General features: G+C 49.8%; 54 protein-coding genes (1 of these 54 cut by a window edge). 21 read left to right on the forward strand and 33 right to left on the reverse strand.

The annotated features are described in order from the left end of the window. Positions 1–503: 503 nt before the first annotated feature. Positions 504–2,945: a CHASE2 domain-containing protein gene (locus ACJ2PR_RS07995; RefSeq protein WP_446876640.1), complete on the forward strand. Its 2,442-nt coding sequence runs from the start codon at positions 504–506 to the stop codon at positions 2,943–2,945. 4 nt (positions 2,946–2,949) lie between these two features. Here ACJ2PR_RS07995 and tftA read toward each other — a convergent pair whose 3' ends face one another. The 3 genes from tftA to ACJ2PR_RS08010 all read right to left on the reverse strand — a co-directional run bounded on the left by tftA (position 2,950) and on the right by ACJ2PR_RS08010 (position 5,090). Beyond that, positions 2,950–4,320 (reverse strand): hormogonium tapered terminus morphoprotein TftA, encoded by a 1,371-nt coding sequence (tftA, locus tag ACJ2PR_RS08000; protein WP_446876641.1) that lies wholly within the window; start codon positions 4,318–4,320, stop codon positions 2,950–2,952. A gap of 120 nt (positions 4,321–4,440) precedes the next feature. Next, positions 4,441–4,950 carry an HD domain-containing protein gene (locus ACJ2PR_RS08005; protein ID WP_446876642.1) on the reverse strand — a complete coding sequence of 170 codons (510 nt, stop codon included), beginning with the start codon at positions 4,948–4,950 and terminating at the stop codon, positions 4,441–4,443. Then, positions 4,947–5,090 (reverse strand): hypothetical protein, encoded by a 144-nt coding sequence (locus ACJ2PR_RS08010; protein ID WP_446876643.1) that lies wholly within the window; start codon positions 5,088–5,090, stop codon positions 4,947–4,949. The genes ACJ2PR_RS08005 and ACJ2PR_RS08010 overlap by 4 nt, the downstream gene beginning before the upstream one ends. A 140-nt stretch (positions 5,091–5,230) precedes the next feature. Between ACJ2PR_RS08010 and dnaG the strand changes: the two genes are divergently transcribed. Continuing rightward, entirely contained in the window at positions 5,231–7,174 is a 1,944-nt protein-coding gene (gene dnaG / locus ACJ2PR_RS08015; RefSeq protein ID WP_446876644.1) for a DNA primase, read from the forward strand. 248 nt (positions 7,175–7,422) lie between these two features. Here the strand turns inward: dnaG and ACJ2PR_RS08020 are convergent, their stop codons facing one another. Further along, complete coding sequence (locus ACJ2PR_RS08020; protein ID WP_446876645.1) at positions 7,423–7,908, reverse strand: pentapeptide repeat-containing protein; 486 nt, start codon at positions 7,906–7,908, stop codon at positions 7,423–7,425. Between the two features lie 159 nt (positions 7,909–8,067). Here ACJ2PR_RS08020 and ACJ2PR_RS08025 point away from each other — a divergent pair, with 159 nt between their 5' ends. Continuing rightward, complete coding sequence (locus ACJ2PR_RS08025) at positions 8,068–8,571, forward strand: YraN family protein (RefSeq protein ID WP_446876646.1); 504 nt, start codon at positions 8,068–8,070, stop codon at positions 8,569–8,571. Here ACJ2PR_RS08025 and ACJ2PR_RS08030 read toward each other — a convergent pair. Then, positions 8,568–8,957 carry a hypothetical protein gene (locus ACJ2PR_RS08030; RefSeq protein ID WP_446862589.1) on the reverse strand — a complete coding sequence of 130 codons (390 nt, stop codon included), beginning with the start codon at positions 8,955–8,957 and terminating at the stop codon, positions 8,568–8,570. The two genes, ACJ2PR_RS08025 and ACJ2PR_RS08030, sit on opposite strands and share 4 nt — an antisense overlap. A gap of 192 nt (positions 8,958–9,149) precedes the next feature. Here ACJ2PR_RS08030 and queA point away from each other — a divergent pair, with 192 nt between their 5' ends. Further along, positions 9,150–10,232: a tRNA preQ1(34) S-adenosylmethionine ribosyltransferase-isomerase QueA gene (gene queA, locus ACJ2PR_RS08035; RefSeq protein ID WP_446876647.1), complete on the forward strand. Its 1,083-nt coding sequence runs from the start codon at positions 9,150–9,152 to the stop codon at positions 10,230–10,232. A gap of 512 nt (positions 10,233–10,744) precedes the next feature. Next, positions 10,745–11,074 (forward strand): hypothetical protein, encoded by a 330-nt coding sequence (locus ACJ2PR_RS08040; RefSeq protein ID WP_446862587.1) that lies wholly within the window; start codon positions 10,745–10,747, stop codon positions 11,072–11,074. A gap of 222 nt (positions 11,075–11,296) precedes the next feature. On the opposite strand, the gene ACJ2PR_RS08045 is transcribed toward ACJ2PR_RS08040, so the two are convergent. Next, positions 11,297–11,554 carry a hypothetical protein gene (locus ACJ2PR_RS08045; RefSeq protein WP_446876648.1) on the reverse strand — a complete coding sequence of 86 codons (258 nt, stop codon included), beginning with the start codon at positions 11,552–11,554 and terminating at the stop codon, positions 11,297–11,299. Here ACJ2PR_RS08045 and ACJ2PR_RS08050 point away from each other — a divergent pair. Continuing rightward, positions 11,533–13,428, forward strand: coding sequence for a PAS domain S-box protein (locus ACJ2PR_RS08050; RefSeq protein ID WP_446876649.1), 1,896 nt, complete (start codon positions 11,533–11,535; stop codon positions 13,426–13,428). The two genes, ACJ2PR_RS08045 and ACJ2PR_RS08050, sit on opposite strands and share 22 nt — an antisense overlap. 414 nt (positions 13,429–13,842) lie before the next feature. Continuing rightward, complete coding sequence (locus ACJ2PR_RS08055) at positions 13,843–14,313, forward strand: response regulator (RefSeq protein ID WP_446862679.1); 471 nt, start codon at positions 13,843–13,845, stop codon at positions 14,311–14,313. Positions 14,314–14,423: 110 nt separating this feature from the next. Here ACJ2PR_RS08055 and ACJ2PR_RS08060 read toward each other — a convergent pair whose 3' ends face one another. Next, positions 14,424–14,681, reverse strand: a complete 258-nt coding sequence (locus ACJ2PR_RS08060; protein WP_446876650.1) for a hypothetical protein — start codon at positions 14,679–14,681, stop codon at positions 14,424–14,426. A gap of 185 nt (positions 14,682–14,866) precedes the next feature. On the opposite strand from ACJ2PR_RS08060, the gene ACJ2PR_RS08065 reads away from it, so the two are divergent. Beyond that, positions 14,867–16,981 (forward strand): response regulator, encoded by a 2,115-nt coding sequence (locus ACJ2PR_RS08065; RefSeq protein ID WP_446876651.1) that lies wholly within the window; start codon positions 14,867–14,869, stop codon positions 16,979–16,981. Positions 16,982–17,175: 194 nt separating this feature from the next. On the opposite strand, the gene hrcA is transcribed toward ACJ2PR_RS08065, so the two are convergent. The 5 genes from hrcA to ACJ2PR_RS08090 all read right to left on the reverse strand — a co-directional run bounded on the left by hrcA (position 17,176) and on the right by ACJ2PR_RS08090 (position 22,089). Next, entirely contained in the window at positions 17,176–18,252 is a 1,077-nt protein-coding gene (hrcA, locus tag ACJ2PR_RS08070; RefSeq protein WP_446868329.1) for a heat-inducible transcriptional repressor HrcA, read from the reverse strand. A 337-nt stretch (positions 18,253–18,589) separates the two neighbouring features. Next, a complete protein-coding gene (locus ACJ2PR_RS08075; protein WP_446858925.1) occupies positions 18,590–18,943 on the reverse strand; it encodes a rhodanese-like domain-containing protein in 354 nt (117 codons plus the stop codon). 72 nt (positions 18,944–19,015) lie between these two features. Further along, positions 19,016–20,707, reverse strand: coding sequence for a GspE/PulE family protein (locus tag ACJ2PR_RS08080; RefSeq protein ID WP_446876652.1), 1,692 nt, complete (start codon positions 20,705–20,707; stop codon positions 19,016–19,018). Between the two features lie 149 nt (positions 20,708–20,856). Further along, the gene (locus ACJ2PR_RS08085) at positions 20,857–21,174 is read right to left on the reverse strand and encodes a hypothetical protein (protein ID WP_446876653.1); all 318 of its coding nucleotides are present in this window, start codon (positions 21,172–21,174) and stop codon (positions 20,857–20,859) included. A gap of 135 nt (positions 21,175–21,309) precedes the next feature. After that, positions 21,310–22,089, reverse strand: a complete 780-nt coding sequence (locus ACJ2PR_RS08090; RefSeq protein WP_446858928.1) for an amino acid ABC transporter ATP-binding protein — start codon at positions 22,087–22,089, stop codon at positions 21,310–21,312. A 225-nt stretch (positions 22,090–22,314) separates the two neighbouring features. Between ACJ2PR_RS08090 and ACJ2PR_RS08095 the strand changes: the two genes are divergently transcribed. Further along, on the forward strand, positions 22,315–23,052 hold the full coding sequence (locus ACJ2PR_RS08095) for a Uma2 family endonuclease (protein ID WP_446876654.1): 738 nt from the start codon (positions 22,315–22,317) through the stop codon (positions 23,050–23,052). A 16-nt stretch (positions 23,053–23,068) separates the two neighbouring features. On the opposite strand, the gene ACJ2PR_RS08100 is transcribed toward ACJ2PR_RS08095, so the two are convergent. Then, positions 23,069–23,449: a hypothetical protein gene (locus ACJ2PR_RS08100; RefSeq protein ID WP_446876655.1), complete on the reverse strand. Its 381-nt coding sequence runs from the start codon at positions 23,447–23,449 to the stop codon at positions 23,069–23,071. A 90-nt stretch (positions 23,450–23,539) separates the two neighbouring features. Here ACJ2PR_RS08100 and ACJ2PR_RS08105 point away from each other — a divergent pair, with 90 nt between their 5' ends. Further along, on the forward strand, positions 23,540–23,773 hold the full coding sequence (locus ACJ2PR_RS08105; protein ID WP_446858932.1) for a hypothetical protein: 234 nt from the start codon (positions 23,540–23,542) through the stop codon (positions 23,771–23,773). A gap of 62 nt (positions 23,774–23,835) precedes the next feature. After that, positions 23,836–24,129, forward strand: coding sequence for a hypothetical protein (locus ACJ2PR_RS08110; protein ID WP_446876656.1), 294 nt, complete (start codon positions 23,836–23,838; stop codon positions 24,127–24,129). A 102-nt stretch (positions 24,130–24,231) separates the two neighbouring features. On the opposite strand, the gene ACJ2PR_RS08115 is transcribed toward ACJ2PR_RS08110, so the two are convergent. Together ACJ2PR_RS08115 and proB are read right to left on the reverse strand one after the other, a co-directional pair. Continuing rightward, on the reverse strand, positions 24,232–25,200 hold the full coding sequence (locus tag ACJ2PR_RS08115) for a protochlorophyllide reductase (RefSeq protein ID WP_446876657.1): 969 nt from the start codon (positions 25,198–25,200) through the stop codon (positions 24,232–24,234). Between the two features lie 258 nt (positions 25,201–25,458). Further along, positions 25,459–26,559: a glutamate 5-kinase gene (proB, locus tag ACJ2PR_RS08120; RefSeq protein ID WP_446876658.1), complete on the reverse strand. Its 1,101-nt coding sequence runs from the start codon at positions 26,557–26,559 to the stop codon at positions 25,459–25,461. A gap of 385 nt (positions 26,560–26,944) precedes the next feature. Here proB and ACJ2PR_RS08125 point away from each other — a divergent pair, with 385 nt between their 5' ends. Further along, entirely contained in the window at positions 26,945–27,430 is a 486-nt protein-coding gene (locus tag ACJ2PR_RS08125; RefSeq protein WP_446868315.1) for a Tab2 family RNA-binding protein, read from the forward strand. A gap of 28 nt (positions 27,431–27,458) precedes the next feature. Further along, a complete protein-coding gene (locus ACJ2PR_RS08130; RefSeq protein ID WP_446876659.1) occupies positions 27,459–28,331 on the forward strand; it encodes an S-methyl-5'-thioadenosine phosphorylase in 873 nt (290 codons plus the stop codon). A 379-nt stretch (positions 28,332–28,710) separates the two neighbouring features. Here the strand turns inward: ACJ2PR_RS08130 and dnaN are convergent, their stop codons facing one another. From dnaN to ACJ2PR_RS08150, 4 genes are all read right to left on the reverse strand, one after another. Next, positions 28,711–29,868 (reverse strand): DNA polymerase III subunit beta, encoded by a 1,158-nt coding sequence (gene dnaN / locus ACJ2PR_RS08135; protein ID WP_446858938.1) that lies wholly within the window; start codon positions 29,866–29,868, stop codon positions 28,711–28,713. A gap of 641 nt (positions 29,869–30,509) precedes the next feature. Next, a complete protein-coding gene (locus ACJ2PR_RS08140) occupies positions 30,510–32,033 on the reverse strand; it encodes a bifunctional aminoglycoside phosphotransferase/ATP-binding protein (RefSeq protein WP_446876660.1) in 1,524 nt (507 codons plus the stop codon). 145 nt (positions 32,034–32,178) lie between these two features. Then, positions 32,179–32,739, reverse strand: a complete 561-nt coding sequence (locus ACJ2PR_RS08145; protein WP_446858940.1) for a 50S ribosomal protein L25/general stress protein Ctc — start codon at positions 32,737–32,739, stop codon at positions 32,179–32,181. A gap of 196 nt (positions 32,740–32,935) precedes the next feature. Then, complete coding sequence (locus ACJ2PR_RS08150; RefSeq protein WP_446858941.1) at positions 32,936–34,252, reverse strand: adenylosuccinate synthase; 1,317 nt, start codon at positions 34,250–34,252, stop codon at positions 32,936–32,938. Positions 34,253–34,474: 222 nt separating this feature from the next. Here ACJ2PR_RS08150 and ACJ2PR_RS08155 point away from each other — a divergent pair, with 222 nt between their 5' ends. The 4 genes from ACJ2PR_RS08155 to rpsN all read left to right on the forward strand — a co-directional run bounded on the left by ACJ2PR_RS08155 (position 34,475) and on the right by rpsN (position 37,902). Continuing rightward, positions 34,475–35,386: a branched-chain amino acid transaminase gene (locus ACJ2PR_RS08155; protein WP_446876661.1), complete on the forward strand. Its 912-nt coding sequence runs from the start codon at positions 34,475–34,477 to the stop codon at positions 35,384–35,386. A 237-nt stretch (positions 35,387–35,623) separates the two neighbouring features. Next, positions 35,624–36,712, forward strand: coding sequence for an RIP metalloprotease RseP (gene rseP, locus ACJ2PR_RS08160; RefSeq protein WP_446876662.1), 1,089 nt, complete (start codon positions 35,624–35,626; stop codon positions 36,710–36,712). Then, positions 36,709–37,395 (forward strand): endonuclease III, encoded by a 687-nt coding sequence (nth, locus tag ACJ2PR_RS08165; protein WP_446876663.1) that lies wholly within the window; start codon positions 36,709–36,711, stop codon positions 37,393–37,395. The genes rseP and nth overlap by 4 nt, the downstream gene beginning before the upstream one ends. A 204-nt stretch (positions 37,396–37,599) precedes the next feature. After that, on the forward strand, positions 37,600–37,902 hold the full coding sequence (gene rpsN / locus ACJ2PR_RS08170) for a 30S ribosomal protein S14 (RefSeq protein ID WP_446858946.1): 303 nt from the start codon (positions 37,600–37,602) through the stop codon (positions 37,900–37,902). A 102-nt stretch (positions 37,903–38,004) separates the two neighbouring features. Here the strand turns inward: rpsN and ACJ2PR_RS08175 are convergent, their stop codons facing one another. Next, positions 38,005–38,334: a hypothetical protein gene (locus ACJ2PR_RS08175; protein WP_446858947.1), complete on the reverse strand. Its 330-nt coding sequence runs from the start codon at positions 38,332–38,334 to the stop codon at positions 38,005–38,007. Between the two features lie 118 nt (positions 38,335–38,452). On the opposite strand from ACJ2PR_RS08175, the gene aat reads away from it, so the two are divergent. Further along, positions 38,453–39,055: a leucyl/phenylalanyl-tRNA--protein transferase gene (aat, locus tag ACJ2PR_RS08180; RefSeq protein WP_446876664.1), complete on the forward strand. Its 603-nt coding sequence runs from the start codon at positions 38,453–38,455 to the stop codon at positions 39,053–39,055. Positions 39,056–39,195: 140 nt separating this feature from the next. Further along, positions 39,196–40,107, forward strand: a complete 912-nt coding sequence (locus tag ACJ2PR_RS08185; protein WP_446876665.1) for a hypothetical protein — start codon at positions 39,196–39,198, stop codon at positions 40,105–40,107. 162 nt (positions 40,108–40,269) lie between these two features. Here ACJ2PR_RS08185 and mnmA read toward each other — a convergent pair whose 3' ends face one another. After that, positions 40,270–41,319 carry a tRNA 2-thiouridine(34) synthase MnmA gene (gene mnmA / locus ACJ2PR_RS08190; protein WP_446876666.1) on the reverse strand — a complete coding sequence of 350 codons (1,050 nt, stop codon included), beginning with the start codon at positions 41,317–41,319 and terminating at the stop codon, positions 40,270–40,272. Between the two features lie 226 nt (positions 41,320–41,545). Here mnmA and ACJ2PR_RS08195 point away from each other — a divergent pair, with 226 nt between their 5' ends. Then, positions 41,546–42,286 carry an SPOR domain-containing protein gene (locus ACJ2PR_RS08195; protein ID WP_446876667.1) on the forward strand — a complete coding sequence of 247 codons (741 nt, stop codon included), beginning with the start codon at positions 41,546–41,548 and terminating at the stop codon, positions 42,284–42,286. Between the two features lie 95 nt (positions 42,287–42,381). Here ACJ2PR_RS08195 and ACJ2PR_RS08200 read toward each other — a convergent pair whose 3' ends face one another. Continuing rightward, the gene (locus ACJ2PR_RS08200) at positions 42,382–42,807 is read right to left on the reverse strand and encodes a hypothetical protein (RefSeq protein WP_446876668.1); all 426 of its coding nucleotides are present in this window, start codon (positions 42,805–42,807) and stop codon (positions 42,382–42,384) included. A 30-nt stretch (positions 42,808–42,837) separates the two neighbouring features. Continuing rightward, the gene (locus tag ACJ2PR_RS08205; protein WP_446876669.1) at positions 42,838–44,211 is read right to left on the reverse strand and encodes a GH1 family beta-glucosidase; all 1,374 of its coding nucleotides are present in this window, start codon (positions 44,209–44,211) and stop codon (positions 42,838–42,840) included. A gap of 335 nt (positions 44,212–44,546) precedes the next feature. On the opposite strand from ACJ2PR_RS08205, the gene ACJ2PR_RS08210 reads away from it, so the two are divergent. Continuing rightward, positions 44,547–44,738: a hypothetical protein gene (locus ACJ2PR_RS08210; RefSeq protein ID WP_446858954.1), complete on the forward strand. Its 192-nt coding sequence runs from the start codon at positions 44,547–44,549 to the stop codon at positions 44,736–44,738. Between the two features lie 153 nt (positions 44,739–44,891). Here ACJ2PR_RS08210 and ACJ2PR_RS08215 read toward each other — a convergent pair whose 3' ends face one another. From ACJ2PR_RS08215 to ACJ2PR_RS08260, 10 genes are all read right to left on the reverse strand, one after another. Then, on the reverse strand, positions 44,892–45,032 hold the full coding sequence (locus ACJ2PR_RS08215) for a photosystem I reaction center subunit IX (protein ID WP_446858955.1): 141 nt from the start codon (positions 45,030–45,032) through the stop codon (positions 44,892–44,894). Between the two features lie 23 nt (positions 45,033–45,055). Continuing rightward, the gene (locus ACJ2PR_RS08220) at positions 45,056–45,553 is read right to left on the reverse strand and encodes a Photosystem I reaction center subunit III (protein WP_446876670.1); all 498 of its coding nucleotides are present in this window, start codon (positions 45,551–45,553) and stop codon (positions 45,056–45,058) included. A 24-nt stretch (positions 45,554–45,577) separates the two neighbouring features. Then, positions 45,578–45,727: a photosystem I reaction center subunit VIII gene (gene psaI / locus ACJ2PR_RS08225; RefSeq protein WP_446858957.1), complete on the reverse strand. Its 150-nt coding sequence runs from the start codon at positions 45,725–45,727 to the stop codon at positions 45,578–45,580. A 206-nt stretch (positions 45,728–45,933) separates the two neighbouring features. After that, complete coding sequence (locus ACJ2PR_RS08230) at positions 45,934–46,497, reverse strand: photosystem I reaction center subunit XI (protein ID WP_446876671.1); 564 nt, start codon at positions 46,495–46,497, stop codon at positions 45,934–45,936. Between the two features lie 328 nt (positions 46,498–46,825). Beyond that, positions 46,826–49,048 (reverse strand): photosystem I core protein PsaB, encoded by a 2,223-nt coding sequence (gene psaB, locus ACJ2PR_RS08235; RefSeq protein ID WP_446876672.1) that lies wholly within the window; start codon positions 49,046–49,048, stop codon positions 46,826–46,828. A 284-nt stretch (positions 49,049–49,332) separates the two neighbouring features. Further along, on the reverse strand, positions 49,333–51,687 hold the full coding sequence (gene psaA, locus ACJ2PR_RS08240) for a photosystem I core protein PsaA (RefSeq protein ID WP_446876673.1): 2,355 nt from the start codon (positions 51,685–51,687) through the stop codon (positions 49,333–49,335). Between the two features lie 204 nt (positions 51,688–51,891). Next, positions 51,892–53,061 (reverse strand): photosystem II q(b) protein, encoded by a 1,170-nt coding sequence (locus ACJ2PR_RS08245; protein WP_446876674.1) that lies wholly within the window; start codon positions 53,059–53,061, stop codon positions 51,892–51,894. A gap of 331 nt (positions 53,062–53,392) precedes the next feature. Beyond that, positions 53,393–53,770 carry a response regulator gene (locus ACJ2PR_RS08250; protein ID WP_446876675.1) on the reverse strand — a complete coding sequence of 126 codons (378 nt, stop codon included), beginning with the start codon at positions 53,768–53,770 and terminating at the stop codon, positions 53,393–53,395. After that, entirely contained in the window at positions 53,763–56,255 is a 2,493-nt protein-coding gene (locus ACJ2PR_RS08255; protein ID WP_446876676.1) for an ATP-binding protein, read from the reverse strand. The genes ACJ2PR_RS08250 and ACJ2PR_RS08255 overlap by 8 nt, the downstream gene beginning before the upstream one ends. Positions 56,256–56,575: 320 nt before the next feature. Continuing rightward, positions 56,576–57,382, reverse strand: the 3' portion of a protein-coding gene (locus tag ACJ2PR_RS08260; protein WP_446876677.1) for a response regulator. It continues 1,041 nt past the right edge of the window; 807 of the gene's 1,848 nt are visible here — the last part of the coding sequence; its start codon lies off the right edge, out of view — the gene reads right to left on this strand; the stop codon is at positions 56,576–56,578.

Consider the following 57,382-nt stretch of genomic DNA (forward strand, 5'->3'; position numbering starts at 1 on the left):
CAACACTTAATTCTTAGAAGTGATTATCAGATATCTCTCTGAAGATAGAGGTTATGTAGTAGAAAACTACTCTAAGTAGGATTTTTACCCACTTAAAACAACAACTTTTTGGTAACTCTCCTAATATCTAGAACGATATTTGATCTCGTCAATTTGAGGAATCTGTATAAAGTGAACTCTGAGCGATCGATGAGATTCCTCATCAATAAGACAGATTTATGACACCTCTAATCATTACAAAAGTTTACAACAATCGAATGAGATGTGCTGCAAGATCGATCGCAAAGCTGCCTTAAGGATCAGGCTCCCTCTCGCTCCACAATCGATAAGAACTGGTTATCATCCCCTGGGTAGGGATCGCTGGGTTTGAGTAGAGTAAAATATCGCTTTTTGGCATAAAGAGTACTATCTTATGGAAGGGGAATGGTGGCTGTAGAAAGCGTTCTCCGTAATGGGTGCAGACCGATCGAACAGACCTAAACGCCTTCTTGCTGAGACAGACTATGGCCAGAGATCCGTCCACCCCGCCCCCCAATCCGTCCTTTCGTCCCCACGATTCATCGCCGCCGACTGAGGCCTTACCTGACACCCAGAGTTCCCCGGTTAACGAAAATTCTCCCGCCGCCCGGACTACTCGCCCCTCTCCTAGTCAGCCAACCCGACCCGAACAGGCGCGATCGTTCCTCTCTATTAAGCACGTTGGACATCTGCTGACAGGCGTTTGGGCAATTGTGGCAGCCACCGTTACAGCGGCCAATCTACCCTCGGTGCAGTCTCTCGAACGAGAAGCCCAAAGCTTGCTAGTACGAGTGCGCGGGACGGTTGCGCCTCCGAGTGAAGTGATCATTCTGGCGATCGACGAAGAATCCCTTTTACAGTTGTCTAACTGGCCACTCAGACGGGCGGTTTATGCTCAGACGATCGATAAAGTGATGAAAGCTGGGGCCAAAGCGGTCGGTGTCGATGTGATCTGGGATTTGCCCAGCAGCTATGGATCGACCGATCAGACGCAGTTAGGCTGTGTGCCCGGTGAGCAGCGAGACATTTCAGAGGACGATCGTCAGCTACAAACCGTTCTCAAACGCTATGACGGACGGATCTCTCTCGCTGCCAAATTTAACAATGAAAATGTGCGTCAGGGAGAACAAGCCAACGTTTCGCTACCCTACTGCCCATTTCGGACGGAGCGAGCCGCGATCGGCACCACTAATTTCTTAGTTGAACTCAATGGTCGAATGCATCGCCTGGGCAATCAGTTTTTGGCAACGCTCCCGACCGAGGAAGCTGAAATTGTTCGAGATGCCAAACTGTCATCTTTTGCGGATGCAACGCTACAGGCGGCCAAGATTAGCTACGAGCCACCTCAAGGCGAAAATATCTTCTTTTATGGAGGGGCTAAAACGTTTGAAACAATCTCTTTCTGGAATGTCCTGTCTCCCGAAAACTGGGAGAGTGAGTATCTAAAAAAAGGGCAAATTTTTAAAGACAAAATTGTACTGATTGGCCCGACTACAACGCAGCTAAACGACATTCACAATACGCCCTTTTCTGATATGTCGGGGGTTGAAATTCACGCCAACGCGATCGCCACCCTACTCGAAAATCGATCTATTCGGCAAGCGTTTCCTGATCCTGTGGCCGCAGGTGGGATGGTTTTGGTGATAGTTTTGGGCGCTGCGTTTGTACAAACTCGGACACGCCATCCGATCGCTCGACTGTTGGCTGCGGGAGCGATCGCATTTAGCTGGGGCAGTCTGTCTTATGTGGCGTTTACAAACAGTCTGGTGATCTTGCCGACGGCGATTCCGATGGGGGCGATCGTGCTGGTGGGGATGTCTTATTTGGGAATGGGTGTGGCAACCGATCGGCTCAACAGCCAACGGACTCGCCAAGCTTTGATGCGGCGTTCTCGGTCACCAATGATTCAAGAAATTATCGAAGAGCAGGATGATCTCAAAGATTTGCTGCGAGAGCGGGAACTAGAAATCGCCAACAAAACGCTAAAAAATCGCTACAAAATCGACAAAGTTTTGGCATCAGGGGGATTTGGTGAAACCTATATTGCCAAAGATTTGCAGCGCCCTCAAGACCCCGAATGCGTCGTCAAGCATCTGCACCCTGTGAGCAACCACCCCAGTCATCTCAGGTTAGCCAGTCGAATGTTTGCGCGGGAGGCAGAAATTTTAGAACGGCTGGGCAAAAAACACGATCAGATTCCTCGCCTGCTGGCTTATTTTGAAGAAGATCAAGAATTTTATCTAGTCCAAGAATTTATTGCTGGAAGCCCCTTGAGTGAAGAGTTTTTCTTAGGGAGACAGTTGCCCGAAGCGAGAGTCGTCCATGTGCTCAAAGAAATTTTGCAGATCTTGCACTTTGTCCACGAAGAGAATGTCATTCATCGAGATGTCAAGCCCAGCAATATCATCAAGCGATCGGACGGCAAGCTAGTTTTAATCGATTTTGGTGCGGTCAAAGATCAATACAACAAACTCGCCAGCGAAGAGACGCAAACCAATCTCACCGTCGGCATCGGCACTCAAGGCTACATGGCCCCCGAACAGGGCGCAGGCAAACCCCAACCCAATAGTGATGTCTATGCAGTCGGCATGATGGGCATTCAAGCGCTAACGGGACTGCCTCCCAGCCAGCTTAAAGAAGACCCCAACACCAAAGAAATTACCTGGCAGGACAAAGCTCAAGTCAGTAGCGGATTGGCTAATATTCTGTCAAAAATGGTGCGTTACGACTTTCGCGATCGCTATCAATCTGCTCTCGAAGCCATTCAAGACTTAAAGAAACTCTCCAACGCCTCGACCTTTGGAGGCACGATCGAACTTCCGCCCAGTGTCACTGAAGACGATGTGAGTACGATGACTCGACCCTGGCCCGAAACCTTTGGCTCTGAGGAGTTGCCCCGTACAGAACCCCCGCCCAAGGAGGAATGATTGCTTACAAAATTTGAGCAAACTCGTACAGTCGTCTCAAGATCGCCGTAATTTTGGCACCATACTGCAAATCGGCGGCCCAGCGTCCACTGAGAGACTCGACCAAAGGAGCCACGCCACGAGTCACAAAGCCAAATCGAGGATTGACGCTTTCCTGAGTGAGCGGCTCTGTGCTGGCGTAGGCCTTGAGCAGTTGGATGTGCGCTCTCACCCCAATCCGGGCACTGGGAAACGAAGCCCCTGCGGCCGTACCGCCGACATCTCCGAGTCCCGCAAAGTTGTTTTGAGCTGGTTTGATCTCGCCGCCAAACCGCAAAAAGTTGGTTTCCAGACACATCTGCGAGAAAGCAATGTCGTAGTTGACTCCTTCAATGGTGCTTTCTTCGCGGTAGAGTTTGGCAATGTCAGGAAACTGAGTCACGGCCGCTTCATGGTTGCTTTTGAGAAACATGGTGAGTTGCACATCCGTCGTGCTGCCGGGCCCCATAATGCGATCGAGTGACCCTCCACAAATTTTGAGAATCGATCGCAAAAACACCGTTCGTGTCTGAGTATCCCAGTTGACCGAAATATTAAACTCGCGCAGTTCGATCGCTTTGACAAACACAATATTACGAACGTTAACCCGCCGCACTTGAGGCGCTTTGGAGAGGTCTACGCCGAGTCGGTCTACGAGGTCGATCGGAATAAAAGCGTTGCCGTTGATCAAAACGCCCTGTTCTCCGTAGCTTTGCCCATTGATGTTGATGGTGATTGGGGGAGAAACTGCAGGAGTGGGAGTCGGGGTCGGGGTTGGCGTTGGCGGCAGTCCGGATACGGTGCGGCTCCAGGCGATCAGACCGTCTGCAATTCCGGCGGCGAGGTTTTGACGTTGATTTTGGAGAATGAAGCGATCGTCAGGATTGGTCAAAAATCCGACTTCCATCAACAGAGACGGAGGCACCAGTTGCCGACAAAAGGCCAGACTTCCCAGACCACTGGCGGTATCGGGTTGACTGCCTCGACTGGGAAGTTGAGGAACGCGCCGCAGCAGAGCCATTAACACCAGATCGGCGTGACTTTTGCGCTGGGCATTGTTGGCGATATAGAAGACCGTCGCTCCGCGTACTGCGGGATTTGAGAAGGCATTGGCGCGAATTTCGAGGGCCACGTCTCCAGGTCGATCGCGAGAATTGATCCAGGTGAGCGTGCCACTAGAACTGAGGTCATCTGGTACAGCCAGCACTTCGGCACCGCGCGATCGCAAGGCAGCGACGACCAGATCACGAGTCAAGATCATTTCCCTGGCTTCGGTGGTTCCGGCGACGATCGCTCCGGGTTCATTGATTCCGTTGATCCGTTCGCCATGTCCGGCTGAAATAAAAATTCGTCCCATCTGCGCGGTTCCCCTCGATCTCATTCGCTGCCCAAGTTTAGAAGTTTAAAACTAAAAGTCTCAGGCTTCTCACCTTTTTAACGTTTAATCCTCGGTTTGAACATTTAATTCAGATTGCTTTTAAGTTATCGGTGAACTTTTGGCATGAGTTTCTGATGCTAAATATCCTTTTTCGACCGCATCTTGAATCAAGTTGTCGATGAACTGAGCGAGAATGGGAGCACCTTGAGCGATCGGGGCGATTCTTTTTCTCACTTTCTCGATCGTCACGCCTGCTTTTTTCCAGGTGCCGCCTTGAGTGTAGTAGTTGTGCAACACGGGCTGAATGCGATCGAGGGCTGCCGCAAACTGGGCATCCGAGGTTTGTTTGGCTTCAAATTCTTCCCAGAGCGATCTCTTCGAGTTACCCGCAAGGGGTCGCAGTTCTGTGGTTTGGTCGAATGGGAGAAGACCAAAGATGCGATCGGCGGCTTGACGTTCTCGATCTGCCTGCGTTTCTGCGCCTTGCTCGTCGTAACAAAAGGTGTCACCCGCGTCGATTTCCACCAGATCGTGAATCAGCACCATTTTGAGAACGCGCCCCAGATCGACGGTTTGGGCGGCATATTCAGAGAGCACGATCGCCATCATCGCCAGGTGCCAGGAATGTTCGCATCGTTTTCTCGTCTCGATTTGTCAATTAAACTGGTCTGCCGCAAAACATGTTTAAGCTTGTCGATTTCAACAATGAACCGAAGCTGATCGTGGAGTCGCGTATGATTGTTGACCATCTTGTGAAATTAAGTGATTGAAACTCTAAAAAACCCTTACTCTTTATGGCAGACTATCAGCACGATTCGATATAAAGTACACATGTACTAAATTATTCCCCCTCTGTCCTCCGTCCTCCGTCCTCCTCCCTCCTCCCTCCATGAACGTTCCTCGCCTCCACCCCGATACGATCGAGCAAGTCAAACAACGCGCCGACATTGTGGATATTGTTTCCGAACAAGTTGTCCTCAAAAAGCAGGGTAAGGATTTTGTCGGTTTGTGCCCGTTTCATGATGACAAGTCGCCCAGTTTTAGCGTCAGTCCGAGTAAGCAGTTTTACTATTGCTTTAGCTGTGGAGCGGGGGGCAACGCGATTAAGTTTCTCATGGAGTTGGGCAAGCGGCCGTTTAGTGAAGTGGTGTTTGATCTAGCCAAGCGCTATCAGGTGCCCGTTCAGACGCTCGAACCCGAACAACGACAAGAACTTCAGCGTCAGTTGTCAGTCAGAGAACAGCTTTATGAAATTTTGGCGCTGACGACTCGGTTTTATGAACATGCGCTGCATCAAATCCACGGCAAGGAGGCGACCCTTGCGGTAACGCCTTCGGCGATCGCTTATCTCAAAAACGATCGTCAACTCAGTGTAGAAACGATTCAGCAGTTTCAATTAGGCTTTGCTCCGGCAGGCTGGGAGACGCTCTATGGCTATCTGGTTGAGCAAAAACACTATCCGGTGGCGCTGGTTGAGCAGGCGGGTTTGATTGTGCCGCGCAAAACGGGAGATGGCTACTACGATCGCTTTCGCAACCGTTTGATGATTCCGATTCACGATTTGCAGGGGCGGGTGATCGGATTTGGCGGCCGGACTTTGACCGACGAACAGCCCAAATATCTCAACTCACCAGAGACCGAACTGTTTGACAAAGGCAAAACGCTGTATGGGTTGGATAAAGCCCGCGCGACGATCGCCAAAAAAGATCAGGCCGCGATCGTTGAAGGCTATTTTGATGTGATCGCCCTTCATGCGGCTGGCATTACCAACACAGTGGCTTCTCTCGGAACGGCTCTGAGCATTGATCAAGTGCGTCAACTGTTGAGATATACCGAATCCAAGCGGATTGTCTTTAACTTTGATGCCGATCGTGCCGGAGTCCAGGCGGCAGAACGAGCGATCGGAGAAGTGGCAAAACTGGCGTATCAGGGCGAAGTGCAGCTTCGAGTGTTGAATATTCCCGATGGCAAGGATGCGGATGATTTTCTCAAAGTCCATTCTGCTCAGGACTATCAGACGTTATTGAATGACGCGCCGTTGTGGATTGATTGGCAAATTCAGCAGGCGATCGCAGGTCGTGACCTCAAGCAAGCCGACCAGTTTCAGCAGGCCAGCGTCGAGATTGTGACACTTCTCGGCAATCTCCCAAATCCTAATCTGAGAACTCACTACATTCACCACTGTGCAGAATTGCTAAGTCAAGGCAACAGTCGGCTTCAGCGACAACTCGAAGAAAATCTGCGCCTTCAAGTCAAAGGACAACGGTGGCACGGTCGATCGCAAAAATGGCAAACTCCCGGCGATCGCTCTCTCTTAGCCGAGTCAGAAACTCAACTGCTGCGCCTTTATTTACATTCACCAGACCACCGATCGGCGATCCAGACCGCTTTAGATGCTCAAGATCTCGAATTCAGTTTGTCTCACCATCGCTTTTTGTGGCGGCAAATTGTAGAGCTAGAAAACTTCGCTGAAGCCGATCCGACCGCCGATTTATTGTCTCGATTGCGCGATCGTTGCACTGACTTTCCCCGCGAAATGGCTCAGGTTTACTCGCTTTTTGAGCTTGACGAAAAAACCAAAAGTGACATTCTCAGAGCGCCCTTAGTGATTCGAGCGGCCGCCGCCGCAATGGAACGAGTCATGTGTGAAAAACGCCGCCGTCACTTTCTCGACCTGTGGAAAAACACAGACTGCGTAGCCACTTCAGAGCTTGGTCAATACTATCAGCAAAAAATCCACGCTGAAGATCAGCGAATTCGAGAACTCGATCGCCAGCGCAACGTCAATTTTGGAGATTTGGTGCAGGCTCCGATCGCTGGAGACGTAAATTAAAAGTCTTGAGGAAGACTGTCTGCGAGGAGTCCAGAACTGATTCCAGAACTGATTAATTTGATGGAGTTTTTTCGCTTCGTTGTTCAGAACTTTTGCCCCCCAACCACCCATTCTGGGGGACTTTAAGACAAGAGTTCTAATTCAAAGTCCCTCACTCGTGGGGGATTTGGGGGGCTGCTGAGATTTGTCATCGAAGCGAAGAATGTATTGAGTTCACGCTGGAAATCGTACAGAATTTTGGCTCAAACCTAATCACAATAAAGGGTTTCTCTCGTCTTGCGGCCGGTTTCTGGGTTGGTGCCTTTTGCCATTTTACAGAGCAGTTTTTGAGCATCGGCCCGCAAATCTACATCCGTGAAATCAGCACCGTCGATCGTCGCTCCGTCAAACTTGGCATTAAAGGCAAACGCGCCTTCCAAAACGGCATTGGTCAGATTGGCATCGACTAATCGCGCCGTGTCCAGCGTGCTGTTTCTCAAGTTGGCACCTTCCAGATTTGCGCTTTCTAAATTGGCTGCAAAAAAACTTACGCCTCTCAGGTCAGCATGACTCAAATTAATGCTCTTGAGATTGGACTTGGTAAAACTAGAATCAGTCAGCACTCGACCCGAAAAATCTTCACCCACTAAAAACTGCTTATCGTAATCGAGTGCCATTGCCGGGGACGCGATCGCCAGCCACAAACTCAACACTGCGGCGATCGCCCAAAAATTTCTGAACCAGCGAACGGGCATTGATAGAAGGTTGAACTTTAAAGGATTGAACTTTCTGCAACTCATAGCGTTAATTTTTCAGTCCTTGCAGGATGGAGCGAATCGTTGGGGCACTTTGGATTTGCGCGACTTCTCAGAACGATCGCCCTCCAATTCCCCATCCTGATACTATCTGAATTTGTGAACCCTCCTGACCCCTCTCATCAATCTAAAAGTGAGACTTCTCGCCTCGGTAATCTTGGAGAAGATCTGGTGGTCGATTGGCTAACCGCTCAAAACTGGATCGTGCTGCATCAACGCTGGCACTGTCCTTTGGGCGAATTGGATATCGTCGCTCAGTTGGGGGAAACGATCGCCTTTGTCGAAGTCAAAACCCGCAGTAAAGGCAACTGGGACAACGATGGACTCTTGGCAATCACACCCAGCAAGCAAGCCAAACTCTGGAAAACGGCCCAGCTATTTTTGACGAAGTACCCCGATTTAGCCGCTTTGCCCTGCCGATTTGATGTCGCTTTGGTGAATTGTCGTCCCGTCTTGGACAAGCCCAAAAAAAAAGCACAGCTTCTAACTGGCTCTCTTTCAATATCTAAAGATCCAATGCCTGAGAAACCATTCACGCGATCGCTCTCAGGCTATCAATTGACGCTACAAACCTACATTCAAAACGCTTTTAGCCTGGATTAAGCCAGTGTCTCTGGACAGTAGCCCAACCCCTGGACAAATTGTTTACGAAATTCCTCGATCTCGCTGCGATCGGGGCTACCGTGTGACACCACCGCCACTTGATAACGCTGCATGACATCGATCGGAGACTGTCCTGTTTCCAAGCCCCAAAGCGCCATTTGCACTCGGATACCGGGTTGGTAAGGAATGCCCAATTCATTCATGAAAGCCCGAAAATCGCCATCCTGCTGCGCGTTGAGCGGTTGGGTCATTTTGACTTTGACTACCCAGCCGTCAATCTGGTGAATGACAGTCATAAACCCAACAGGCAAATGGTTCATCGTGTGCAGTTGCTCAACGATCCGCAGGGTTAGACTGGCATTCGCAAGGTAGTAGAGGTATTCCATAGAGATTTCTGTGCCCTAGCAAATGCTACTTCTTTATCATCACGGGATCAGCACGAAACGAGTAGGGCAGAAACCCCCGATATACCAGAGGGGATCTCCCCAATCTCGCGGGATCAGGGCTGTTGTTGACCCGTTTTAGAGAGGGGATGGCGTGATTTAATGAGAAGACGACGCTAAAGGACGATCGCCCCCGTGGATGTTGACCAGCTACTCTCCGCCTATGATTACAACTTACCAGAGGAGCGAATTGCCCAAAATCCTGTGACCCCTAGAGATCACTCTCGGCTGCTGGTGGTGGACGGTGGAGCCTACAGTCACCATATTTTTCACGAGTTGCCTGATCTATTACAGTCGGGTGATCTGCTGGTTCTCAACAATACGCGGGTGATTCCTGCCAGACTCTATGGGCAAAAAACTAGCGGCATTGAGGTGGAGGTGCTTCTTGTTGAGGAAACCGCCAGAAATCAGTGGTTAGCGCTGGTCAAGCCCGGTAGACGACTCAAACCTGGCAGCAAGATTTTGTTTCGGCCGCAGTCAAACGAGTGTGAAATCAGCCTGAGCGCGATCGTGCTTTCTAGTGATGAGGCGACGCGGGGGAGAATTCTGGAGTTTGAGGTTTCAGACGGGCGATTTGGAGATACCCGCAAGGGGTCGTTGTTAGAAGTGTTAGATCAGTTTGGTCAGGTGCCTTTGCCGCCCTACATTACAAAGTCAGCATCTCAGCCAGAACAATATCAGACGGTGTATGCCGATCGTCCCGGTGCGGTGGCGGCTCCGACGGCAGGCTTACATTTCACGCCCAGTTTGCTCGATCGACTTCAAGAAAAAGGCATTGATCGGGCGTTTGTGACGCTTCACGTAGGCGTAGGTACGTTTCGACCTGTCGAGGCGGAGGATATTACCCAACATCAGATGCATGGTGAATGGATTGAGATTCCGGTAGAAACGGTTGAGAAGATTCGGCACACCCAGGCTAACGGGGGACGCATTATTGCAGTGGGGACAACGGCGGTACGATCGCTCGAAGGAGCCTCCCAAAGCGAACTGCAACCCTACTGTGGCAAAACCAATTTATTCATCTATCCAGGCTATCAATGGCGCGTGGTTGATGGATTGATCACCAATTTTCACCTGCCCAAATCGAGTCTGTTGATGCTGGTGAGTGCGCTGATCGGACGAGAACGATTGTTGAATTTGTATGAGGTGGCGATCGAACAGCAGTACCGTTTCTACTCGTTTGGAGATGCCATGCTGATTTTGCCTCAACGGGTTTGAGGTAATCGATCGGGGTTTTTCCATCTTTAGTCGGCCGACATCAGACACTTCTCTGTGCTAGATTTTCTCTTTCACAACGAATCGAACGAGCATTGAGGGGCAAAACTCCTGAATTAACGAAGCGAAAACACTTCATCGAAATCACGTTTACCCGATCGCCAACCGTTTCATCAAAGGTGTGCTTTTTGGGTCTGCTTCCTGTATCTTATTAGCGTCAGTTTGATGAGAGTGACTCGCTTCGTTTCAATCGGCTTCAGCCCCCTAAATCCCCCAAAATTGGGGGACTTTGACAAAGAAAAAGTTCCAGAGTTCAAAGAAATTATGCTGATTCAAAGTCCCTCAGAATGGGGGATTTAGGGGGCAAATCCCTCAGCAACGAAGCGAAAAAGTTCATCGAACTGACGTTGATTAAGTCCCTCAGAATGGGGGATTTAGGGGGCAAATCCCTTAGCAACGAAGCGAGTCACTCTCATCGAACTGACGTTGATTAGGGCAAATCGAGGATCGACACCGTGCGAAGACGACAACCGATTTCAAAAGGATTTTCTGTAGGGTTGCAAATCTGGCTGCTGTTTTTGATCAGTCTTTTTTGGCTGGGATATTCCGCTGAGATGAGTATCGTCCTGGGGGCGATCGGAGGCATGGCCAGTGGCTTGATCGTCGATTGGTGGCTGAGTAAAGAGGAAAACACCGAGACGGCTAGAAAGCCGGAAGTCGATGATGATGGGCTGTCTGATCAAACCAAGGCTAGACAAAAACGCAGCCGCTATATGGGGCTAAAACAGCGATCGCAGAAACGCAAACAATCTCCTGGCTGGAGGGTTTTTGGTAAAAAATCTTAGAAATGAGAATTAAGTAACGTGAATTCGATGGAGTTTTCTCACTTCGTTATTCAGCACTTCTGCCCCCCAACCCCCCAATTTTGGGGGACTTTGAGACAATATTTCTCGTTCAAAGTCCCTCACTTGTGGGGGATTTAGGGGGCTGAAGCCGATTGAAACGAAGCGAGTCACTCTCATCGAACTGACGTTAAGTAATACCAAATCTTGTTGGTTTGATTAGACTTACAAGCCTTGAAAACAGGCAAGGCGATCGTCTACGTAAATCCAAAATCTTTCTTGAGACGATACAAGCTCTATCTTTGGGTAGATCGGTAACCTTACGGTCTGCATCGCATGATAGAAGACAATGTGTTCTGTGCGATCGCGCCATCGCCTCGGAATCTTGTTCTTCTCTAAGAGCAAAATAGATGCTGCTTGAGAGTCGTTTTTAGAATCCTGTTTGGAATGGAGTAACGATCGTGACGGTCGAAAATTGGACATTAGTAGAAAAGGCTCTACAAGAGCAGGCCGTAGAGTTTGAAGCTACATTTGACCTGGCTGCCATTGGGATCGCCCATGTAGGACTGGATGGCCAATGGCTGCGAGTCAATCAAAAACTTTGTGAGATCGTCGGCTATTCTCGCCAAGAACTGCTGCAAAAAACCTTTCAAGAGATTACTTACGCCGCAGATCTAGAAATTGACCTAGCCTACTTTCACCAAATGCTGGCGGGGACGATCAAAACCTATGCGATCGAGAAGCGCTACATTCACAAAAACGGATCGCTGGTTTGGATTCACCTCACGGTTTCGCTGGTTCGCAATGCCGATGACAATCCCAAGTACTTTATCTCGGTGATCGAAGATATCACGGGTCGCAAACAGGCCGAAGACGATCGCGATCGCTTCTTTACCCTGTCGCTGGATATGCTCTGTATCGCTGGACTGGATGGCTACTTTAAGCGAATCAATCCTGCCTTTGAGAAAATTTTGGGCTATAGCGAAGCCGAATTACTCAACACTCCTTTTATCGAACTGGTGCATCCCGACGATCGCGCCTCTACGCTGGCAGAGATGCAAAAACTCTCAACGGGGATCAACACGCTGCATTTTGAGAATCGCTACCGTTGTCACGATGGCAGCTATAAATGGATCGATTGGATGACGGCTCCCGTTCCGGAAGAAGGCAAGCTGTATACGGTTGCTCACGATATCACCAGCCGCAAACAGATCGAAGAAGCCCTTCGCCAAGGAGAAGAACGCTATCGGGCGATCGTCAACACCGTTACGTCTGTTTTGTGGACGACTGATGCAGAAGGGCGCTTTGCCGAGCGGCAATTAGGCTGGGAGGATTACACCGGGCAATCTTGGGAAGCGCATCAAGGTTGGGGTTGGGCACAAAAGGTTCATCCTGACGATCGGGAGACCCTGAAAGCTCGTTGGAAACAGTCGTTGAGCAATGACTCCTTTTATGAAACGGCGGGTCGTCTCTGGTGCGCGGCCACTCAAAACTATCGCTACTTTGAAGCTCGCGCCGTTCCCTTATTTGACTCAGATGGCAAGGTGCGCGAATGGGTGGGGACGATTACCGATGTCCACGATCGCAAACAAGCCGAACTCGAAATCCGTCAGCTAAACGAAAGTTTGGAATCGCGAGTCCATCAGCGCACCGCCCAACTCGAAGCCGCCAACAAAGAGTTAGAATCCTTTTCGTACTCGGTGTCACACGACCTGCGGGCCCCGCTGCGCCACATTGCCGGATTTGTCGAACTGCTGCAAAAAAACCTCAAATCAACCTGTCTTGACCCGACGAGTGAACGATACTTAACCACGATCGCCCACACCACCAAACAAGCAGGCACTTTGATCGACGATCTGTTGTCTTTTTCGCGGATGGGGCGATCGGAGATGCGCTTTATCTCCTTTGAGATGATGGAGCTGTTGCAAGAAGTCAAGCGCGAATTAGAGGTCGAAACTCAAGGACGATCGATTACCTGGAAGATTGACCCATTGCCCTCGGTGCAGGCTGACCCCTCGATGCTGCGGCTCGTCTGGCGAAACCTTCTAGAAAACGCCGTGAAGTATAGCCGTCTGACCCCCAAAGTCGAAATTGAAGTTGGTAGCCTTGACCAGAAAACAGAAATTGTGTTTTTTGTGCGGGATAATGGCATCGGCTTCGATATGCGCTATGTTCACAAACTGTTTGGCATCTTTCAGCGACTCCATACTCAGTCTCAATTTGAAGGCACTGGGATTGGTTTAGCAAACGTCCAGCGCATCATTCACCGTCATGGTGGGCGAGTCTGGGCAGAGGGAGAAACCGATCGGGGTGCGACGTTCTACTTTTCGTTGCCAAAAGAGGCAGGTAGAGTCTGATATCAATTCCCTAAATTAGGCAACAGGCAAAGCATGGAGACGAGAGACGCTAGACCGGAGACCTGAATCTCAAAGGCTAAAGTTCAGTGTCCAATGTTTAAAGTCCAAAATCCAAAGTTGTTTACCCGGTTGCGATTAATCAAGCGGACTTGATCGAGTAGACGGATACACAGGTGCGATCGGCATCTCTGTATCCCTATCTTCCAGTAGACGCGATTTTTGGGTAGAAGGGTTTTAATGAGGCGAACTGTTGCGGCGAATGGTCTGCATCTCTAGTGGGCAGTGTCTTCGCACTACAGATCTGTTATTGAATGCTTTTCCTAATCGCGTTTCTCACAACGCACTACGGACGACGCACTGTAAACTAACACTGCGGACTACGCACTACGGAGTAAAGGAGATGACAACGATTCCATGACAGAAACGGATATGAGACGTATTTTGCTCGTTGAAGACAGTACCAATGATGTGGAATTGATTTTGACATCGCTGTCTGACAATCACCTGGCAAATGAAGTGGTGGTCGTACGAGATGGAGAGGAGGCACTCAATTATCTTTATCGTCGCGGCATTTTTAAGATGCGGATGGAAGGCAATCCTGTGGTGATTTTGCTCGATCTCAAGTTGCCTAGAGTCAATGGGATGGAGGTGCTTTCTCAGATTCGATCGGAGCCTAGTTTTCGATTAGTGCCTGTGGTGGTGCTGACTTCTTCCCGTGAGGAACCTGATTTGCTCAACTGTTATGAGTTGGGAGCCAATGCCTATGTTGTCAAGCCGATCGACTTTCACGAATTTGTGGATGTGATCAAACAGGTCGGACTCTTCTGGGCCGTCGTCAATCAACCCCCACCAGGATCGTTGCCCTCCGCGAGTAGTAACCGATAGAAGGTAGGGATGAGGGAGGAAGGATGAGGGATGAGGGAGGAAGGATGAGGGAGGAAGGATGAGGGATGAATAAAGCTTTGTGTTGTGATTCTAATACTGTTTTGCTTTATTCATCGTTGGTCTCTCATCTCTGCTTGGTGGTCAATTTGGTGAAGGACTTTAGACAAAATAGTATTTAAAGCCAAAGGTCTTTCGCTTAACGTCTTTTCTGTTTTGCTCAAGGTCTTTTGCGTTTCGTCTAGCGTCTTTTCTATTTTGCTTAACGTCTTTTCTACTTTGCCTAACGCCTTTTGTGTTTCGTCTAACGCCTTTTCCCTTTCGCTCAACGTCTTTTCTGTTTTACCCAACGCCTTTTCTGTTTTACCCAACGCCTTTTCTACTTTGCCTAACGCCTTTTCTACTTTGCCTAACGCCTTTTGTCTAATGTCTTCCCAACCTTAACGTTACTTAACTGATCAGCAAAGAACGATCAATTCAGATCTTTGATATCTGCATTCATCCTTCATTCCTCTCGCGAAGCGTGTCGAAGACAACCCCTCATCCCTTCCCTCTCATGAGTCCACTTTACTTTTTGCTGTTAGAAGATAGTTTGTTAGACACAGAACTGGTGCAAATTGCACTGGCAGACGGAGAAATTGAGTGTGAAATGAAACGGGTAGACACGCGATCGGACTTTGTTGAGGCGCTAGAGACAGATTCGTTTGATTTGATATTGTCAGACTATGCGCTGCCAGGGTTTGACGGGATTTCTGCCCTCGCGGTGGCTCAAAGTGTGCGTCCCGAAGTGCCGTTTATCATCGTATCGGGGACGCTGGGCGAAGAACTGGCGATCGAGATGCTCAAAAGTGGCGCAACTGATTACATTCTCAAACAGCGACTTGACAGGCTAGTTCCCTCGGTCAAGCGGGCCCTGCGAGAAGCCCAGGCTCGACGCGATCGCCAACAAGCCGAACTTGCCCTACAAGAGAGCGAGAATCGTCTGCGATTTTTGGCGGAAGCCAGCGTCATTCTCACCGCGTCTCTCGATTACAAAATCACACTCGAAAATATTGCGAGTCTGACAGTGCCTTTTTTGGCGGACTTTTGTTTTTTTGATGTGGTCACTTCAGAAGGAGAGATCCAGCGGGCGGCTTGGAGTTATTGCGATCGCGCTCAGACTAATTGGTTTGCTCAGATTCAATCCTTTGTCCCGTCTCAGCGTTTTGCTCATCATCCCACTCGACAAGCGATCGCCAGTGGCAGATCTGCTCTAACGCCCGTCGTCACGGATGAATGGATGCAAACGATCGCGACTCGTGACGAACATTTAAAATTTATGCGAGCGCTTCAGTTTCAATCAGAAATTGTGGTGCCGTTGGTGATTCACGATCGACGCTTGGGCGTGTTGACTTGTGGCTATACTGCTGCTTCCGGGCGACGTTATACAGAAACCGATCTCCGACTTGTAGAAGAATTAGCCAACCGGGCCGCGATCGCATTAGACAATGCCCAACTCTATGAGCAAGCACAAGAAGCTAATCGCCTCAAAGATGAATTTTTAGCCGTCCTGTCTCATGAATTGCGAACGCCACTCAATCCAATTTTGGGATGGTCAAAGTTATTAAAAGCAAAACTCTACGATCGCACCACTTTGATACGCGGGCTGGAAACGATCGAACGCAACGCCCAGATCCAAACGCAACTGATCGAAGATCTCTTAGATGTCTCTCGAATTCTCAGCGGAAAGCTAACTTTAAAACACAATTTGGTCAGCCTGATACCGATTATTGAATCAGCGTTAGAAACGGTACGATTATCCGCAGAAGCGAAAGCGGTCAACCTGACATTCTCCATCTCAGATCATCTTGAAGCGCCAGCCTTTCAAATCATTGGTGATGCGAGTCGCCTCCAGCAGGTTTTTTGGAATCTCTTCTCCAACGCCATTAAATTTACGCCGCCCAACGGACAGGTACAAATTCACATCACAGCCAGCAATCCGCACTCTGAAGGGGGCATTGCTCAAATCCAAATCACCGACACCGGAAAAGGCATCCCCGCCTCCTTTTTGCCCTATGTGTTTGACTACTTTCGCCAGGCCGACGGCAGCACAACGCGCACCTTTGGCGGACTGGGAATCGGACTCGCGATCGTTCGTCATCTCGTCGAACTTCACGGCGGCACCGTCCATGCAGACAGCCCCGGAGAAGGACAAGGCTCAACCTTTACCGTAAAGCTGCCCCTCAAACAAACCGCAGACAACTTCTCGGCTCCAACGCCTGCTCCTCCTCTCGTGTCAGCGCCTTTGGCAGGTATGCAGATTCTCGTAGTAGACGACGAAAAAGACACCCTCGACCTCCTGACCTTTTTGCTCGAAGAAGCAGGTGCGATCGTGACTCCTGTTTCATCCGTCCAAGCCGCTCTATCTGCCGTCAAACAAGCCGTCCCCACCCTGCTCATCAGTGATGTTGGAATGCCCGATCAAGATGGGTACGCATTGATCAACCAACTGCAACTACAGCAAGCAGACATTCCCGCGATCGCCATCACCGCCTACGCCAGAGAAGAAGATCGCCAAAGAGTAATGGCTGCCGGGTTTCAAACCTATTTGACCAAACCGATCGAACCCGATGCCGTGATTGCTGCCATTACAAACTTGAATCTTCCAATCACAAGTAGCGTCGATCGCTAGGACGATCGTTGATCGTGAATTGGTAAATTCTTCGCTTCGATATTTGACGCTTCTGCCCCAAGCTGCCAATTCTAAGGGACTTTAAGAGAAGAATTCTGGTTCAAAGTCCCCTACTCGTGGGGGATTTAGGGGGCTGCCCGGATTGATCACCGTAGCGAGAAATACCCTCATCCCTCATCCCTCATCCCTCATCCCTAACTCAGAGCGTCTGAAATGTAATCGGCGGTGGCTTCGACAAGGGCGATCGTATCTTCGTAAACCATGCGCGTCGGCCCCAACACACAGACACTTCCGACAGGGACAGTGCCGCGATTATAGGTCGAAGAAATCAGCGTACAGGTGCGAATCGGCTCTAGCGAATTTTCGGAACCAATGCGAACGGTGACTCGTTTGCCCAACAGTTCAGAATCGGGTGGCTCGAAAATCAGGGGCATCAACTGATGTTGTTCTTCTTCGAGCAGGTGCATGATCGTTTTGATCTGGCTGAGTTCCGAAAATTCTGGCTGACGCAGCACTTCAGACACACCGCTGACCATAATCTGGGTGGGGGCTGATGATTTAGACAGACGGCGCGACAGATCGGTCACCAGCGAGGTGAGAAACTGACTGTAGCGATCGAACTCTCGCCCCAACTCACTCCAGTCTAAAGTCGCAATCTCAGCAGGCGATCGCCCCCGAAGCTGATCGTTCAAAAAGTTAGAGAGAATCTGCAACTCTCGTGCGACCAGTTCTGGATCGCCATCTTCCTCAACCTGCGGCAACTCCATCAAAACCGATTGCGTTTCGTAAGTATCATTGACCACAATCAGCATGACGCGCTGGGGATCAATTTGCACAAGCTGCAAGTGACGCAACTCGGTCGTCCGGCTAAAGGGCATCGTGATCAGCGTAATATAGCCACTCAACGTCGCCAAAATTTGAGCCGCCCCTTTAAGCAGCGCTTCAAAACTCCATTCGTCCCAATTGAGCCGACCTGTTAACAATTGCTCAACCTGATAGCTCAACTCGGTCGAAGGCGTAATTAGCTGATCAACATAGATGCGGTAGCCCGAATCAGACGGAATGCGCCCTGCTGAGGTGTGAGGCTGATAGAGCAATCCTGCTTTTTCTAAAAAGCCCATCGCATTGCGAATCGTCGCCGAACTAACGCTAAGTTGATATCCTTTCACGAGGGCCTCAGATCCGACAGGCTCGGCCGTCGCGATGTAGTGGCGCACCGTTGCCCAAAGAACTTGCTGCTGTCGATTCGTCAGATTCATGTGAGTAGACATTTTGAAAAGCTAAATCTTAAATCTCAGACTAGGATTCAGTCTCAGTCAGATACACCAATTGAACCTAAGATAGCAGATTCTTGATTTTGGCTTTTATTTGGGATCGCTGTGGTAGCAAACGCGGCAGGAAGACAAAAGAGACCTCAGACTTTGGACACAAGACAGGTCTACAAGGCTTTGGTGGCGATCGAAGGCTCCCACATTCGTCAGCTTAAATTCTATGAGGTTCTTTCGCTTTGATGTTCAGCGCTTTTGCCCCCCAACCCCCCATTCTGGGGACTTCCGGACAGTTTACCGCCTCATCCCTCATCCCTCATCCCTCATCCCTCATCCCTCGCTAATATCTGGGAATTGATCGATCCACGGCGATCGCATACGCATCAATCCCGCCCATAATATTCTTCACCTGCGTAAAGCCCTGTTGAATTAGCCATTGGCACATTTGCGCCGATCGCATTCCGTGATGACACAGCACCAACGTTTCTTTTTGAGGATCGAGACGAGTGTGAATCTCTTCAGACCATTCGGCGTAGTCGCTCAGGGGCAACACGATGAACCCAGGCAAGCCAGCCGTTTCGACTTCCCAAACTTCTCGCACATCGACAAGCTGTAAGTCTTGGGGATCGGCCAGCTTTTGGGCCAGTTCGGTGACGCTGATTTGAGAGAGCGGTTGACTGTCAAAGTTGGACATAGAGGACACTGGGGAAGCGATCGCTTCAACCAACGAGACATGGATACTGAAATCTTGACACAGCCTGCGCCCTCAACTGCCAGACGCATTCATCAATTTCTTTTTGGTGTGGGCTGGGCGGACTTCGCTTACTGTTGATTTGCGATAAAGCGAACTGTGAGGCAAAACGCGCAGCACTTCTTCGACGGTCGTGATCCCCTGGGTGATCTTCTCGATCGCCGACACCCGAAACGAGTCAAAATTGTCGCCATCTAATAAGTAGCGCTGTAGCTGGGTCATCGTGCCTTCGTAAATAATTTGTCGCAGCGTATCATCGACGTTGAGTAGCTCAATAATTGCCTCGCGTCCCAAATACCCCGAATTAAAGCAGCGATTGCAGCCTTTGCCTTTGCGCCATTCGTGTCCGATGTGGTCGCGATCGATGCCCAAAGCTTTGAGATCTTTCTCGCTAGGTTGGTAAGGCTCAGAGCAGTGGAGACAATTTTTTCGCACGAGACGCTGGGCCACCACTCCCAACAACGCATCACTGATCAAACCGGGGTCGGGGCCAATATCCTTAAGTCTGGGAACGGCGCTCATTGCATCATTGGTGTGTAGCGTTGTCAAAACCAGGTGTCCGGTTAGGGCGGCTCGAATGCCCGTTTCGGCAGTTTCGTGATCGCGAATTTCGCCCAGCATGATGATGTCGGGGTCTTGGCGCAAAATGGCTCTCAGTCCCGCTGCAAAGGTCATCCCCGCTGCCTCATGGACTTGAGTTTGCGTAATGCGCGGCAGAATGTACTCGACCGGATCTTCGACCGTGACGACGTTGACAAATTCAGTAGCGATCGCCTGCAAGCTCGTGTATAGAGTGCTGGTTTTGCCTGACCCCGTTGGGCCCGTAAAGATAATCATGCCTTGAGGCTGACGCAGCCAGCGCTGGTAGATTTCGAGCGTTTTGGGAGAAAAGCCCAATTCTTCCATGTTTGAGAAGGGATTTTGACGGGGCAGCAGTCGGATGACGGCCTTTTCTCCGCCGACACAGGGCAAGGTGCTGACGCGCATATCAAGTCCCAGATCGGTGTCTTGACCAGAGGCGTAGCTTTCTCCGATGCGGGCATCTTGAGGGCGACGGCTTTCTGAGATATCCATGTTGGCCATGACTTTGAGGGCGACGATCGCTCGCCGACTCACTTCGATAGGCAGGGTGGTAATGTCGCGTAAAATTCCGTCAATTCGATAGCGAACGCGCAGCCCAGCAGGGGTCGGCTCTAAGTGAATGTCGCTGGCCCGATTTCGCAAGGCCCCCGAAATAATGGTTCTGATCCGCCCGATTTGGTCGGCTGCTTTTGAGAGATAGAGTTCGGTGACTTCGCCAATGTTTTCGGCTTCGAGTTCTCCGGTGAGGGGGTTGACCAGGGGAGTCGAGCTAATTTGATGGTGGTCGAGGTTGGCGGTGTGATACCAGGCGCGGTAGCTTTTATCGGTGACGGGAATAATTTTGACGTTGGTGAAGGTGCGATCGCTCAGTTCCTGAACCTGCTTGTCAGAAAGCGTTACGGGGCTACCGAGATAAAAACAGTTGCGCCAGAGTAAAAGGGGAATCAGAGGCGGCAGGGCGTTGCGATCGGGAAATTCTCGCAAAAATCGATGGCTGACTTCTCGATCCAATAGTTCCAGTGTGACGTTGTTTTCTGAATCGACCAGCAGATGAAGCGCTTGTTCGCAGGTGATTTCACGGTTTTTGAGTTGTTGCCAGACCGAGAGTGAATTAGGAGCTTTCATGGTCTTTTTAGTGCGGGAACGTCAGGAGTACGAGCTAAAGCAGCCGATGGATTGCTTTGTCAACGCTTCGGTGATCCTACTGTATGGTTAAGCTGTGCTACAAGCATTTCTGGCTACAATCCTGCTACTTGAAGCTGAGAGAAAATTAATTAGCGATCGCTGTTTGCTTGTTCCTTTACTTCGTCGATCGCTGAGGCTGATCCGGGATGTTGAATGCGACTTTTTTCGATAAATTGCTTCATGGCGATGCGGCGATTGGTCATAAAGCGACTCCAAAAGCCGGGGATGATGCCGTCCATTGTTTTGGCGATCGACCACACTTCCATAGCCATGATGTTGTAGAAGGCGCGATCGGCTCGTCTCAGCTTGTCCAGCCATTCGTCTAAAGTCATTGCAGGCAACGATTCTAGTGAGTCTTGTGGGTCGGGTGTGGGGTCGGGTGCTGGATCGGGTGTGGGGTCGAGCATGGCGATCGGCTTACTACAACACTACGAAAGATGCCCTTTTTTGTTAAATCAGCAGACATGGGGGACTTTGGACTTTGGATTTTGGACAGTATTTAAAGTCTCCAGTCTAATGTCTAACGTCCTCTACGTCTCTCTTTAATGCAGAATCTGTGAGAGAAATTTTTTAGCCCGATCGCCTTTGGGATTGGTGAAAAACTCGGTGGGGGTGGTGTCTTCGATGAGTAAGCCTTCGTCCATAAAGACCACACGATCGGCGACTTCGCGGGCAAATCCGACTTCATGAGTGACGCAGACCATTGTCATACCAGAGTTGGCCAGCGATCGCATCACCTGTAAGACTTCTTGCACCATTTCGGGATCGAGGGCGGAGGTGGGTTCATCAAACAACATGACTTTGGGCTGCATGGCCAGGGCACGGGCGATCGCGACTCGCTGCTGTTGTCCTCCCGAAAGCTGACCGGGATACTTATTCGCCTGTTCTAAAATGCCGACGCGCTCTAGGAGTTGACCTGCATCATCTTTGGCTTTGGCTTTTGTCCATTTGCGGACGTGGGTGGGAGCCAGCATCACATTCTCTAACACCGTCAGATGCGGAAATAAATTGAACTGCTGAAACACCATGCCCACTTCGCGGCGAATCGCTCCCACATCTTTCATGTCTTGCGATAGCTGAATGCCGTCAATCTCGATGCTGCCTTTTTGATACTCTTCGAGGGCGTTGAAGGTGCGAATAAAGGTCGATTTGCCTGACCCAGAGGGCCCCATCATCACGACGACTTCGCCTTTATTGACCGTCAAGCTGATGCCTTTGAGTACGTGAAAGTTGTTGCCGTACCACTTTTCGACCTCTCTGGCGATGATGATCGGGGTAGGAGTCATGTCGATACCTGCGGGTTGAAGTTGCGATCGTACCATTCTGTCATCCGAATCCTACTCTCAGCGTTTGGTTGAATACGAATTCGATCGATTTTTCCGCTCTAGTCGCCAATTTGCAACGACCTCCTGATCTTTGACACATGAAGGACTTTGACATCCCAAGAAAAAACAAGAGCGTCTGAAATTAGAGGAGTAGTCACACGGCTTATTCAAGCTTCACTCAGAATCTGGATGATAATAAAGCATCAGCTTTAGTAACTGCCCATGACTGGACAACTTCTAAATAATGACGTAGAGAATAATGACGTAGATAACAACGAACTCGTCACCCAGCTTGATATTAGTCATTTGGTGATTGAGGACGACATCCCGGTAGACAACTTTCAATCTGAAAAGCAGAAACGGCTCTTAGTAGAACCGCTCTATAGTTCTTGGTCGCCAGAAGTTTCATTCATTGCGGCGGCAAATGTAGGATTGTTTTATGCGTTAAAGCAAGACCCGATCGTCCCTGATGCGTTTCTGAGTCTCAATCTTCAAATGCCTGCGGACTGGAGCCAAAAGCAAAACCGCTCCTATTTTGTTTGGGAGTTTGGCAAGCTGCCGGAGGTTTGTATTGAAATTGTCTCCAATCGCAAAGGCAATGAGTTGGCTACCAAAAAAGCTGACTATGCCCGCATCGGCGTTGCTTACTATGCGGTGTTTGACCCGTTAAAGCAGCTTCAGGGTCAGGACGAACTGAATGGATCGCTTCTCAAGGTTTGGGAGTTGACCGGGAAGAACTATCGGGAATGCGCTGCCCCCGTTTGGTTGGAGTCAGTTGGACTCGGATTAACGGTCTGGGAAGGAACCTTTGAAGAGCAGGCTGGGCTTTGGTTACGTTGGTGCGATCGTCAAGGTCAAGTCATCCCCACGGGCGCAGAAGGTCGGGAAGTGGAACGTCAACGTGCCGATCGTCTAGCCGATCGCTTAAGAGCAATGGGTGTGAATCCAGATGAAATCTAGCCTTGTGAGGAGCCAATTAGCCCTGCAAAGTTTGTCGCCAGGATTCGAGCGATTCTAAGATTTGTTGGCGGCGCGATCGCACTTTCTCTATTTTTTGCTCATATCGAATCGTTTTTGTTTTTGTTTCTTCGAGCCGATCTTCTAGTTCGGCCAGTTGCTCTTCGGCTTCTTCTAACAACTGGCTATAGATTCCCCCAAGGCTTTCAAGTCGGGATGCACCTGAATTTTGCCTAGTCCCAGTTGGGTGATCAGTTCCGATCGACTGACTCCCAGATTGTCCGCCCAAGTGTCCAGTCCTGCTATCGCGCTCTCCGTCAACGTTACTGAGACCGTTCTTTTGGGTTCTCCGTGTTCTGCGTTTTTGGTCTTCGGCACCGATTGCGTCCTTTTTATCCATGTAATCATTCGCTCCATTTTATCAATGCTATGGATTTGAGCACGTTATACATATAATATAGATCTAGTTCCATAGTTTCATATATAGAATATGCGAGATTCCCGACTGAATCCTCATTTCCATCGTCCTTATGCGGTGGTTGCAGTGATGCCAGGACACAAACCGAGAGAAATTGGACAATTTAATAATCGAAGCGACGCGGATGCAATGGTGCGTTTTTTGCGGCGAAGCGTTCCGGCGGGTGACTTTTTTGTGACGTTTGACTGTGAGGATTTGCCAGGTGCGATCGACACTCCTCCCATCAAAAGCAATCTAGGAAAATAAATCGACGATCAACTACGATCAATGCATCAAAATGCAACTCATGCTGAAGACGCTAGGATTCTATGGTTGAGAATTCTGAAAACCTGTGCCCCAACTGTCAAAGTAACCACAACGTGATCAAAAAATTGATTCTGATTGGAGCCAAAAGCCCTAAAGCTTTATTTGGTGACGAAGAACGCTGTGGATATCGCCGAAAAGATCAGCTTGCGATCGACGAGTGCAATCCCGAAGTGCTCAAAGAAAAACCGCTTGAGCAATTTCTAGAAGGTTACTTTTGTACCGCGTGTGACATCGGTTTTGTGAACGACATTTTGGCGATCGACGCTCATTCACTCAAATCAAAAAACCCAAGATGATCACATCTCAGGTTGAAAAAGGTCGATCGCAGAGTACTTTGAGAAACGTTATGCCGAATGGGAACTTTATCAAAAGGTGAATCACGAATAGAATGGTGAAGTCTACGCTATGGATACCAGCTTTTCGCTCAAGTCCCACATGCGAGCAGCTAAACGATCGTCGCTGGCTTTTTCGGATAGCTCTTGCACAAACGACTCACGCCCTTCTTTTTGACGATTGCCCCAACTCCAATGCACGCCTGACTGCTTAAACTGTGGGTCAGCCACCACTTGAGCGACGCGCTCTCCGGCCAACTCCTGCGACACATAGCCCCCCGTAATATTTTTCTGAAACCACGGGAAGACCTTTTGAAACAGCGGATAGCTATTGCGAAAAAGCGGCGTATCTGCCACACAGCCCGGATAGAGCGTGTTAAACACAATGCCCGTCGAGTCATGATAGCGGCGATGCAGTTCTCGACTGGTGATCATGTTACAGAGTTTGCTGTCTTTGTAAGCCTTGCCTGCCTTAAACGGTTTGCCATCAATCATCGAAATGGGTGCCTTAAAGCCCGCTTCAAAGCCTTCGAGATTGCCCAAGTCAGCAGGCGCAGGAATGGGAATCTTGCCGCCTAACTCCTTGGAATTTGCGGTTACCGTTCCTAAAATGATCAGTCTTGCTGCACCCGAAGCGGAATGTTTGAGATCATCCAATAGCAAATTGCACAGCAAAAAATGACCCAGATGATTGGTTGCCACACTTAACTCATAGCCTTCGGGCGATCGCATCGGCTCTTTTAACAACGGCAGATAAACCGCAGCATTGCAGACGAGAGCATCCAACGATTTGCCACTTTCGTGAAAGGTTTTGACAAACTCACGCACGCTGTCCAGTGACCCCAAATCAATGTGCATTAAGGTGTAGCGATCGGGCGACATTCCTAGAGATTGGGCGGCTTGTTTGGCTTTTTCTAGATCTCGACACGCCATCACTACATGCCATCCCCGTTGGGCCAGCGCTTTTGCGGCATACAACCCAACACCAGAAGAGGCCCCGGTGACCACAACCGTCAAATTCTGATTTTGTTGCATCTTGTTAAACTCCGTTAGCCGTCCTGAAACGAACTGACAGTTTTCATCTTACCGATCAGGCGTAACGCTTGAGGAAATGCGACAAAATGTTATGAAATGGTGCGTGAGGAACGATATCAATTCTCTAAATCGACAAATCGACTTCTGTCCAATGCAGTTCTTTCGCTTCGCTGGTTACATCTTCTGCCCCCCAACCCCCCAATTTTGGGGGACTTTGAAGCCAACGCCTATTGTCTAGTGTCCAATGTCTAGAAGCCTCTACTTTAAAACTAAATTGTCTCGATGGACGATCGTCTCTGCCCCCGCATAACCCAGAATTTCGGCAATCTCTTCGGACTTGTGACCGCGAATTTTTTGGAGTTCGGTGCTGGTGTAGTTGACGAGACCTCTAGCGATTTCGTGACCGGAATGATCACACAATTTCACCGCATCCTGACTCTCAAACTTGCCTTCGACTTGAATGACCCCGGCAGCTAAGAGCGACTTGCCATCTTTGCGAATGGCTTTGACGGCTCCATCATCTAACAAGAGTTTGCCTGTGGGAATGAGTCCGTGGGCGATCCAGCGTTGGCGGGCGTTGATCGGTCGGGGCTGTGGCTCAAATTGCGTCCCGATCGCTTCCCCTTGCAGCACTTTGAATAAATTGTGGGGCGATCGACCCTGCATGATCACCGTTCTCACGCCCGCACCTGTGGCAATCTGGGCCGCCGAAATCTTGGTCACCATGCCGCCCGTTCCCCAATTAGAGCCAGAACTGCCCGTTTTGACGGTCAACTGCTCGATATTCTGCACAAGTGAAATCGGTTGAGCATTGGGATCGCTACGGGGATCGGCCGAGTAGAGACGATCGACATCCGTCATCAAAAACAACCAATCGGCATCCACCAAACTCGCCACCAGCGCCGACAGCGTATCATTATCGCCAAACTTCAATTCATCGACCGCAACGGTATCATTTTCATTGACGATCGGAATCACATCCAGCCGCAATAATTCTTGAAACGTTCGGTACACATTTACATAATGGTTTCGCTCGACCAGATCGCCGCGAGTTAAGAGAACCTGAGCGATCGGTTGCTGCATTGCCGTAAAAAAGTCATCATAAATTCGCATCAGACGACCTTGACCCACAGCGGCGACGGCCTGTTTGAGGGCGATCGCTTTGGGCCGTTCGGTTAACCCCAATCTTGCACAGCCAACTCCCACCGCCCCTGACGACACCAAGACGACTCGATGACCCTGCTGCCGCAACGTGCTGAGAACTTCGACTAAGGTGGCGATCGTCGAGAGGGCCAATTGTCCCGTTTCGGGTTGAGTCAGGCTAGAAGTACCAATTTTGACCACTAAAGTTTGAGTCATGACACCGCTAAAAATTGAGGCGCAAATCAAAATTCTCTATCTCTGTCCTAAATCCTGCGGACGGAGGGATTTTCTATTATCCCAAATTCGGCACCGTCCAAAAAATTACTGACCATTGGCGCTAACTTGAATTCGATGAAGATTTTTTGCTTCGTTGTCAAGCGCTTCTGCCTCCCAAACTGCCAATTCTAGAGGACTTTAAGATCAGCGTTCTGGTTCAAAGTTCTCTATTTATCTCTACTTATCCCTATTTAATAGATAAGCTGTTTCATCAATTCACGTTCGATTAACCAAAATTTCTTGACAGACTACGAGGAAACGTCAAGAATCCTCAGATGGCGAGTCGTTATTAAACCATCTTTAGCGCTTTTCTTTTTCTTTATTTATGAGAAATCCACCTCAACCTTTACCAGATAATCTTTGGGGCGATCGCTGGCGATTTGCCTCCCTACCCGCCGCTGATCTCGAAGATGCCTTTAGAGATCGCCTGATTCCCATTCTAGAAATGCCGACAGAATGGCTGCCGATCGCGTTGGGTGTCGCCTCTATCACACTGATTCCGGGGGTTGTCATTGATGGAGGACGGCGATCGCTCGCTATCGCTCGCTGGCTACAAACCGCCCAACCTGTCTCACTCAATCACATTGCAGGCGCACCCGACGGACTCATTTTAGAAGCGGGAGCCGTCGATCGCTGGATAGTCGCCACTTTCGAAGACTCAGAGGTACGATCGGCTGCCCAACTTTACCAACAGCGCAAACAAGCTAGCCAGGGACTCCATTTTCTCTTGATCCAACCCGACGATTCGGGGATGACCTACACAGGCTTTTGGCTGCTCAATTCTCAAGCTCAACAGAACACAGTAAAATAATCCCGATTCGCAAACGCAAAAACCTCATATGTCTCAAGCAAAAATCGGCATCATCGGTGGCAGTGGTCTCTATAAAATGGATGCCCTCAAAGACGTAGAAGAAGTCCAGATCACAACGCCCTTTGGGTCACCCTCGGATGCGCTGATCTTGGGCACCCTGGAGGATACGCGAGTTGCATTTCTAGCTCGTCACGGACGCAACCATCATCTGTTGCCAACCGAGCTACCGTTTCGAGCAAACATCTACGCTATGAAGAGTTTGGGCGTTGAATACTTGATCTCTGCGTCGGCGGTCGGGTCGCTCAAAGAAGAAGCCAAACCGTTGGATATGGTGGTGCCCGATCAGTTTATCGATCGTACCAAAAATCGCATTTCCACTTTTTTTGGCGATGGCATTGTCGCTCACGTTGCCTTTGGTGATCCGATTTGCGTTCATTTAGCCAAGGTGTTAGCTGATACGGTTGCCGATCTCAATTTTTCAGAAGTCACGCTGCATCGGGGCGGCACCTATGTCTGTATGGAAGGCCCCGCCTTCTCGACCAAAGCCGAATCAAACCTGCACCGCAGTTGGGGCGCAACGGTAATCGGCATGACAAACTTGCCCGAAGCAAAGCTGGCACGAGAAGCCGAAATCGCCTATGCAACGCTGGCCCTGGTCACAGATTACGATTGTTGGCATCCTGATCATGACAGCGTAACGGTCGAGATGGTGATTGGCAACTTGCAAAAAAATGCCGCCAACGCTCAAAAAGTTATTCAAGAAACCGTGCGCCGCCTGACTCAAAATCCACCCGTCTCTGACGCTCACTCCGCCTTGAAATACGCCATTCTTACGCCGTTAGAAAAAGTCCCTGCTGCAACCAAAGAGAAGCTGGCGCTCTTACTGCAAAAATATTTGTAGCGTTTCAGTGGTTTTGAACGGATGACGATATCCACCTGAAAATGCCCCCAAATCCCCACCCGTGAGGAACTCTGAACTCAAACATTTGCTCTAAAGTCCTCCAGAATTGGGGGTTGGGGGGCAGAAGATCTAAACAACGAAGCCTACAAATTTTCTAGAGTTGACATTTGTACAGCAATCCCAAATCACTCGTGAAATGCAGAATCGATCGTGCCCCCTAAATCCCCCAAAGTTGGGGGACTTTGAGCAGAGAGACTTCTTAGATCTCAAGACCCATTCCCAAGTTTCAAAGTCCCCCAGAATGGGGGATTTAGGGGGCGAAGCGGACTGGAACGGAGCGACAAAAATCTGTTCATGACTCATTTAGGATTGCTATAGATCAAGATCTTACTTGCACAGGCATCACCAAATAAGTCATCTTCAAACTTCCCAATGGTGTGAGAATCGCGGGACTGGTGGCAGTATTTAGCTGCATCTGAACTTCGGATGTATTGATTGCTTTGAGACCCTCGACAAGGTATTTCACATTAAAAGCAACATCTAACCCATCGCCCGTGATTTGAGCAGGCATCGACTCGCGACCACTTCCCACATCTTGAGCGTCTACTGACAGTGTGAGTTCTTGATTACTACTGTCGAGCGTCATTTTGACGATGTTGTTTTTTTGGTCAGCCAACACCGAGATCCGTTCTAAAGCACCGAGTAGAAGGCGACGATCGAGCGTCATCTGATGCGAAAACTGGCGAGGAATCAGTTGCCGATAGTTGGGATATTGCCCTTCTAGCAAGCGGCTGGTCAGGCGTTGATCCGTCCATTCAAAAACGACTTGCCCTTGATCAAATCGGACGGCGATCGACGCGCCACTTTGCCCCAACATTTTCATCAATTCTTGCAGCGCCTTAGCAGGAATCGTCACATTCAAGCTGGCATCGTTTTCGGTTTTGCTGGCGGGTGATCCATCCTCTTCCTGGTTGAGGGTCTGCACGACGGCGAGACGGTGCCCATCGGTAGCAGCAAACTCCAACCCATCGGGCTGCAAACTGAGGTGAACACCCGTCAAAACCTGTTTGGTCTCGTCCGCGCTCGAAGAAAAGAGGGTGCCACGCAGTCCATCAATGAGCGCTTCGGTGGAGAGGTGAGCTAATTCGCCCTCTGCGATCGCAGGTAGTTCGGGAAATTCTTCGGCTCCCAGTCCTCGCATTTGATAGCGTCCCGATGCACAGGTAAGCGTGGTCAACATTCCGGTCTCGGCGTTGAGGTCACTGTCTAAAGTAATGTCGCCATCAGGCAAGCGTGAAACGATGTCACCGAGCAGTTTGGCAGGCAGGGTAAGGGTGCCACTTTCTTCAACTTTGGCAGCAAAGCTAGTTTGAATTCCTAAGCTGAGATCAAAGGCGCTCAGGCTGACTTGTTGAGTGGTGGCATCAGCGTTGAGTAAGACGTTGGCTAAGACTGGGTGCGTGGGGCGTGATGAAACGGCACGGCTGACCAGTGAGAGGTGAGTGTTGAGGTTGTTTTGGGCGCAGACCAGTTTCATGGCAGTTGGGAGGGCTAAGAGGAAAAAGGCAGGTGAACTTGTTTTAAAGGTCGTTTTGGATTTGGGAAGCGGCTCAAACAGTTCTAAGAAATTCTTGCTTGAGCATAGTAGCACCCATTTCTAGATCGTTCCACCGGGTCTGAAGTTGGCTTGGTGAAAGGATTGTAACGCTTAAGTTGAGGGGTTAATTTGTGATAAAAGAAACTGTGGAAACTGTGGAAAAGAAGCTTGATCGACTTTCCAAAGCGATTTTGAGGGTCAGTCAGCCTGTGGAAAACTTGTGGAAAAGATCTGTTTTTGCCACTACATGTGGTGAGCTATTGGAGGTTTTCCACTAAATATCGGAGTTTTTGACAGGTTTCCCACAAAGTTTTCCACAGAAATGGGCGTAGTTTTCCACAGGAAAGAGGCGATCGCTCCTCTCCAATAAGAAAATCTAATCGGATTCAACTCCAACTTAATGATCTGCTGACCTGTTCAAGTCTAGTTTTTGGACAGTGAATCTCCCTGGTTTTGCGGCGATCGCTCAGATCAAGGGTCAGCTCCGTCTTCAAGTTACGACCGTTCGATGAAGAAGCGCCTCGAATTCACGTTAGTTTTCGCTCATTCAGCCGATCGCTAATTTTTAATTCTTAGCCCATTCATTTCAATTGTTCCTCCAGCGGTTGAGTCGTGTCCAGGGTCTTTAGATAGGGTTGTTCGATTTCTGAGAAAGATTCCAGTTGCTGTTGGTCGAGGAGATCAGCCGTCACGTCAGAGATATCTCCTTCGCGTTTTTCTACTCGATCGCGCAACACCGACAGAGGCGCATCACAATGCAAAATTTGTAAAGGAATCTGATGGGCTTGGGCTTGAGAAATCACCGGGAGACGTAGCGCTTGACGATCGTATTTAGCATCCAAAATTACGGTGTAGCCTTGAGCCGCCAGAATGGAACCGAGTTGGAGCAAGCGATCGTAGGTTTTTTGCGTCATTTCAGGACTGTACAGATCCGCGCTGCCTTTTTCATCCAACGCCACGCCGCCCAGATGTTTGCGAACGGCATCCGATCGAATCTGAATGGCTCCTGTCTGACGCGCTAACTGCCCAGCTACGGTACTTTTGCCCGATCCAGACAAGCCAGCCATGAGGATCAGCCGCCCCGACTTGCGTTGGGTATACTCCCAGGCCAGCGTGTAATATCGTTTTGCGGTCGCCATCGCCTCTTGCTTGACGGCCTCTGGAATCGACGGATCGCCCAACAGAAACGAAGTTACCTTTGCCCGCACGTAGGACTGACGGCTGAGATACAGCGGCAACACCTGTAACCCTTCCCAGTCGCCCGTTTGCTCAATGTAAGCGTTGAGAAATAAATTACTCAAATCGGGACGGTTGCGGGCATCCAAATCCATGATGATGTAGGCAATATCAAACATCACATCGACAAACCGAAACGGCTCATTGAACTCAATGCAGTCAAACAAGAGAATTTTGTTGTGCCAAAAACAAATGTTTCTCAAATGCACATCGCCGTGACATTCTCGAATCCACTGGTGAGCGACGCGACTATCAAACAGTGCTTTCTGCTCGGCAAACAAGCGATCGGTATAGGCGCGGGTTTCATCAAACTGCTGTTGAGTTTGTGCGCCACCGATGTAGCCGACCGTCTGATCATAATTTTCGTCGATCGCCTGCCGAATCTGCGACACCTCCCCAAAGCTGAGAATGTAGTCATTGGTGGGCGCTTGTGCGTGAAATCGAGCCAATTCTTTTGCCAGATCTTTGAGATGCTGTTCGGTAAGTTCGTTGCGATCGAACATTGCACTCAGTAGCGTCTCTTGCGGAAACTGACACATTTTGACGACGTATTCAACTGCCTCTCCCGTCCCACTTAGTTGAAACGCATCGCCCACTTGCATCACAGGCAAAACGTCTAAATACAGTTCGGCGGCTCCTCGCTGGTTGAGGCGCAGTTCTTCGTGACAAAAGTGCTCTCGTTTTTCGAGCGTCGAGAAATCCAGAAAGCCATAGTTGACAGGCTTCTTGAGCTTATAGACAAATTCCCCCGTCAGCAGCACATACGAGACGTGAGTTTGAATTAGCTCGATCGGTTCGGTCACCGGATGCGGATAAAAATCCGACTTGAGCATCTGTTGAACGAGAAGCGGCAGGTTGGTGTCAGTCATAGGTTAGCGAGTTGTAATAGCGTAGAGAGTAGCGGTTAACGTCAATTCGATGAAGCTCACTGAGATTCAACCATAAAAAAGCCAGGGAAATCGGCTCCCTGGTTCTAAATACACCTGAAATTCATGGTTTGAAATTCACAGGCAACTACTCGCGGCTGGCCGTCACCTGAGCAACCACGCGGCTGGCTTCACCGACGGCTATTACTCCTTCGGGGAGTTTCAACTCATGTACATGCAGAGAATCGCCCACTTTGAGATCAGTAATGTCTACATCGATGCCTTCGGGAATACGATCGGGCAGACATTTCACTTCCAATTCAGTCAACTCAGTGTTGAGAATGCCGCTTTCTTGCTTGACTCCATAAGATTCGCCCACAAAGTGCAGCGGAACCGTAATTTCGAGAACGCCGTGCGCCGACACCGAGAAAAAGCTGAGGTGATAGAGACTCTGCTTCCAGGGATGCGACTGAATCTCACGCAACAGCGCTTTCCCCGACCAGGGTAGCTCAGGGACGCTGACATCAATCAAGGTGTTGTTGACTGACGCATCGCGCACTAAGAATTCTGCTTTTTTGGCATCCAGCGTTAATTCAACAGACTCCTGCCCATTGTGACCATAGAGCACCGCAGGAACTTTTCCTTCACGACGCAGCGCATTCGGTTTGCTTCCGGGAGCGCGTTTCTGACATTCGATTGTGATTTGCATAATGACCTTTTGAATTAGGGATGAGGGAAAACTTCAATGATCTGTTCCCCCTTTTGGGGTAATCCGCTTCGCGAGGAGGGAGAACTTCGTTCCGCTTCGCGAGGAGGGACAGAGAGTAAACGGTAATGGGAAAACGATGGAAAAAGATTTCTCCACATTCATCCGTCATCCGTCATCCCTCCTCTCTTTCTTGCTGCTATTTGGTGTACAACAAAGCGCGCTTGGGCCCGTGGATGGGATCTTCGACGATAATGGTTTGGTCGCGGCTGGCTCCCAGAGAGACGATCGCGATCGGCACATCCATCAATTCTGCCAGGAATTTGAGATAGTCCAACGCTTGAGACGGCAAATCTTCGAGCGATCGGCAGTCTTCGGTCGATCGCTTCCACCCTGGCATGGTTTTGTAGATCGGCTTGCATCGGGCAAACACGCGCGAATTACTGGGGAAATCTTCGCAGCGCTGCCCATCAATTTCATAGGCAACACACACTTGAATTTCCTCCATTTCGTCTAACACGTCGAGCTTGGTGATCGCTAGACAGTCTAACCCATTGATCCGCACAGCGTAGCGCCCGATCACAGCATCAAACCATCCGCAGCGTCGCTGTCTGCCTGTCGTCGTGCCAAATTCTGCGCCTCGCTCACAAAGGGTCGTACCCACCTCGCCGTGCAGTTCGGTCGGAAACGGCCCTTCTCCGACGCGAGTGGTGTAGGCTTTGGCGACTCCGATCACGCGATCGATCATCGTTGGCCCGATCCCCGTCCCCACACAGGCACCGCCCGCTACGGGATTTGAAGAAGTGACGTAGGGATAGGTGCCATGATCGAGATCAAGCAGCGTGCCCTGTGCGCCTTCAAAGAGAATGTTGCGCTTGCGGCGAATCGCATCGTAGATTTTAAGCGAACTGTCTACCACATGGGGACGCAGGCGATCGGCGTATTCCAAATATTCAGCGATCACCGCTTCGGCATCCAGGGGCGGCAGATCGTACATCTTTTCGAGAATGACGTTTTTGTAGGCGATCGTCCAATTTAGCTGTTTCCGCAGCATGTCAGGATTCATCAAGTCCACAACTCGAATCCCCGTTCGTTCAGACTTATCAGCATAGGTTGGGCCAATTCCTCGCCCGGTCGTGCCGATCTTGTGGGTGCCACGCCGTTCTTCAGAGGCGCGATCGATCAGCCGATGATAAGGCATTGTGACGTGAGCCGTTTCGGAGATCAGCAGGTTTTCGGTAGAAATGTTCAATTCCTTTAACTGATCCAGTTCCTCAATCAGAACTTTGGGATCAATCACCGTCCCGCAGCCGATAATGCACTCGGTTTCAGGATACAAAATGCCAGAAGGGATAAGGTGCAGTTTGAAGGTCTGATCCTTGACGACAACGGTGTGTCCAGCGTTTACGCCTCCCTGGTAACGAACCACCACATCTGCTGACTTACTGAGCAGATCGGTAATTTTTCCCTTCCCTTCATCGCCCCACTGGGCACCAATTACAACTACGTTAGCCAAGGGTTTCTAAAAGAGTGCTAAAGTTTTCAACAGCCTCCCATTATCATCAGTTTGTGCTGCGCGTGTCAATGGTGAATTGTTGAGTAAATGATTTGAGTGAATCATTTGTCTTCAGAGAAGTGATCGACCAGACTGCGATCAAATTTTGGTGGTCGATCGGGCATGAGAATGAGTGCGGGTCGATACAATAGAAATTCTTTTCTATCAACACGCGAACCTCCTATGCATAACTTTCTGCCGATCGCTTACTTCAAAAATCAGTTCGTGCCGTTTGCTGAGGCAAATCTGTCGATCGCAACGCACGCTTTGCACTATGGAACGGGAGCATTTGGGGGGCTGCGCGGCGTTCCTGATCCGACTAATCCCAATCAAGTGCTTTTATTTCGACTCGACAAACACTGTCAGCGACTTAGCAAGAGCGCCACGTTGATTAACTACCATCTACCTGCTGATAAAATTCAAGCGATTATTACTGATTTTGTTCAAAAAAATAGACCGACTCAATCCTTTTATATTCGTCCGTTTGTCTATACATCTGGGTTAGGCATTGCCCCACGTTTACATAATATTGAAAAAGACTTTTTTGTTTATGGGTTAGAGTTGGGCGATTACTTATCTCCGGATGGCGTGACTTGTCGAATTAGCTCCTGGTGTCGTCAAGAAGACCGCAGTCTGCCCTTGAGAGGCAAAATCAGTGGCGCATATATCACTTCATCTTTGGCAAAAACTGAAGCAGTGGAATCGGGATTTGATGAAGCAATTTTGTTAAATTCTCAAGGCAAAGTCAGCGAAGCGTCTGGCATGAATATTTTCATTATTCGCAATGGTGAACTGATTACGCCTGGGTACGATCAGGACATCTTAGAAGGAATTACCAGAGGCAGCATTCTCACTGTCGCCCAAGATTTGGGAATCAAAGTGGTTGAAAGACCAGTCGATAAATCAGAGCTTTTTATCGCAGAGGAAGTGTTTTTAAGCGGAACGGCCGCTAAGATTACGCCCGTCAAAAAAATCGAAACCTTTGACTTGCCAAAAGCGCGCCCAATCACCGATCGACTCAAAGACAAACTAACCGCAATTACCGAAAACAAAGCGCCTGAATATCACGATTGGGTCTTTACGATCGCCTTCTAGCCCGTCGATCAACCACGATTTTGTCATGGCGATTAAAGCCGCAGCTAAGAGAACAAAATCCGCCTTTGCGGATTAACAGAAGTCTAAGTAGGTTTAGGCTACGAAGCTAACTGCATTCGCCAGCTTAAATTCTAGAATGGGCGTTCTATCATCCTTGAGTAGTAAAGTTTCTTAACAACTCTGAGGACACCTTAGAATAGAGAGATATTCACATCAGAAGCTTACGAGTCTTTGCCTATGTCAGTCCTGGCAGTTATCGCCCTTCTCGCAGTCTTGATCTTTGTCCACGAACTGGGTCACTTTCTGGCTGCTCGACTTCAGGGTATTTATGCAAATCGGTTTTCGATCGGCTTTGGCCCCATTCTCTGGAAATATCAGGGATCGCAGACAGAATATGCCCTTCGCGCATTGCCATTAGGCGGATTTGTGGGCTTTCCCGATGATGATCCTGACAGCGACATTCCCCCCAATGATCCCAATCTGTTGAGAAATCGTCCCGTTTTGGATCGGGCGATCGTCATCAGTGCAGGGGTGATTGCTAACCTGATTTTTGCTTACTTTGTGCTGGCGGGGCAGATGGCGATCGTCGGTTCTCCTGCTGTCGATTATCTCCTTGGCGTGGTGATTCCCAAGGTGACTCCTCAAGAGGTGGCGGCGCAAGCGGGCATCAAAGATGGAGACATCATCGTGGCGGTCAACGGTCAAACCTTGGATGCGACGAGTCAGGCGGCGACGGATTTGAGGAACGCGATCGAATCGAGTCCCAACAAGCCCCTCCAACTCAGCGTCCAACGCCAATCCGAGAATCTGAACCTCAACGTCACCCCGTCCGACGTGAATGGTAAAGGCAGAATCGGGATTGCGCTACAGCCTCATGTCAAAAAGCAGCCGGATGGCAAAGCTGTCTACTACAAGCATCCTGCTAACATTTCGGAGGTATTTGGTTGGGCGGCTGACGAGTTTCAGCGTATTGTGGTGTTGACGGTGCAAGGCTTTGGGCAACTGATTAGCAACTTTAGTAAAACCGCAGAACAGGTATCGGGGCCAGTGGCGATCGTGGCAACTGGGGCCAAAATTGCTCAATCAGATGCGTCCAGTCTGTTTAACTTTGCAGCGCTGATCAGTATTAACCTGGCAGTCATCAACATCTTGCCCTTGCCTGCATTGGATGGTGGTCAACTCGCCTTCTTGCTGATCGAAGGTCTGCGCGGTAAGCCCCTTCCCAGCAAAATTCAAGACGGCGTGATGCAAACTGGATTGGTTTTACTGTTGGGATTGGGCGTTTTCTTAATCATTCGCGATACCGTCAATTTGATTCCACAGTGAGTACGCGCAAACTATCTGCTAGAAAACAGCGTGCATTGGAGATTATAATTCGGCTAAAACGCCTTTACCCCGAAGCTCCTTGCACGTTGGACTACGAAACTCCCGTTCAGCTAATGGTTGCGACCATCCTCTCGGCTCAATGCACCGACGAACGGGTGAATCTGGTTACGCCTGAGCTATTTCGCAGATTTCCTGATGCGGCGGCTTTGGCGGGGGCTGACCTGGCTGAGATCGAAGAATTGGTGCGTTCTACAGGCTTTTACCGCAACAAGTCCAAGAATATTCAGGGGGCTTGTCGGATGATCATGACTGAATTTGGCGGCAAGGTGCCCAAAACGATGGAGGAACTGCTGCGTCTACCAGGGGTCGCCCGCAAAACTGCCAATGTCGTCTCAGCCCACGCCCACGGCATCAATCTGGGAGTCACCGTCGATACCCACGTCAAACGCCTCACCTATCGACTGGGACTGACCAAAGAGACAGAACCCGTCAAAATCGAGCGAGACCTGATCAAGCTGATCCCTCAACCTGACTGGGAAAATTGGTCGATTCGTCTGATCTACCACGGTCGCGCCATTTGCAACGCTCGAAAACCACAGTGCGATCGCTGTGACCTAGCCGACCTCTGCCCCTCCGCCAACCTATCCCAAAAACCGCTAGAAACCGCAGTCAGCGAGTCTTAAATTGACGTGAAGTTGAGACCTCGCCTTGTTATTCGGCGCTTCTGCCCGCCAAACCCTCCATTCTAGGGAACTTCAAATCAAAGATCTTGGATTCAATGATTGTGATTTGGTTTCTCCTCACGCCATCACCCAAAAATTCTCTCCCCCTTCTCACCCTTCATTCGGTACAATGAGAGGCACTGTCTTTTTATGGTTTGACGATTCATGGCTAAGAAGAGCATGATTGAGCGCGCTAAAAAGCGTCAAGAAACGGTCGAGAAGTACGCTGAGAAGCGACAAGAACTCAAAGAACAGTTCGCGAAGGCCACCTCTCAGCAACAAAAGCTGGCAATCCATCGCGAAATTCAGCAGCTTCCTCGCAACAGCGCTCGTGTGCGGGTTCGTAAGATTTGTTGGGCAACGGGTCGTCCGAGAGGCGTTTACAGCGATTTTGGTCTGTCTCGCCACGTTTTGCGCGAAATGGCTCACCAGGGTTTGTTGCCAGGCGTGGTCAAGTCTAGCTGGTAAGAGAGTTTTGAGGGCTGAGTTCTTAAGTTTTTGGGTTGGAGAGATTCAACTCAAAGCGGCAGGCTCAAAACTCAAAGCTTTTTTATAGGTTGCTTCTATCTGTTACTGTCCACAACAGCGATCGATGCCCAGGCTGTCGAGCAGGAGATCACTAACGGCGTTGGCGACGGCAAATTCGCTATAGAAACTTTGTGAAAAGTCAAACGCCTGCATTTCTGAAATAATCGCCATCACCAGCGCACCCAGATCGTTCTCATCTTCCATACGCTGCCGAACGTAGATCTGAGCCGCACGTTGGGCGATCGTTCCGTTAATCGCTTCGGGCAAAAATTCCTGGTCTAGCCACTGTTGAAGATTTTGCTGTAACCAGGCTCCTTCCTGCTCTGGATGTTTGGCAGGGGGTAATGTGATGGGTGGAATGGGTTCAACCATTGGGACACCTTCCGCGATCGGCTAAACTATCCAAACTATACACTCACCCGTTTGTGATTGGTGATCTGTCCGTTGTCATTTGTAATGATGGACGTTTTTGTAATGATGGACTTCAGGGATGGACGACCCTGCAACTACCGCTATGCAGATTGATGTTGCCTCCATCGTCGAAGGGTATGCTCAGGGTTATTTCTTGATGGCGGACGACTCAGGCAGTGATCTGAGTTGGTATAGCAGTCGAGAGAGAACGTTGATTCCGTTAGATGATCGCTTTCGCTATCCCAAATCGTTGCAGCGCGTTCTCAATCAAGAGCGGTTTACGGTGGCCATCAATCGAGATTTTAAGTCAGTGGTAGAAGGGTGTGCCGATCGCGAGACGACCTGGATTTCTGAGCAGATGAAGGAAGTCTATTGGGAGTTGCACAAGGCGGGATGGGCCCACAGTTTTGAAACCTGGCAGGGCGATCGATTGGCGGGCGGCATTTTAGGAATTGTGATTCGTGGGGCATTTATCGGCGAGTCGATGTTTTTTCGGATTCCAGAAGGTTCTAAAGTCGCGATGGTCAAACTGGTGGAGCGACTGAGAGATCGGCAGTTTGTCTTATTTGATGCTCAGATGATGAATCCTCATTTGGAGCGATTTGGGGCGTATGTGATCAGCAGTCGAGGCTATAAGGATCTGCTGCGATCGGCGCTAGAGCGGTCATGTTCCCTTGAGTAGTGCGATTGGGTTGATCACTTTAAATAGCAAAGTCTTCTGCATTGCATTCAGTGAACCCTACGTGTAATTTCTGGATTTATCCTCTGTGTTTGTGTAAATCATAGGGTAAGTAAACCAGAAAGCATGATGGGGAGGCTTTGATGAAGCGAAGTTGGATTTTGTCAGTGAGTGCGACCGTCGGAGTTTTTGCAGCGGTCACCCATTCTCTCCCCATGTCTGCTCAAACTCAATCTGTTACGAACCCTACTCCCTCAGTTGGGCTGAGATTTGGAGGGCGATCGCCCCTTAATCAAGCAAACTTTGTCATGACAGAATACTTTGGAGACTGCCAGAGTACGGTGATTTCTGAACTGGAAGCGAGTTTTATCTCAGAAAAAACGCCGCCTGCTCCTCATCGCCGTGTGATCATTCGCAACGTTACTCAGGGAGTGAGCGCCAATCCTTATCCCTATACCGATCGGGAATATGACGAACGTCGCCCCACCTCCGAAACCGCCCGCGCTTCGTTAGGCAATACCCACGACAGACGACGCTTTAACCTGGTAGAAGGCAACAACGAGTTTCAGTATGAGATTAAAGAGCGCAATCGGGTGATCGATTCGGGTAAATTTAGCGCTCAAGTGCTCAAAAGATTGGAGCGAGTCCAAAGTGACGCAAAGTGGGAGCAGAAAAAAATCTGCAAAAATTCCAGCGTTTCACTCAATGAATGCGCCGATATTCGTAAGGTGCGCGAATTTAAATGCAGGGATGGCAGAGTCTTGCAATCGATTATGGAACCAGACGATCGCGAAACCTACACCCGCATCTCAAACCATACCAGCAGCGTGATTGCCTTCACGGTTGACGGAGACTCAGAAGTACTGAATCCGGGCGACTCTAGACGCTTTTCTTCTAACTCGTCGTTTGGGCTAAAGGTGAGATTTAATAGCACTTGCGCGGATTGCGATCCCACGACTTCAACCACGCTGACGCTCGGAAAGCGGTATGTATTTAGACGATCGGGCAGTGGGACAGAAAGGGTTTTTAAGCTAGTTTCGGGTGGGTCTGATTAGCCAGGATTGGGAAGTCGATGCGGTTTTTTGCTTCGGTGTTCAGCCCTTCAGCCCCCCAAATCTCCCACGAGTGAGGGACTTTGAACCAGAAACCTGGTGTGAAGGTTAGGGACAACAGATCTGAACACCAAAGCGAAAGACCTTCATCAAATTGACCTCTTTTTACTGCTTTTCGATGATGCCGCCGCCGAGTAGCACTTCTTGGTCGTACCAGACAGCCGCCTGACCGGGCGTAATACTGAACTGAGGATCGTCGAAGACAATGCGGATACGATCGTTAGCCAGTGGAATCACCGTCGCAGGCATCGCAGGCGATCGATAGCGAATTTGCACATCGGCATGAATGGGCGCAGTTGGTTTTGCGATCGACACCCAGTTAACGCGCTGTACGCTGCATTCGGTTTCCCAGGCTTCGGAGCGATCGCCGACAATCACGCGGTTGCGTCCGGCATCCAATCCGATCACGTAGAGCGGCTCACTGTGGGCGATTCCCAGTCCTTTGCGCTGTCCGATCGTATAGTGATGAACGCCTTCGTGCTGACCCAAAATTCGTCCCGCTTGATCTACGATGTCACCTTTTTGGGGCGTGATGTATTTATCGAGAAACGACTTCATGGAGCCATTAGCTTCGACGAGACAGAGGTCTTGACTTTCGGGCTTATCGGCAGTGTGGAGTCCAAATTCAGCCGCGATGCGACGAGTTTCAGTTTTGGGCTGATCGCCGAGCGGAAACACGACCTGAGCGAGCACATCCTGGCTGAGATCGTAGAGAAAATAGGACTGATCTTTGGTGCGATCGACCGCCCGCCACAGTTCATGCCGTTGGGTCTGCGGGTTGTATTGAATGCGCGCATAGTGCCCCGTGGCGATCTTCTCGATTCCTAACTCCCGCGCAAAGGTGAGCATCGGGCTAAATTTAACGGCTTTGTTGCACTGAGAACACGGGAGCGGCGTAATGCCATCGCCATACCCGGTCACCAGATAGTCGATGATGTTTTCTTGGAAGCGATCGCGACTATCGACAATGTGGTGAGGAATGCCCAAAAAATCACAAAGTTTGGCCGCGTCCACCAGTCCTTCAGAGCAGCACTGACCTTTCCCCTTCATCAACCAGAGGGTCAAGCCAACCACTTCAAAGCCTTGATTGTGCAAAACGGCTGCTGCAACTGAGCTATCGACTCCGCCGGAGAGTCCGACTACAACTTTGTTCATGGGACGAAATACGCGAATGCTTCTCTAGGCTAACACTTGGGAGGGGTGAGGGGTGAGGAGTGAGGGGTGAGGGGTGAGGAGTGAGGAGTGAGGAGTGAGGGGTGAGCCGTTGAATTTTAGAATTTTTATCTCTCATTCTTCCTGGCGAAGCGGAATGAAGTTCTCCCTTATCCCTTCTGTATGTTATGCTGACCGCAAAATTTGGCAGTCAAGGGATTCATCTGCTATGACCTGCATTTCTGATTATTATCGTCACGCTATTTCAGTCTTGTTTAAGACTCGATTCACTTTTTTGATCGCGATCGCGTGCATTCTGTCATTTTCGGCGCTGATTAAACGCGCTGACGCACAGGTTTCTTCTGATATGAATCTGCCCCCTGCGCCTTCGGTTGCGCCTTTGGAATTACCCACGGTTAACCCCAACAATGTTGTTCCGGTTCCTGGAGAGCGAGTTTATCAAGCGCCGCCTGTAGCAAATCCTCCTTTGTTTAGTCCACCTGCGGCTAACTTGAATCAATATCGGGTGTTTGTGAATGGGGATAGCCCGCTCCTTTTGCAGGAGGTGAAGCGAGTTGAGCCGGGGGCTTTTGTGCAACGGTTGGATGGGCGCAGGGTGATTCAGGTGGGGGTGTTTCGCACCGAAGCTAATGCACAGCAGCAAGTAGCAAAACTGGCAGTGCAAGGAATTTCCAGTCAAATTGCTGTCGGCGGCACAGGCTCACTCATTGGTGGAAACAGTGCAAGAGGCTACTACGTCGTGGTTCCAGGAAATCGATCAACTCTGCCAGAACTGCGCGATCGAGCCATTCGATTAGGCGTTCAGCAAAATTCAATTCAACTGCGCGATCGACCGTTGGGGCCCCATGTGGCGATCGGCCCGTTTGGTCAGATTGGGGAGGCAGAAACGATGCAGCGCTATCTCAGAGAAAAGGGCAGTTTGGATACGAGAGTATTTTTCGATCGCTAGTAGCCCTGGCAGGATAAGCCTCATTCCTCCTCGCGAAGCGGATTATCCCTAAAGGGGGAACAGATCATCGAAGTTCTCCCTCATCCCTCCCCTAACTAAACGACTTGCCCGACCATCCAGCCCACCCCTAAACCAATCCAGGCGGTTGCAGTCAGTAAGCAGCAGGCTTGAAGCTCAGTAAATTCGGACGTTTGCAAATCAATGCGGGCTAGAAATTCGGCACTGACCATCATCACGATCGGCATAAACAGCTTGAACCAAGTCAGAAAAATCGAGGCAAAGGCGGCAAGTCCGACCAAAGCGCAAAATGCTACGGTGTCTGATTTGAACCAGCGTTTAATCATGCGTTGAAGTCCTTGTAGGGGATGCATCAGCACGATCGCGACGAACAATCCCCAGGCGATCGCGATGCCCCACAAAAAATGGGAGTGAGTAGTCAGAGTCAGAAATTTGCCAAAGATCACATACGCGACCAGGAGCAGCGACAGAGACAGGCGAGGAAGTTTTTTGAGGGTCAGCATTTGAGTTTTGCGAATTTTTAAACGACATTCTTAAACGACTCGATTTTGACGAATGCATTCTGCATACCAGTGATAGCTGGATTTTGGGATACGTTTTTGAGTGCGATAGTCGATATAGGTGATGCCAAAACGTCGATCGTAGCCCCACGACCACTCAAAGTTATCCATCAAACTCCAGACAAAATATCCTCGAATCGGATACCCTTCGCTGGATGCCCGATGGACGGACTGGAGGTATTGACGCAGATAGAGAATGCGATCGAGATCCATCACTTCTCCGTTAGAGTTCACTTCATCCTGGGCGGCGCAGCCATTCTCTGTGATGTAAATCGGTAAGTCCGGACGATTCAGCGTTTCGCTCACATGACGAATGCCCCAATATAAACTTTCGGGTACAATTTGTAACCACGGCATGTTTAGCTTGGGATACCCTTTGGAAAAATCGATCCATTCACAGCCCTGATTGTTGTCGGATGCGCGAATGTAGGTTCCGGTATAAATATTTAAGCCTAAAGAATCGATTAGCTGATGGATAATTTTCAAATCATCGTCTTGAATCTCTGGTGCATCTGCTCCGAGTTGTTTGAGTAATTGTGAATTGTATTCACCAGCGATCGCGGGATAGATAATTCCACCATTTCCACAGTGATACGGGAATGCTTTTTTAGCGGCTTCAACATTGTCATCCGATTCATTAAGCGGGACGGTCACACCAAAGTTATCGACGAGTGAAATAGAACAAGGCTGTGGCGTTGCGGCTCTGATTGCTTGACAGCCCAAACCGTGGGCCAGCAGCGCGTGATGAGAGGTTTGCCAGACGGCTTTGCGATTTTTGACGCGAGATCCAGGTGCGTGTTGGGCGGGCTTCCAAACGTCGTAACCCATGTGAGTAAAGCAGGTGATTTCGTTGAGCGTCATCCAATGTTGAATGCGATCGCCCAGTCGCGTCACCGTTGCGCTCACATAGTCAGCAAAATCCTGCGCCATTTCTCGACTTTGCCAGGAGCCGTAGCGAGTTTCTAAAGCCTGGGGACTGTCCCAATGAAACAGCGTTGCATGTGGCGTAATACCGTGGGTGAGCAAACAATCGACGAGCCTGCGATAAAAGTCAATGCCTTTCTCATTTACCGCGCCGCGACCATCGGGGACAATGCGACACCAAGAAATGCTAAAGCGATAGTGTTTGATGCCTAAATCCGCCATCAGCTTTACGTCTTGCTCATAGCGATGATAATGGTCACAGGCGATCGCTCCCGTATCTCGATTGCGAGTCCGTCCCCATTTTTGGCTAAACACATCCCACACGCTGGGTTTGCGTCCATCTTCTTGAGCGGCTCCTTCGATCTGATAGGCAGCGGTCGCCGCCCCCCACTCAAAGTCTTCTGGAAATTGGTAGCTGGTCATGGTTTGTTTGGCAGGCTCTCACTCAGGATAGTCTGAACCCAAAAGTCGTTCAACCTTTGACCACGCAAAAATCCCTAATCCTGATAGAGGTTTAGAATCCCTCTGTGAGAAATTCTGCCGTGTAGACACACGTCGATCGATCTGTCATTGCTGAGATCCTTCGCCCCCTAAATCCCCCATTCTGGAGGACTTTGAGCAGTTGGTTCTCCTTCATACTGGGGGCAATTCATCCCGTGATTCAGCAATGCCAAATCAGCAATGTCTCTCTAGAGATACTTTGTCAACTTTGGGGGGTTGCTATAGTGAGTGAATTGAGTGAAAGGAAAAACCTTAAAATGGCAGACGCAGGATATTCGGTTTTCTTTCTGTTTGGCTGCATCTGGATTGTGTTGGCAATTGCTGTCTGGGTCTTCGTTCTCAAAGCTGAAGGGCTGCCGCTCAAAGTAGACAAATGGGCGCTTGTGGTGGCGGTGCCGATTATTCTTCCATTGATTGCTGCGTTCGCGATCGCGGCCATTTACCGTTAATAACATCTGTAATAAAGATGGAGAATTTGCCCAGAATAGAGGCTGTCAGGAATGCACTTGTAAACACAACTACAAACAGCATTGCGAACAGCAAAGACAAATTCTCACATCACAATTAGGAATGAAGATAGCCGACTTGAAATCTACAAAAAATTAGGGAATGGGATGGAAATAAGTCCCATACTGCAATCCTGGAAACAGGTAATTTAACTCAATCAGGATTGTAGAAATGATCACTAGCGTCACGATCGCCACAACGGGAGCGCTGGTCAGATATTTCGCAAGATATTGCATGATTTGAACTCCTGAAGATGAGACTAGCGAGGTGAAACGGGAATTTCGTTATCTTTTGCGGTTAGTTCGCCACTGACGAATTCTTTGAGCGCGAGCAGCGGCCATAATAAGCCTTGCACAATTGAAGCGATCGCTACAGGCAGATTGATAAAAATCTCCATTTCTTCTGGCTTATCAGCTTTGTTAGCTTTAAGTAAGTAAGCCCGCCCTGACCAACCAATAAAGCCAGCTACATAGAGAAAAAGTGAGAAGGGCGCAAGGACATCAAGGGCTAAATCGAGGCGATCGAGCGGTAGGTGAGGCAGTCCGTCTTCTCCACACAGCAACTCTGAAGAATAGGCTTCAAACGGCTTGGTGTAGTAGTAGTTGTTTTTGGGGGCATTCTCTCGACGCTGTTGAAAGGCGGCAGACTCACCACAGGGCACCAGTGTCGTATTGACGGCAAGGGCAGGTGATAGGTGAGTAAATGAGATCGTTAATGCAGAAAGGAACGTCAGCAATAATAGAAATAGTTTGTTCACAAAAATGGCTCCTATTTGCAAAAGTTAAGGTTCTTCGGTTGGAGATTCTCGCTCAATCCATAGAAAAATGATTGCAAAAATGGGAAACGGCAGAATGTAAAAGATCAAAGGAATCATAATCCAGGGTAACCATGAAAGCGAATAGTGTCCTGTGAGTTGAGTTAAGTCGGCCATGATCGTTTCTCCAGGTAAAAGTTGCTAATCAAACGTCTATTCGATGAAGATTTTCCGCTTTGTTATTGAGATCTTCTGCCCCCAACCCCCCATTCTGGGCGACTTTCAGACAAGGTTTCTGATTCAAAGTCCTTCAATGTTGGGGGATTTAGGAGGCTGCCTGGATTGGCAACCGCAGCGAAAGATTTCATCGAACTCAGGTTACGTTAACCAAACCATTGGCTCAAGACCATTCCTACATTGACCTTGCCGCGTAAGATAGCGTCGAGGTCGTCAAAGTTTTCGAGTAGGGCGTACGCGAATAATGCGCCACCTGTTGCACCGAGCAAAATTCCGCCGCCGATTTGAAACCAGTCTTCTTTTTTACGCAGCGGTCTTAGGTCATCTTTGGAGTGAGAATTGTAGGTGCCTTTTGGGTCGCCTTGAAACGTAGCTGAAGCAAAAATTGAGATGCCCAAACAGGCCGAAACTGTGATGTAAATGGCGGTAATTAAACCACTCAAATTTGCACCGTGAGCCGTTTCTCGTAATGGCCCGACGACGACTTCTGGGCCGACCAAAAAGTAGCCGTGCGCCATGCCAATTTCTAGCCCGCGCATAAAAGGCGTAAGCCCCGGACGATAGGCGGGAAGATTGCGAATAAAAGCATTGACGATCGGCGAGTCGTTAATCGGAGTCGATAAATTTGCCAACCAGGGATCGCCTTTGTAGGGCTTGATCGGGTCATTCTCATAGGGAGAAGACAACGTAGTTTCCTGAGTCGATGTCATATCCTTTCACCTTGTTGAGCGATTGATAGGAAAAGTCCCGATCGTGATAGCCCATGATCAGGACTCCTGAGACGAGAGGAGAGTTGCCTCAAGTTTTTTGGAGGGATGAGGGATGAGGGATGAGGGATGAGGGAATGGACAGAATTGGTTTGCTGTCGTTGCAAGACTAAGAATCTTGTCTTTAAGTCCCCCAGAATTGGGGGGTTGGGGGGCAGAAGGGTTGAACAACCCAGTGAGGACACTCGATCGAGACAAGGATTCAGCATTCATCTCAACCGTCAGCCTTGCCCCCTTCATCCCTCATCCCTCATCCCTCTCATCCCTCTCGTCAGTTAAACTTGCCAGCCGTCGCACCGATTAGAAAGGCTCCGTAAGTGGCGATGTAGCCGACCGTAAAGTGAGTTAAGCCGACCAAACGACCCTGGACGATCGACAGTGCAACGGGTTTGTCTTTGGGGTAGCCAAACGACAGAGGCGTGTTTTCGTGTGCCCACATCAGGGTTTCGATTAGCTCTTGCCAGTAGCCTCGCCACGCGATCAAGAACATAAAGCTGACTGCCCAGGCTAAATGCCCAAACAGGAACATCCACGCCCAGACTGCTAGGTTACTGGTTCCATAGGGGTTGTAGCCGTTGATCAGTGGGGCAGAATATTGCCAGAGATAATCGCGGAACCAACCCATGAGATAAGTCGAACTTTCGTTAAACTGCGCCACGTTTCCTGACCAGATCGCGAGATGCTTCCAGTGCCAGTAAAACGTCACCCAGCCGAGTGTGTTCAACATCCAGAACGTCGCTAGATAGAAGCTGTCCCAGGCAGAAATATCACAGGTGCCGCCTCGTCCCGGCCCATCGCAGGGGAAGGCATAGCCAAAATCTTTCTTGTCGGGCATTAGCTTAGAACCACGGGCATCAAGTGCGCCTTTGACTAAAATCAATGTGGTGACATGCAAACCTAGTGCAATCCCGTGATGAACTAGAAAGTCACCCGGCCCAATGGTTAAGAACAATGAGTTTGTGCCATTGTTGACCGCTTCTAGCCAGCCCGGAAGCCAGACGTTGGCATAGTTGGGCCAGGCGGTCGCCGCGACGCTATCTGAATTAGACAGTAGCGTATCGATGCCGTAAAGCGCCTTGCCGTGAGCCGCCTGAATAAATTGAGCAAACACTGGCTCGACCAAAATTTGCTTTTCGGGACTACCAAATGCTACCTCAACATCATTGTGAACATACAGTGCCAAAGTGTGGAAACCCAGGAACATCGACACCCAACTCAGGTGAGAAATGATGGCTTCTTTGTGTTGGAGAATGCGATCGAGGACGTTTCCTTTATTCGCCTCTGGCACATAGTCCCGAACTAGAAAGATCGCCCCGTGAGCAAAGGCACCCACCATCAAAAATCCAGCAATGTATTGGTGATGAGTATACAGCGCTGCCTGAGTCGTAAAATCCTTGGCAATAAAGGCATACGGCGGCATCGAGTACATATGCTGTGCCGTGAGTGAACTGGCGACTCCCAAGGCTGCTAAAGCAAACGCCAATTGGAAGTGCAGAGAGTTGTTCATCACGTCATACAATCCCTGGTGCGGCAGGTTGAAAGGGCCTTCCACTTTCGTTCCAAAGAATGTCTTGGCGTTGGTCATTTCCTTGATGCTGTGACCAATCCCGAAGTTGGTGCGATACATATGTCCTGCGACGATTAACAGAACCGCGATCGCCAGATGGTGATGCGCCATATCGGTCATCCACAGCGATTGGGTTTGGGGATGAAAGCCGCCCAAAAAGGTGAGAATGGCGGTTCCTGCGCCCTCAGACGTAGCAAACAGATGCTTGGCGGTGTCAGGGTTTTGGGCATAGACGCTCCAATTTCCGGTAAAGAAGGGCATCAAGCCAGCCGGATGGGGACGCACTGCCAAAAAGTTATCCCAGCCGACATGCTGACCGCGAGACTCAGGAATGGCAACGTGAATCAGATGCCCCGCCCACGCGAGAGAGCTGAAGCCAAACAATCCTGCCAGGTGATGATTGAGCCGAGATTCTGCATTCTTAAACCAGGACAAACTAGGCCGAAATCGCGGCTGCAAATGTAACCAACCTGCGTAGAGGAATACTGCCGCTAATACGATCAGGAATAGCGCCCCTGCAAATAGATCATTGTTGGTTCGCATTCCGATCGTATACCACCAGTGATAGACCCCCGAATAGCAAATATCAACCGGATTGAGCGCTCCAGCTTGTGTGTAAGCCTCGATCGCGGCTGGCCCAAACTGAGCATCCCAGATTGCGTGAGCAATGGGACGATTGTTAATCGGGTCTTGAATCCACTGTTCAAAATTGCCTTGCCACGCTACGTGAAACAGAATGCCAGAGATCCACAAAAAGATGATTGACAGATGACCAAAGTGAGACGCAAAAATCCTTTGATAAAGATTTTCTTCCGTCATGCCATCGTGACTTTCAAAATCGTGGGCCGTGGCGATCGCGTAGAAGATCCGCCGAGTCGTGGGATCTTGAGCGAGGTCTTTGCTAAATTTTGGGAATTTAGTCGCCATAGTTAGCTATTGCGTTGTAGTGGTTAACTGTAATGGAGGTGAGGAGTGAGGGGTGTTCCACAGAAGGGAATCCGCTGCGGTTAGAGATCTTGGAAGCCCCCTAAATCCCCCACAAGTGAGGGACTTTGAACTAGAATTCTTGTCTTAAGTCCCCCAGAATGGGGGGTTGGGGGGCAGAAGCGGTGAACAACGAAGCGAAAAAACTCACTCAAATTGAAGTAGTTTCAGCACTCACCAGCCAGACTCATCCCTCTCGCGAAGCGTGCCGAAGGCAACCGCTTTCCTCATCCAAGCGCTGCCATTCTTGCTAAGAAGAACGCCCAGGTCGTGACGATGCCGCCGAGTAGATATTGGGCAACACCGACTGCCCGACCGTGAATGATGCTCAAAGCGCGAGGTTGGATGCTGGGGCTGATTCTGAGCTTGTTGTGGGCCCAGACGATCGACTCGATCAATTCTTGCCAGTAGCCGCGACCGCTAAACAGGAACATCAGACTGAAGCCGAAGACAAAGTGACCTGCGAGAAACATTAAGCCGTAAGCAGACAGCGCAGAGCCATAAGAGGAAATCACCTGGCTGGCCTGGGCCCAGAGGAAGTCCCGTAGCCATCCGTTGTTGGTGATTGACGAAGCAGCCCAGTTGCCGCCTGTAATGTGCGTGACTGTCCCATCGGGGCTGACCGTCCCCCATACGTCCGATTGCATCTTCCAGAAAAAGTGGAAAATCACCATTGACAGGGAGTTGTACATCCAGAACAAGCCGAGATAGATGTGATCCCAGCCCGATACTTGACAGGTGCCGCCTCTTCCGGGCCCATCACACGGGAAGCGGAAGCCTAGATTTGCTTTGTCAGGAACAAGACGAGAACCCCGCGCAAACAACACACCTTTGAGTAACACCAATACGGTGACGTGAATGGTAAACGCATGGATGTGATGAATCAGAAAGTCAGCCGTTCCTAGTTGGATGGGCATCATGGCGACTTTGCCGCCGACTGCGACCAGCCCACCGCCAAAGGCATAGCTGACAGGTTCGTGTAGTCCAGGTGCGGTTGCGCCAATACCTGAAAGAACAATGTTGTGAACCCCACCAAACACATTGCCCGTCGGTTGAGCTGCATTCAGAACAGGATTACCGATCGCCATTGTATGAATCTGCTGAATCCACTGAGCAAAGACAGGCTGAAGCTGGATTCCGGTATCAGAAAACATGTCTTGAGGTCGCCCAAACGCCCGCATCGTATCGTTGTGACAATACATCGCAAAGCTGTGGAACCCTAAGAACTGACAGACCCAAACCAGGTGAGAAATAATGGCATCTCGGTGACGAATCACGCGATCGAGCACATTGTTATTATTCATCGCTGGATCGTAGTCTCTGACCATGAAAATGGCTGCATGGGCCGCCGCTCCCACAATTAGAAATCCGCCAATCCAAACGTGATGGGTAAACAGTGACACAACCGTTCCATAATCTGTTGCCAAATATGGGTATGGTGGCATTGCATACATGTGGTGCGCCACGATAATACTCAATGATCCCAGCATGGCTAGATTGATTGCTAACTGAGCGTGCCAGGAGGTCGTAAGCACTTCAAACAGTCCTTTGTGACCGACCGGGCCAATAAAGCTCAAAAATGGCAGCATATTAGGCGTTCTGGCATCATCCAGCATGACTTTGAGGCTGTGACCAATGCCCCAATTGGTGCGGTACATATGACCCGCAATGATAAAGAGAACGGCTAAGGCTAAATGATGATGTGCGGTATCCGTTAGCCACAACCCACCCGTGACGGGATTGACTCCCCCATTGAAGGTGAGAAAGTCAGAATAAACGCCCCAGTTGAGCGTAAAGAACGGCGTTAACCCCTGGGCAAAACTAGGAAACACATCCGCCATCACTTGAGAATTCAAAATGAACTCATGAGGCAATGGAATTTGCTCAGGTGGAACGCCCGCATCCAACAGTTTGTTGATCGGCAAGGCAACGTGAATCTGGTGCCCCGCCCAACCCAAACAGCCCAGCCCCAACAGTCCCGCCAAATGATGATTTAACATCGCCTCAACGTTTTGAAACCATTCCAGTTTGGGGGCGCGTTTGTGATAGTGAAACCAGCCTGCAAACAGCATCAGACCCGCCATGACGAGGGCACCGATCGCCGTGCAATAAAGCTGAAATTCATTCGTAATCCCGGCTGCTCTCCACCATTGAAACAGCCCAGACGTGATTTGAATGCCGCGAAACCCGCCGCCGACATCGCCGTTGAGAATATCCTGTCCAAAGATATCCCAAACCACCTGAGCGCTAGGCTTGATCCGCGTGGGGTTAGCCATCCAATCGGTGTAATTTGAGAAGCGGGCCCCGTGAAAATACATCCCGCTTAACCAGATAAAGATGATCGCAAGATGCCCAAAGTGAGCCGAAAAAATCTTGCGCGACACATCTTCTAAGTCACTGGTGTGACTGTCAAAATCGTGGGCATTGGCGTGAAGATTCCAGATCCAGGTGGTGGTCTTGGCTCCTCGCGATAGAGAGCGATCGAAGTGTCCCGGCTGTGACCATTTCTCAAATGAGGTGGGCACCGGGTCTTGATCAGTTACCACTCTAACTTGCCGTTGCTCTGGAGGACTACTAGTCATTTGGTTCTCCTTTTGCTAGATGGAAAACAGTTGGAATTGGGGACTGGCAATCAAAAAGAGATTCATTTTACTGAAAGTCAGTGATTGCTAAAAGATTGCTAAAAAATCGATCGAATACAGAAGAATGAATACAACTTGTAGAATTTTGAATCTACTTATTGTTCATGCTTCAGTATTAAAAATCAGTCCCCTGTGAATAGAAATCTACTCATCCACAACCCAATCTGTACTTGAGTCTGAACTTAAATCTGAACTTAAATCAACCGGAAAAAATTGAATCATTTGTTCATTGAGGGCCGCAATTCCTAGATCAGCTTGATGAACGACATCTGACCAGGTTGGAATCACCGCTCCTTGGCTCTGAATGATCGCAGGTGGATCAAAATTTAGCTTGTGAAAGTTAAATGCAGAAACATCCACGCCCAACGCTGCTGACCAGATTCCTGCAACCGGAACGGCTGCCAAAACGACATGCACCGATCGCGAGTTAGGAAAATAGAACCCCTTGAACAGTAAACGCTGCTGATAGGTCTGGGCCGCTTCAAATCGATAGGTTGGTTCTCTCTGACCCAGCCGATATCCCGCATTAATAGACTCATTTTCGTGCGTTTTTCGCACGACGGTCGAAGTCACCAATGAGCCGTGCACCGAACAAAGCAGCGCCCCGCCAAACACCCCAATTACGCCCAGTTGATGAAACGGACTCATGAGAATGTTGTGATCCGCCTGGAATAACAGCATAAAGTTAAATGTGCCCGATATTCCCAACGGCATCCCTGACGAAAAACTACCCTGACCGATCGGATAAATCAACAGTACCGAGACCGTCGCCGCAACTGGAGCCGTGAACGCTAAAGAGATCCACGGACGCATCCCCAAGCGATAACTAAGTTCCCACTCGCGATCCTGGTAACAGATAATCCCGATTATAAAATGAAGAACGATCAGTTGATAAGGGCCGCCATTAGCAAGCCACTCACTAATGGAATTCGCCTCCCAAATCGGATAGAAATGCAGCCCGATCGCTGCCGATGTCGGAACCACCGTTGCAGTAATAATATTATTACCACTCAGAAGTGATCCAGAGATCATCATTCCCAAACCATCTGCGTCAACAGGTGGAGCAACGACCAGCGCAATCAAAAAAGTAATTGCTGCGGTACACATGACGGGAATGAGAATAACCCCAAACCAGCCAATATAAATCCGATTATCAGTACTCGTCACCCATTGACAGAAGCGCTCCCAGGAGATTTGGTTCTGTTGGGGAATCGAGGAGTTATTTTCTGGAAGTTGGTCAAGGCGATCGCGGATGTGGGCGGTTTCCAGGGAGTTGCGCCCGCCGCTAATTGCCCGACCAAATTGTGTCAGCATGGATTACACAACTCCTTGCTTACAAAACTGAGTATTCAAAGTTCTTCTAGTGTCTAATGTGGCTGGCAACTAGCGAAGCGATCGTTCATTATTTCTGCGCTTTTACCTGTCACCAACACACTGATTACGTACTTCCGAAGCGTAAGAGAAAAAAGTGAAGAACTGATGAAAGCGTGAAGAGTCTTCAAATAAGTTTACGCCTGGGATATTTTTTTAGTTTGCGTTAGTTTGATGAAAATTTTTCGCTTCGGTGTTCAGATCTTCTGCCTCCCAAACTGCCAATTTTGGGGGACTTAAGACAAGAGGTGATTTCTATGGAACTGACGGTATTTTATTGATGAATGCTCAAAATTTCGTCAATTTGATCGCCTAGTGTCAGCGGATCGTAGGGCTTGGTAATTACAGCCGCGATCGCCAGTTGGGTAAATTGACGACGATCGACGGTTTGGGCTTTTGCGGTTAAGAAAATGACGGGAATATTTTGAGTAATCGGATTGGACTGTAATCGCTCGAAGGTTTGCAGCCCGTCAATATCCGGCATCATCACATCCAAAAGAACAGCATCGGGTAACTCAGTTCTCGCCTTCTCTAGCCCCTCTCGACCCGAACTGGCCGTCAACACTTCCCACCCCTTGGCAATCTCTAAACAAAGCTGGGTGGCTTCCCGAATGTCCGCTTCGTCGTCAATGATCAGAATGCGCTTATTCATGGGGAGAATGGGGGATGAGGGGTAACGTAAAGTAAAACGCACTGCCGACTCCAAGCTGGCTCTCGACCCAGATTTTGCCGTCGTGCTGCTGGACGATTTCTCGACAAATGGTTAATCCCAGACCGCTTCCACCTTGACTCCGAGAATTGGAAGCATCGACTTGCTGAAAGCGATCGAAGATCGCCTCTAATTTATCCTCTGGAATGCCGCTCCCTTGATCTTTGACACAAAACAGAATATGAGATGAGGCTTGAGTTTCTGCGGTCAGCCAGACGGTAGAGCGAGTGGGAGAAAATTTGAGGGCGTTGTTGAGTAAATTGGTCAAGGTTTGAATGATGCGATCGGGGTCTGCCCAGAGATCCACCGCGATCGGGGTGACATAGAGCTTGATTCCGGCTTTTTCGGCCATGGCCCGCATTGCATCGGCGGATTGGGTCATCAAGTCAGCAGCGTTGCATGACTTTTTCTCCATCGTGATTTTGCCGAATTTAATGCGTTCAATATCTAAAATATCATTGATTAATCGAACGAGACGATTGGTATTAGAAAAGGCGATTTCTAGCATTCGCCGACTTTTTTCGGGGTGACTATCGAGCCATCCACTCGCAACGAGTCCCAGCGTACTGCGGATCGATGTCAAAGGTGTGCGTAATTCATGACTAACAATGGATACAAACTCATCTTTCATCTGTTCGATGATCTGTCGCTCAGTGATATCTTTGAAGACCACGACGGCTCCCACGATCGTCTGCTGCTCTCGAATCGGACTGCTGACATACTCCACCGGAAAGCTCGATCCATCCTGTCGCTGAAATAAGTCACCTGTTTGAGATTGCACTGTCCCGTCGCGCAACGTGGACTCGATCAAGCTCTCTGCCAGTGAGTAGGGCGTGCCGTCTGGTTTGGCGTAGTTGAGATAAGAGTGCATCCATTGCCCAATAAATTCTCTCACTTCGCAGTGCAGTATTCGGGCGGCAGCAGGATTGGCAAAGGTGATTTTTCCTTCTGCGTCGAGTCCGTAAATGCCGTCTCCGGCTGAGTTGAGAATTAATTCGTTTTGGTGACTGAGACGGGCGAGAGAGGCTTCGGCCTGTTGCTGTTCGCGGAGGACTCGTTCTCTTTGGGCGATTTGCTTTAGGAGTTCTGCGTTGGTTTTTTGCAGTTCATCGGTGCGTTCTCTGACTCGTTGTTCTAGCTGTGCATTCAGGGCAGAAATTTTGATCTCGGCCTGTTTCCGCATCTGAATATCTTGCTTGAGATTTGCGTTGAGTGTCCGTACTCGCTGGTAGAGTCTGTGTTGATGAATGGCGACCGAAAAGTGCTTGCCCAATGCCTGCATCAGTTGAAGATTGGCCGCTGTCCAGGGATTGGATTGTCCTTGCTTGAGTTCGTACCAGGTGTCAAACGAGAGACGGGGTAAGCGCTGACGCGGATCAGACTGATCGACTTCTCCGGCCCAGATTCGCTCAAGGTCGATCGCTCGTCTAAAAATGCTGAGATATCCCAAGGTTTGCTGACGATAGTGAAGTCGCACCATCAACACGCCGCGCACCTGAGCGTCTAAAAAAGAGTCCGCAATTTCAGTCGGCAAACTGGACTGCTGGAGATCAGAAAGCGCCCAAACGTCCTGTTTTTTCTGACGGTTTAGCCAGGGTTGCCAGTTGGGATGCTGCTCAATGTCGCCGATCGGCTGGTCACCATAGCCCAAAATCTGAGGGGACTGATCATCCGCTTGAGGGGCAATCAAGAGTCTGCCGCCCGATCCATTCAACGCTGAGATGATCGCCTCGATCGCTTCCTGGATCTGCATTTCGGGCAGAGAATGTAAGAGAGAGACGACCTGATTGAGCGTGGCTTCTTGGGCGGCTCTGAGGCGAGCTTCGTGGAGAATATTCGATTGAGCAATGGCGATCGACACCTGATCGGCGACCAGTTGCACCACCTGTAATTCTTGCTCGGTCACCCGCCGCGGTTGGCAATGATGAGATACCAACAGTCCCCAAAGCTGGTCATGCGCGACGATCGGAACCACCAGCGACGATCGCACACCCATTGCCGTCAGGTAGTCTGCATGACAGGGATCAACCGGACGAAAGCGAATATCTGCCCACAGATCGCCCTCTTCTGCGAGAGAACTGGCCCCAAGCTGCTGAGTTTCTACATCGACGATCGAGCGTTGTCGAGCGCTCAAAAACAACTCCCGCGCCACTTCTGGAATATCTCCGGCGGGGAAACTGTGACCGATCAGAGACGGCAAGCGGCGATCGTGAATCGATTCTGCCACCACTTCACCACTGCCATCGTGATCAAATCGGTAAACTTTGACGCGGTCGGTTTGCAAAAATGACCGCACTTCTGCGACGGTTGCGGCCAAAATTTCTGACAGTTCCAGCGATTGCCGAATTCGATTAGTCATTCGGTGCAGGAGCAACGGAAAGGCATCCTGTTGACCCTGGGAGAGTTTCGGCTGGGTGGAGTCAGACATAGCAATACAAAATAGAAAAGCGGCCTAAAACGTTTTTAATGTGAGTTGATGAAGCTCCTTTGTTTCGCTGTCAAGCTTCTGCCCCTCTGCTCATTTTCTACCGTGTACACCCAAGTTGATTGATCTGTCATTGCCGAGATCCCCCGCCCCCTAAATCCCCCATTCTGGGGGACTTTGAGATAGCAAGATTTCCACACTTCAAGCCATTTCTCAGGGATTAAAGTCCCTCACTGGTAGGGGATTTGGGGGGCAGAAGCCGACTGAAACGAAGCAATTGATGGCTTATGGGTATACGGTAGCTTTCAGACAGGGTTTCTGGTTTAGCTTCCTACACTTTGTAGCATTCTCGATCGCTCCAGTTGGCTCAAGATACGCTGCACTAATTCGGTTTCGGCGATCGATTTGCTGATCAGATCGTTGGCTCCGGCCATCAGCGCTCGGTGTAGGGTTGTTGCGTCGGTGTGGGCGGTGAGAAAGAGAACAGGAAGCTTACTCCACTGGGGCGCGTTGCGGACGACCTGACACAATTCGATCCCGTTAAAGTGCGGCATGGACACGTCAAGAATCAGCAGATCGGGCACACAGGTTTGCAGCGTATTCCAGAATTGGGGCGCGTCTTCTAGCGTGGTTAATCGCAGTCCCCAGGGTTCTAGCAGCGTTCGCATCAGGGCCAAAACTTGGGGATCGTCATCGACCATCAGCACTTGTGTCGAGTCGGCTTCTCGCTGCGATCGCACTCGTCCTACTAGCTCCAATATTTGCGCTGGAGGAAGCTTGGGAAAGACGGCATGAATCCCCGATCGAGCCAGTTGAACTCGCAGATCAAGGCTGTCGCGATCGGTAAAGATCATCACGGGCGCAAAGGGAATCGATTGCGTCAATTCGACGAGGTGAGCCAGACGATCATCTGAGCAGTCTGCTAACGAAAAATCCAACACCAGCGCATCCAAACTCAGGTCGCTGTCTTCGGCCATTCTGGCAATCTGTAGCGATTGAGAACAGCCCGTTTCGAGCAGACGATCGACCAACTCGGCATCTTGATCAATCACCAACAGCGGACAGCCCTGCTGCGAAACAGGTTCTAAAATGTCAGGTGACCCGCGTCGGACTTCTTTGCCCAAATTTTC

The organism is Phormidesmis sp. 146-33, from assembly GCF_052939515.1.

Excerpts from the sequence above, each read along its gene's own strand:
- psaA (WP_446876673.1), bottom strand. The coding sequence starts at position 51,687 with ATGACTAGTAGTCCTCCAGAGCAACGGCAAGTTAGAGTGGTAACTGAT.
- rpsN (WP_446858946.1), top strand. The coding sequence starts at position 37,600 with ATGGCTAAGAAGAGCATGATTGAGCGCGCTAAAAAGCGTCAAGAAACG.
- ACJ2PR_RS08255 (WP_446876676.1), bottom strand. The coding sequence starts at position 56,255 with ATGTCTGACTCCACCCAGCCGAAACTCTCCCAGGGTCAACAGGATGCC.
- ACJ2PR_RS08145 (WP_446858940.1), bottom strand. The coding sequence starts at position 32,739 with ATGCAAATCACAATCGAATGTCAGAAACGCGCTCCCGGAAGCAAACCG.
- ACJ2PR_RS08020 (WP_446876645.1), bottom strand. The coding sequence starts at position 7,908 with ATGCCCGTTCGCTGGTTCAGAAATTTTTGGGCGATCGCCGCAGTGTTG.
- proB (WP_446876658.1), bottom strand. The coding sequence starts at position 26,559 with ATGACTCAAACTTTAGTGGTCAAAATTGGTACTTCTAGCCTGACTCAA.
- ACJ2PR_RS08195 (WP_446876667.1), top strand. The coding sequence starts at position 41,546 with ATGACCTGCATTTCTGATTATTATCGTCACGCTATTTCAGTCTTGTTT.
- psaB (WP_446876672.1), bottom strand. The coding sequence starts at position 49,048 with ATGGCGACTAAATTCCCAAAATTTAGCAAAGACCTCGCTCAAGATCCC.
- ACJ2PR_RS08185 (WP_446876665.1), top strand. The coding sequence starts at position 39,196 with ATGAAGCGAAGTTGGATTTTGTCAGTGAGTGCGACCGTCGGAGTTTTT.
- ACJ2PR_RS08250 (WP_446876675.1), bottom strand. The coding sequence starts at position 53,770 with ATGAATAAGCGCATTCTGATCATTGACGACGAAGCGGACATTCGGGAA.
- ACJ2PR_RS08075 (WP_446858925.1), bottom strand. The coding sequence starts at position 18,943 with ATGTCCAACTTTGACAGTCAACCGCTCTCTCAAATCAGCGTCACCGAA.
- aat (WP_446876664.1), top strand. The coding sequence starts at position 38,453 with ATGGACGACCCTGCAACTACCGCTATGCAGATTGATGTTGCCTCCATC.
- ACJ2PR_RS08125 (WP_446868315.1), top strand. The coding sequence starts at position 26,945 with ATGAGAAATCCACCTCAACCTTTACCAGATAATCTTTGGGGCGATCGC.
- dnaN (WP_446858938.1), bottom strand. The coding sequence starts at position 29,868 with ATGAAACTGGTCTGCGCCCAAAACAACCTCAACACTCACCTCTCACTG.
- ACJ2PR_RS08045 (WP_446876648.1), bottom strand. The coding sequence starts at position 11,554 with ATGTCCAATTTTCGACCGTCACGATCGTTACTCCATTCCAAACAGGAT.
- dnaG (WP_446876644.1), top strand. The coding sequence starts at position 5,231 with ATGAACGTTCCTCGCCTCCACCCCGATACGATCGAGCAAGTCAAACAA.
- psaI (WP_446858957.1), bottom strand. The coding sequence starts at position 45,727 with ATGGCCGACTTAACTCAACTCACAGGACACTATTCGCTTTCATGGTTA.
- ACJ2PR_RS08110 (WP_446876656.1), top strand. The coding sequence starts at position 23,836 with ATGGTTGAGAATTCTGAAAACCTGTGCCCCAACTGTCAAAGTAACCAC.
- ACJ2PR_RS08010 (WP_446876643.1), bottom strand. The coding sequence starts at position 5,090 with ATGGTCAACAATCATACGCGACTCCACGATCAGCTTCGGTTCATTGTT.
- tftA (WP_446876641.1), bottom strand. The coding sequence starts at position 4,320 with ATGGGACGAATTTTTATTTCAGCCGGACATGGCGAACGGATCAACGGA.
- hrcA (WP_446868329.1), bottom strand. The coding sequence starts at position 18,252 with ATGTCTACTCACATGAATCTGACGAATCGACAGCAGCAAGTTCTTTGG.
- ACJ2PR_RS07995 (WP_446876640.1), top strand. The coding sequence starts at position 504 with ATGGCCAGAGATCCGTCCACCCCGCCCCCCAATCCGTCCTTTCGTCCC.
- ACJ2PR_RS08210 (WP_446858954.1), top strand. The coding sequence starts at position 44,547 with ATGGCAGACGCAGGATATTCGGTTTTCTTTCTGTTTGGCTGCATCTGG.
- ACJ2PR_RS08105 (WP_446858932.1), top strand. The coding sequence starts at position 23,540 with ATGCGAGATTCCCGACTGAATCCTCATTTCCATCGTCCTTATGCGGTG.
- ACJ2PR_RS08055 (WP_446862679.1), top strand. The coding sequence starts at position 13,843 with ATGACAGAAACGGATATGAGACGTATTTTGCTCGTTGAAGACAGTACC.
- ACJ2PR_RS08115 (WP_446876657.1), bottom strand. The coding sequence starts at position 25,200 with ATGCAACAAAATCAGAATTTGACGGTTGTGGTCACCGGGGCCTCTTCT.
- ACJ2PR_RS08175 (WP_446858947.1), bottom strand. The coding sequence starts at position 38,334 with ATGGTTGAACCCATTCCACCCATCACATTACCCCCTGCCAAACATCCA.
- ACJ2PR_RS08205 (WP_446876669.1), bottom strand. The coding sequence starts at position 44,211 with ATGACCAGCTACCAATTTCCAGAAGACTTTGAGTGGGGGGCGGCGACC.
- rseP (WP_446876662.1), top strand. The coding sequence starts at position 35,624 with ATGTCAGTCCTGGCAGTTATCGCCCTTCTCGCAGTCTTGATCTTTGTC.
- ACJ2PR_RS08085 (WP_446876653.1), bottom strand. The coding sequence starts at position 21,174 with ATGCTCGACCCCACACCCGATCCAGCACCCGACCCCACACCCGACCCA.
- ACJ2PR_RS08095 (WP_446876654.1), top strand. The coding sequence starts at position 22,315 with ATGACTGGACAACTTCTAAATAATGACGTAGAGAATAATGACGTAGAT.
- ACJ2PR_RS08090 (WP_446858928.1), bottom strand. The coding sequence starts at position 22,089 with ATGGTACGATCGCAACTTCAACCCGCAGGTATCGACATGACTCCTACC.
- ACJ2PR_RS08155 (WP_446876661.1), top strand. The coding sequence starts at position 34,475 with ATGCATAACTTTCTGCCGATCGCTTACTTCAAAAATCAGTTCGTGCCG.
- ACJ2PR_RS08200 (WP_446876668.1), bottom strand. The coding sequence starts at position 42,807 with ATGCTGACCCTCAAAAAACTTCCTCGCCTGTCTCTGTCGCTGCTCCTG.
- ACJ2PR_RS08230 (WP_446876671.1), bottom strand. The coding sequence starts at position 46,497 with ATGACATCGACTCAGGAAACTACGTTGTCTTCTCCCTATGAGAATGAC.
- ACJ2PR_RS08030 (WP_446862589.1), bottom strand. The coding sequence starts at position 8,957 with ATGGAATACCTCTACTACCTTGCGAATGCCAGTCTAACCCTGCGGATC.
- ACJ2PR_RS08215 (WP_446858955.1), bottom strand. The coding sequence starts at position 45,032 with ATGCAATATCTTGCGAAATATCTGACCAGCGCTCCCGTTGTGGCGATC.
- ACJ2PR_RS08130 (WP_446876659.1), top strand. The coding sequence starts at position 27,459 with ATGTCTCAAGCAAAAATCGGCATCATCGGTGGCAGTGGTCTCTATAAA.
- ACJ2PR_RS08005 (WP_446876642.1), bottom strand. The coding sequence starts at position 4,950 with ATGATGGCGATCGTGCTCTCTGAATATGCCGCCCAAACCGTCGATCTG.
- ACJ2PR_RS08100 (WP_446876655.1), bottom strand. The coding sequence starts at position 23,449 with ATGGATAAAAAGGACGCAATCGGTGCCGAAGACCAAAAACGCAGAACA.
- ACJ2PR_RS08140 (WP_446876660.1), bottom strand. The coding sequence starts at position 32,033 with ATGACTGACACCAACCTGCCGCTTCTCGTTCAACAGATGCTCAAGTCG.
- ACJ2PR_RS08065 (WP_446876651.1), top strand. The coding sequence starts at position 14,867 with ATGAGTCCACTTTACTTTTTGCTGTTAGAAGATAGTTTGTTAGACACA.
- ACJ2PR_RS08080 (WP_446876652.1), bottom strand. The coding sequence starts at position 20,707 with ATGAAAGCTCCTAATTCACTCTCGGTCTGGCAACAACTCAAAAACCGT.
- ACJ2PR_RS08245 (WP_446876674.1), bottom strand. The coding sequence starts at position 53,061 with ATGCTGACACAATTTGGTCGGGCAATTAGCGGCGGGCGCAACTCCCTG.
- mnmA (WP_446876666.1), bottom strand. The coding sequence starts at position 41,319 with ATGAACAAAGTTGTAGTCGGACTCTCCGGCGGAGTCGATAGCTCAGTT.